The sequence below is a fragment of the Phytohabitans rumicis genome (assembly GCF_011764445.1).
GTDB classification, from domain to species: Bacteria; Actinomycetota; Actinomycetes; order Mycobacteriales; family Micromonosporaceae; genus Phytohabitans; species Phytohabitans rumicis.
The window spans coordinates 7,165,999-7,222,785 of sequence record NZ_BLPG01000001.1 but is presented as its reverse complement, the minus strand read 5'-3'; the positions used below and the strand labels follow the sequence as shown (position 1 = coordinate 7,222,785).

Here is a 56,787-nt window from a genome sequence, read left to right as displayed (position 1 = left end):
CGCGTCGCCGCCTCCGACCCGGACGGACCTACCGGCATTGAACGGTTGGCCCGCCGTAGATAGCCAGCACGGCCAGATGCCACCAGTCCTGGCCCCGGTGCCAGGCCCGGCTTAGACCCGGCGCAGCCATGGTGACCGAACTGCCGACCCTACGCCGGCCCGCACCAACCCAACAGCCCAGCTAGGAGGCTGTCATGCCCGCACCCATCCGATCCCAACAGTCCCTACAGGGGGACTCACTCCTACCGGGGAACCTATGTCCACACCAAACGATCCACGGTCCACTCTCCGCTCCACGCGCCGCGCCCTCGTTGACATCTCCGGCCGGCTCCAACCCCGCGACTACGCCATCGCCGAACTCCTCGTCGACCACCAGGTCCTCACCACCCGACAACTGACCGACATGCTGTTCACCTCACCCACCACCTGCCTGCACCGGCTGCACACGCTGCGGCACCTCGGCGTGGTGGACCGGTTCCTGCGTCACCGCCCCGGCCTGCCCGAACCCCTGCACTGGGTCCCTGGGCTGCTCGCCGCCCGCTCGGTCGCGCTGGCTCGAACCGAGAAGCCACCCACCCCGGCCGCCGTGTACGAACGCAAAGACCGTGCCATGATGCGCCCCGACCTGGGCCACCTCATCGGTGTCAACCAGTTCTTCACCGACCTCATCGCCGATGCGCGCGCCCATCCGGAGTACCGGCTGGCTCGCTGGTGGCCCGAAAGCCGCACGGTCGACGCCTTCGGACGCCGCGTCCACCCCGACGGGCACGGTGTCTGGAACCACCCCGACGGCGGCGTCGGCTTCTTCCTCGAGTACGACACCGGCACCGAGAAGCTGCCCGTGCTGACCGGCAAGCTCGACGGCTACCGGCGGCTACGCCGCGAAGGCGGACCCCACTACCCGGTGCTGTTCTGGCTGCCCACCCGCGCCCGGGAACAGAACCTGCACCGCCGCCTCGCCGACGGCCCGACACCGGGCATCACCATCGCCACCGCCGCCCGCGACGCCGTCAATGGCCACAGCCCCGCCGGGCCCATCTGGCGGCTGTACGGCAACGGCCGCCACCGGCTGCACCTGGCCGACATTCCCGCCCATCACGGCGCCGCTGGCCCGCTCAACCCGGCGGCGCCTACGCCAGACCAGGACCCGCTTGCCGCACTCAGCGACGCATAGCCGCCGCGCTCGCGCCGCGTCCTCGCACCCGCGCGGCGACCGGCCAATAGGTCACACCACGCACGCCCGCGAACCACAGGTCCCGTACGGCTTCGCCCGGCCATCCGGTTGGGCGGCCGTCGGGTCCCGCGACGGGTCGGCAATGCCATGGCACCACACCAGTGAAACCCCGCCTTAAATCGACCGACCGGAGGAGAAGTCATGCTCGCCAGGCACCGAATGTCGCGCCACCACTGCCTCGCCACCACCAGGCCGCTGTCTGCTCACCGAACCTCTGCCAACACGTCCGGGTCCGGGGAACCATCAACCCCCGACCGCGTGGCCGCGCTGGTCAACCACGGCGAACTCACCCTACGCGCCGGCAACACACTGCTCGCCGAACAGCACCTGCCCGTAATGTCCGGCCCGCGGCGGGCCGCCTTCCGCGTGCCGGTCGCCGCACCGGTCCGCATCGACACCGGCCCAGCCGCCGCCATCGCACAGCTGGACGCCCTGCTCGCGCAGGCGGCCGACCGCATGCGGTGGACCACGCTCGACGGCTGCCCCGACGGATACGGCATCGACCCACCCCACCGCAGCCGACCCGGCCCCTCGCCGTCGTACACAGCGACCTACGCCTGACCGTCACCGTCCACGCCCACCCCACCCACGCCATGGACGAAACCGTCCAAGACCTGCTCCACCAGGACCTCGCGCAGCTCCACCAGTTCGGCGCAAAGACCGGCGATCCACAACGGTGGCACGACGACTACCACGACCAAGACGACTACCACGAATACGTCCACGAAATCATCGATCGCGCCCGTATACGCGACGACTGGGACTACGCCTCGGACGAACTTGATGTTGACGCGTACCTCGACTAGCACTGTCGTGCGGGACGCGTCGGACAGGCTCGGCGCCATGCTGCCTGTCATCAACTGAGGAGGTGCCCGCGCGCGGTTCGCAGCAGGTAAGTGCGCGCAAGCCGATGTCAATCGCGCGAAAATGTTCCTGGATCGCGACGTACAAATCCGTTCGGGGACCGCATGAAATCCCAGACGTACAGGCTCCGGTACTCGGGATAGTTCACCGCGCCGGCAGCCTGAGGCATCGGCCCATGGGTCCGAAGTGCGGTGGTCATCAGGTTTCTACCAACGGGTCGGACCTCGACGGTCTCCTCACGCCCATCAACCAGCAGCGTAACCACGATGTGCCACTGGATAGAACTCCTGAGCGTACGGGCCGTAATCTGGAATACCTCCTGCTCGCCACGAGAGAGCGTCTTGGTCTGCCGGGCGCCGAAGTAGGGCGCGCCGAAGTAGTTGTCAGCGCGTGGGTCGCCCTCTTCACTGACCGTCCGCGCTACTGGATCATTCTCGTCGAGGTCGAGGTCGAGGTCGAGGTCGAGGTCGAGGTCGAGGTCGAGGCCGAGGCCGACTTGCGTGATGTCCGAGCCCTGCTCCGGCCCGGCGTGCAGCAGTGTGCCACGCAGCGGTTCACCGCGGGGCCCGTCGATCAGCGCCCGCATCCCGATGACCCGAACGGAATTGGCACTTCGCCCTTCGACCACGAGCTTCACGATCGTGAGTTCGGCGTCTGTGCCACCGTTTCTGCGGGCCCATGTCCGGAACTCGTCGATGCGGTCCGAAGCCGCCGCGAGCAGCTGCTCCTCCTGCGGACTGGGGGCAAGGGCATCGGCAAACACCCAGGTTTCGCCTTGCACCTGCTGGTCGCGCTCCACAACAGCGAACACTCGTACCGGATCGTCGGCGCGTATCGCCTCCCACACGTGGCGCCCGAAATCCAGACCAGCGGCGAATAGGAAGCCCGCAGCGGCAACCGCCAACGCGCCAACGAACGCGGTAAACGCGCTAAGCCGGATCCCGTGCGCGCCCGGCTTTTCGGTCGAATCACGACCGGGCCGCGAAGTGTCGGTTCGTCGGCGCAACCAGTATTGACGCGAACGTATCTTGCGCTTCTGCGTTGACACGTATCTCCCGCGTCAGCAAGATCTAATCAAGGTGCCCTTACTTCCGGTGGGCGCCCTGCGAAAGCACGGGCGACTCACACCCTGCCCCGAACGCGGACACGGTATCGGCAACTCGCCCCGTTGCGCATCCCTCGTGGACACCATTCGCTTTGCGAGCGGATAACGGTACGTTCCGTAGAACGTGCCGTTACTATGCCCGGCGCGATCGTTGCCAGCCGGCCCGCCGCAAGCCACAGGTTGTCGCCGTCCGGGCACGGGTCGTGGCGGCGCCCGCGACCCGGCCAACGGCCAACGGGTCGGCAGCCAACATCTACCGTCTGGCGGCCAACAGCAGCCAACGAGCGGTTTACCTGCCGCCCGCCGCCGCGGCGCCAACAGCCCCTCTAATCAGCCAACAAGCCAGGTCACCCCAGGTCGGGCGGCCACCAACAACATGATCAACTGCTGTTGGGTGGGCCAGGTAGGGTCGAAGCTCATACACACAGTGAACGAACCCGCATCGCCCGGTCACACCGGCCCCGGTCGCATCGAGCCCACCCGCCACCTGGCCGGTTGGCCGCGACGATCCGTTGCCGGCGCAACCGACTTGCCTCGCCGAACAGAAGAGGGCAGCTGACTTATGCCATAGCGTGACCTTGGCTTGCCCGCTCCCTTTCCACGGGTCGCGAGGCTGCGCACACCATGGTGGCTGCGCTCCGGCTCGCCGCATGCGCCCGCACGCCGTAGGGATAGCCGTGAACAATGGTGACGCCAACGTTTCACCCCCTGGTCACCAGCGTCCGCGCTGCCTGCGGTCGGCCGCCGAGTGTGTGCGATGCTGTCCTTGATGACTGGGACACCAGACCGGGTCATAGCAAGGGCCGCCCACGCCCGGGCAGACAGACTCGAGAAGGAAATCCTGACGCGTTGGCCGGACGCCTGGAACACGATGGACTACCAGGGTCGTCATCCGCCAGCGCAGTGGCCAGACTGGTGTCTGTTGCCAATGGCCGGCGCCGCCAGCATCATGGGGCCGACGGGCCCGGAAGGCCCGGCGCCGAGCGCGGTGATATCGGCGCTGTACGCGTGGCGTTTCTCGCGCGCGGTTTATCTGGTCGAACCGTCGCTGATGGACCGGCTTCTGTCGCAAATGCCCGACCACCTGGAGCTGGACCAGTTCGAGACGCTGCCGCACTGGTGCGTCTACGTCGCCGGGGAAAACGCCGATCGATCGTACGGGTTGTGGGCCCACCTGGAGTACGACGTCAACACCGGACGACCCGAGTTAAGACTGCTGGTCGACGTCGATGGTCGGCTCCTGCCGATCCCGGTCTACCTGGACCGACCCAGCCTCACCGAGGGCCTTCGCCGATTTCCGCGCCACAGCGCTGGCCACAGCGGCCGGGCCGAGGGATTTCGTCCCCGGGCAGAACGCACGCGACGCCGATCTCGACGTCACGATCGCGCAGTTCGCCGACCGGCTCGACGCCTACATTTCGCTGATCGGGTACTTGGCACGACCGGAGGCCGACATCCGCTGCCTGGACAGGCCGGCACAGCGGCCAATATGACCACGATCACCCATCCGCGACCGGTCAACGTGGGCAGTTGGCTACAGCCAATAGGGCTGGCCGAAGCCACCGACCTCGGATCCTCGCCGGTCATATAAGAAAGACTGTCGCAGGGATCCGGCCCACCCATGACCCCGGCGTTCCGCAGCCGCGGGCCGCCGGTGGCCGCCGCCCTAGCTTTGACGGCCGCTTGGCAACGACTCGTGCATGGCCCAACGCAATGCCGGACCTCGTCCAACGTCCATGACGGCAAGGATCCGGTCGGTGCAAACCCTGCGGCTTCGACTCAGTCAAGCAAGCCGGTCATGGTCGGCGTGCCACGCCGCAGTAGACGTTCAGGGCGGCTGGCCTGCTGCCTGGTTCGGGCCGCCACAATGGTGTCGGCACGACGCCCGGCTCGACAGTCTCCAAGCCGTCGAGGAAACCGGCGAGTTGTTCCGGTGTGCGTAGGTGGTAGTCGGCGCCGCCGCGTCGGGCGGTCTGCACAGCGTCGACGGTCTCGGGCGTGACCACGCTGTCGTTTAGCACGAGATAACTGCCCGACGGTATCGCGCTGCTGAACCGGTCCACGATCTGTGCGGGGCCGGGCTGGTCGCTGTCAGCGACGTTGCCCAGGATGTCCAGCATCATCACCGCGACCGGCTGGGTGAAGTCCAGGGTGCGGGCCGCGGCGCGCAGGATCTAGTACCAAGGCCCTGTAGTTAAGGTCCAGGCTCTGTTTGTCAAGGTCGGGGTGGGGTGAGGACGTTGATGTTGAGGGTGGCTTGGTAGCTGCGCCGGTCGATGTTCGGGCCTCTTGCTTGGTATTTGGAGATTGCGCGTTTGACGATTCGGGGGCTCAGGCGTAGGCGCCGGTCGGGCATCAGGTTGGCCAGTACGCGCTGGCCGATGACGCCGATCAGATCGATGACGGTGTCCGCGATCACGCCCGCGGCCAGGATGACCTGGTCGCGGGCTGTGGCCAGGGCGGTGGTGAAGCTGCCGCGGTCGGGATCGACATCGCCGCCGTGGGCGGTGATCGCGTCCACGATCGCGGTACGCAGGACCTGGTAGCAGACGAGCAGGGCGTAGATCTCCTGAGCGATCCCGGCGGGGTGCGGGCACGCAGCACGCGACCGCCGAGAATGCTGGATTTCAGCTCGAGGTAGACCGTTTCGATCTCCCACCGCTGGTGGTAGAGGGTGACCAGCGCGCAGGCCGGATACCGCTGGTGGTCCAGCAGGGTGGTGGCCAGCCGGTAGCGGCCGGTGCGGCGGCCCGCGGTGGTGGCGATGGTGATCTCGGCTTCGACGACCCGGACCTGGACTTTGCCGATCTGGGACAGCACCGAGCCGTCCCGGTAGCGCCGTAGGACCGGCAGCTTGCGGTTGTTCTTGAGCCGGACCAGCAGATGCGCCTTGGTGCCGGCGAGGACTTCCAGCAGCTTGGCGTCGTCGAAGCCGCGATCCAACAGCACGATCATCCCCGCGTGCAGGCTCCGGGCCAACCGACGTGTGTAACCGCCCTCCCCGATACTGGTGGGGCCGAACACCGCATCGATGACAGTGCGGGAGCCGCAAGCCACCAACGCCACCAACCGCACCAGCGGATACCCCGAACCGCCGTGGTTACAGCGATGCTTGGCATACACCGACCGGCTACGAGCAGCATCCGGAACATCCAGCGTGGTGCCGTCGATCGCGCAGACCAGCAGCCGGCACCAGAACACCCCCGCCGTGCCGGCCGGGCCAGCCGGGCCGCGCAGCAGGTCGAACAACCACCGTAACGGCGCCACACCCAGCCGTGTCCGGGCCTGCCACATCGCGTTCTCAGACGGACCAGCCACCACCAGCCCGGCCAGGCCCGCGGTCAGCTTGTGCCACACCTGCCGATAGCCCACCTCGGCGAACAGACACCCAGCCAGCAACAGATACACCACCACCCGAGCAGGCAACTGCCGAGTACGCCGCCGCACCGTATCGGTCGCGGCCAACGCCGCATCGACCATCTCGAACTGAGCTTCCCCCGGTTCTCCGGACACCTGAGGTGAGGTGGACGGCGGCTTCCAGGAAGGATGTCGTCTCATGCCTGCCCCACACCCTGCAGAGTTCCGCCAGCGAGCCGTGCAGTTGGCCCGGACCGGCGACAAACCGGTCGCGATGTTGGCGAAGGATTTGGGTATCAGCGAGTCGTGTCTGCGTAACTGGATGGCCCAGGCCGACGTCGACGACGCCGGCGGCGGCGGTGCGGGTCGGTTGAGCAGTGCGGAGAAGAAGGAGTTGGCCGAGCTGCGCCGCCGTAACCGGCAGCTTGAGGTGGAGAATGAGATTCTCAAGCGGGCGGCTGCTTACTTCGCCCGGGAGAATGTGCTCCCAAAGTAGCGTTCGGGTTGGTCCGAGAACTCGCCGATGACGGCATCGACGTCGCGGTGGCCTGCCGAGTGCTGGGTGTGTCCCGCTCCGGATTTTACGAATGGAAGGATCGGCCGGTATCGGCGCGGGAGCAGGAGAACGAGATGCTGCTGCGGTACATCGAGAAAATCCACGCTGATCCGCGGAAGAAAACGTACGGGTCGCCCGGGTACACGCTGAGTTGACCCTCGGCGTGGGCCTGCACGTGAATGAGAAACGGGTGGCCCGGCTGATGCGGTCGGCGGGCATCCAGGGCCTGTACTACCGGCGCCGGTCCTGGTGCACCGTCCGTGACCCGCAGGCCACGCCGTCGGCGGACCTGGTCAACCGACAGTTCGATGTGGACGCGCCGAACCGGTTGTGGCTGACCGACATCACCGAACACCCTACCGAGGAGGGCAAGCTGTACTGCGCCGCGGTCATGGACGCCTACAGTCGGCGGATCATCGGCTACTCCATGGCCGATCATCTTCGTACCGAGCTGGTCCTGGACGCGTTGTCGATGGCGATCGTCCGCCGCCCACCAGCCCGGCAGGAAACGATTCTGCATTCCGATCACGGCACCCAATACACATCATGGGACTTCGGTCAGCGTCTGCGGAAAACCGGTCTGCTCGGCTCGATGGGTACCGTCGGCGACTGCTACGACAACGCCATGATGGAATCCTTCTGGGGAACTCTACAACTAGAGGTACTCGACCGCAAGAAATGGAAGACCCGCGACGAGCTTGCCAACGCTATCTTCGAATGGATAGAATGCTGGTACAACCCGGTAAGACGCCATTCCAGCCTCGGAATGCGCAGTCCCATCGAGTTCGAGAAACTCCACACCCCGTCTGATCACGACCGTTGACCCCACACCTCGGGTGTCCGGCCTACGGGGGAAGCTCAAACGGCACGATCTGGGTCAGCTCACCCAGATGCCCCGGCGCGAACACCCCCGCCGCAACCGCGATCCTCCGAACGATGACAGACTGACCCTCCAACGGGACTCCTCAAGATCCGATTTCTTGGTCGAAACCAGATCATCGATGAGTCCCGTTGCCATACCCGGAACCAACACACCCCTTGACAGCCCAGCCCAGGACCTTAACTACAGGGCCTTGGATCTAGAGACCTTTCGGGGTCAGGGTGGGGATAGTCCGGTGGCGGTGAGGTAGCCGTCGATGATGCCTGCACGGTATTGCATGCGTTTGAGGCGGTTCTTCACCGCGGTGGTCAGTGCGGTGGCGGTGGTGGCGGGGAGGTTGGCCAGGCTGCGTTTCATCACCGACCAGACCTTCTCGACCGGGTTGAGCTCGGGGGCGTAGCCGGGCAGCAGGTAGACCCTGAGCCAGGGCCGGCCGGCGATCAACTCACGCATCCGCGCGGACTTGTGCCCTGCTAACCGGTCCCAAACCAACACGATCGGTGCGCCGAGTTGTCGGTGGGCGGCGTCCAGCAGGTCGGCGAAGTCGGGTTCCCGGAACCCTTTCGGGTCGGTCTTGCGGCCGCGGTAGGTGCGGGTGCGGTAGATCAGCCGGCTGGGGTGGCCGGGCCGGTAGCAGACCAGCCCGGCTATCGATACCCGGACGTTGCCTTTGGCGGTGACCTTGACGACCGGGGTGTGGCCGCGTGGGGCCCAGGTGGTCGCCTTGGCGGGGTGAAGAGTTTGGCCGGCTTCGTCGGCGAAACAGATCCAGGCGTTCAGCCTGCCCGCGAGTCTTTTACCGCCGGCCACTGATATCGGCGCCAGCGGGCGATGGCTTGCTCGTCCCGCTCGATCGCCCGCTGGGTCGGCAGTTGCGGGCTGAACCCGATCCGCCGCATCGCCTCCCAGGTCGTGGTCACACTGACCCGGACCTTGAACATCAGGCCGATCAACGCCGCGACCCGCGCCAACGTCCAGCGTTGGTCCTCGTCGTAGCCGGCCGCGGCCGGGCCTTGTTCCAGCCGGGCCTTCAGCTTGGCCAGTTGTGCGTCGGACAGTTTCGGATCCGGCCCCGATGCGCCCTTGGACGCCAACGCCTGCACACCACCGGCCTGCCAGGCACGCCGCCACACGTACGCCGACTTTTCCGACACCTCTAACCGTTTGGCGACCTCGACCGGCCCCACACCCTGGGCGAACAGGTCCGCGGCCCGCCTGCGGACCTGTTCACGCCGCACCCGTGCCGCCTGGTTGAGCCCGCCGCCGTCGCCGTACCTCATGACCATCAACCCAAGCGGACAAACCCACAGAAAGCGATCACCCGGAAGAAGCATTGTGGACAGACGACAAACCTCCACCCCGAAAGGTCTCTAGTCCGGGTCGCGGACGTCCGCGTCGACGTAGTCGGTCACCCCCTCCGGGCTGCTGGTGAGCAGCGCCCGGGCGTGGACCAGCACCAGCGGATCGTTGTCGACGTACACGATCCTGGATTCTGGTGCGACCTGCTGGGCCACCTGGTGGGTGTTGTCGGCGGTGGGCAGGCCGGTGCCGAGGTCGAGGAACTGGCGGATGCCGACCTCCCCAGCCAGGAACCGCACGACCCGGCCAAGAAACGCCCTCGAGGCGACCGGCGACGTCGACCACGTCGGGGTCGACCTGTTTGACCTTGTCGCCGACTTCCCGGTCGGCGGCGAAGTTGTCCTTGCCGCCCAGCCAGTAGTTCCAGATCCGGGCGCTATGTGGGATGGCGGTATCGAGCCGGGACGACAGGTCCGGGCCCCCGGTGCTACCGGTCATCGGGTGCCCCAGCTGGCTGCGTCCGGCATCGACGGCGACATGGGGCTGATCATAGTGCCCGCACCGTCGTGAGTGGACCACGCCCGGCCACACCATGCCCCTTGCGGAACGTCGCTGTCGAGTTCGGGCATGCGCCGCCTGCCCGCGTTGTCCAGCGAAGAGGTGCCACGCCGTTCCGTTTCCGGTCCGGTCCGGCTGGCGTGTTGGCTGATCCGGTGCTGTGCGGTGCTCGACCGGCCGCGTCAGGCCGGCGGGTGTCGAGTGGCCCCGGCAATCCCGCCTGGCCCCACTCTGCTGGAGGACGAACGTGCCGATCACCACTGCTGACGGTCTGGCCGTGCGCAGCGCCACCTGCTGCGTGCCCGGCGACTTCACCGACGACTGGCCCGCCCTACTCGCTGTGCTGTTCGACGAGGACATGCGGGCCGTGCCCCGCCTGCTGGCCCGCCCCGGGGCCAGCACCGACGCGTTGATCGAGCCGATACCGACGCAGCCGGTGCGGTGCGCCGGCGGCCCGGTCGGCCTGCTGAACCTGGACGCGATCCGCGCGCACGGCTACCGCGATGCCCTCGCCCGCTACCAGGCCTGGTCCAACCCGCACCCGGCAGACCGGCCCGGGCCAGTGCAGCAGGCGCTGCTGGATGCCGGCAAAGAGGCATTCCTGACCCACCAGGCCCTACACCGGCTGGTCGGCGACGCCGTCATCATCGTCGACGGCCCGCCGCTGTATCCAGCGAACACGAGCCCGCTGGCTCGATTGGAGTTCCTGCACGTGGCCAACGAACTGCTCCAGGCGCTACCGGCTGACCACGTGGTCATCGCGGTCACGGTCTAGCCCGCCGGGCACGGCGCCGCTACCCCGGCAAAGGGCTCTCCCCGCAACCCAACAGCAGTCAACAGCTCGCCCGCCTGCGGCCGCGAAACTGGCCAACAGCGCAGGTCACGGCTGCCGTACGGGGCTTGACGCGGCGGCGTGATCTGTTGGGTTGGCGCGGTACGGTCACAGCTCAACAGAGATTTGAGCACCACCCCGGGCGTTGCCCGCTCGCGGTCGCAGCCGCATCAACCCACCCGCCGCAATCGGCCGGTCGGCCGCGTCACTGCCCGCGCAGCCCGCGCCCACCCACACCACCTTTTCTGGCCGCTCTTGACGGCCACCGCCAGCCCAGATCCAGCTTTCTGGACGCTCACGGCGGCTCAGCCGGCACCCACTCACGGGTACGCCCGGCCAATCCCCCCTGCCTCACCCCCAACACGCCGTGCCTGCCGCCGCGCAGAACGGTGACCCCTGCCCTCGCCATGCGCGGGCAACCCGTCTACCCCGTGGAAGGAGTCCTCCCATGCCGATCGCCATGCCCCGCGGTGTCATGGTCCGCACCATCACCTTCTGGTACCCGGCCGACCACCTGGGCATCGACGACTGGACGATCCCGCTGGCCACCTACTTCGACGACGAGATCCAGCCGCACCGCCGGCTGCTGGCCGCCGCACCGCCGTCCGCGTCGCCGCTACTCGCCGCCCCGCGCAGCGGGCACCGCACGTGGTGTGCCGGCGGACCGCTGAACCTGCTGGACCTCGCCGGCACCGGCGCCATCGCAGGCCAGGAGGCACGCTCCCGATTTCGGCGGTGGACGCGCACCGGAACGGTACGCGGGCGTCGACCCCGCCCGGCCGAAGCCGACCTGCTACGCGCCGGCGAGCAGACCTATGTGGCCTACCACCGCCTGCGCCGTGTGGTCGGCGACGTGTTGGTCGTCATGCGCAACGGCTGGCTGCCACAACAGCCCACCGCCAGCACACCCGACGCCCTGCTCGCCTTCGTCCAGCACGCCACCGGCCTGCTGGCCCAAGCCAACCCCAACGACGTGCTCATCACCGTCGCCATCTGAGCACCGCCCCCGCCCGGTCTGGCCTTCGGGCGGCGCCCACTGGCCGGTGCCTTCCGGCGTCACCCCGCACCGCCGGGCGACGCCGCCGCCCGTGGCCTGACGTCTACCGCACTGGCCGCGGCCCCTTTCACCCGTGCCGAGTAAGAGGAGGTTTCCCCGTGTTCATCGATTCGCGCACCGTCGTGGTCTGCGTGCCCGCCGCCACCGCGGTGGACGACCTGGCCGATGTGGCCGGCGCCCGGCTGGCCGCGCTCGGCCTGACCCCGGTCGGCCCGTGGACCATTTCGTCACCCAGCCCGGGCCTGCTCCGCGCCGGTTCATCCGTCGGCAGCGCCGCCCGGCACCGGCCCTGACGTTCGGCGGGCCGATCTGCCAGCTCGACCTGGCCGGCATGCGCCACGCCGCCGCCGCGCACGCCGCCGACCTCTGGCAGCTGTGGCAGCATGTGGTCGCCAAGACCCCGCCGGCGCGTCCGTACTGGACTTTCGAGGACCGGCACCACGAGGACCCCGATCGGTGGCCGTTGGCCCGCGCCGAGCAGGCTTACACCAGCCAGCCCCGCTACCAGGCGATGGCCGTCTACAACGCCGCCGTGCACCCGGCGCACCAGCTTTCCACTGAGCATCTCGAAGCATTCCAAGCCGGCGCCGACGCCTACACCCGGCTCGCCGCCCTCGCGGCCGTCCCCGCCGACGCGGTCGCCACCGTGCCGGCGGACGCGGTCGCGGTCGCTTCCGGGCCGCCGGGCTGGTTCACGCCCACCTCCGCACGCCTGAACGACCTGGTGGAGTACCTGAGGCTCGCCAACCGGCTGCTGGACAGCCTGCCCCGAACGTGCGGCTGGCGGCGCTGACCGCAAGCTGAGCGGCCCGCACGACCCGTCCGGGCACGCTTCTGCGGTCCCGCCGACACCGCGGCGGGACCGCGACGTCGCATATGTGCCTGTCAACACCGCTCGGCGCCTTGGTGCGCGCCGAGCTCTCACCTCACAGGAGAACCACATGAGCATCGCTAACCAGCCGAGCGGTCTGCTCGACGACGAACGGGTCCGCGCTGTACTGACCCGCGCCTGGGCCGAGCATGGCTCCGGGCCGGCCGCTGACCCGATCGTCCAGTCATTCCTGTCAGCCGCCGCGGCCGCCGCACACCGGGCCATCGGACCGGAGCCCGACCCGGCCAGGCATAACCACTCCGACGACGAGCTCTGCGGCTGCGTCGCCCGGCTCGTTGAGGACGCCCGCGCGAACCTGCAACGGCGGGCCGCTGCCCAGGCCGGCACCGACCGGCACCGCCGGGCACTGCACCGACTGCAGGCAGACATCCGGACGGCCGCTCTCGACGCGCTGGCCACCCAGCCGCGCCTGGCGCAGTCTCTGGCGTCGGCGTTGCAGGACTGGGGTATGCCACCGATCCCCACCCCGCACACGGTCACCTTGCAGGTCCCGATCGTCGTCCACGTCGACGCGGCCGGTGACGAGGAAGCCAGGAACCGGGCGACCGACCGGCTCCGCGACGAGCTCCACCCGCCGTACGGGATGGACATCGACATCAGCGAGGCGGTCTGCACCGACCTCACCGGCGAGTAAAGCACCTGCCGCACCCCCGTACCGCACCCGTTTGCCCACGCCACCTCGGCATCCGCCGCAGGTGGCGTTCTTCGTATCCACCCACTCGCGATAGGAGACACCCGGCCGTGACCGACTCCACGATCCAGACCGCCACCACCGACACCACACCGGCGAACCTCGTCGAACTCGGCGTCGCCGAGCAGCTCACCGCCGTCGAGCTGATCCTGGCCCACTCGTGGTTCGCCATCGACGGCCAACCCGTCGCGCCACCGGCATGGCTGCACCAGGTCGCCGCCCGGCTGGTCGCCGACTGTGGCCCGATCCCGGGCCTGGACACCGTCGCCGGCCTGCACCGCTGGCTGGTCGGGTTCGCCGACGACACCGACAGCGCCGCCGACGCCGCGCACGCAACAGCCGACCGGGCGCAGCAGGAACTGGATGACTTCCACGCCGACGTACGCCGCCGCGCCGCGCATGCCGTGGCGGACGGTCAGATCTGCCTCTCCGGCACCAACCGCACCCTCGACCAGTTCGGCGTCGACGAGCTGACCGAGCAATACCGGGTCAACCTCCTGGTCCCGGTCGCGGTCACCGTCTACGCCCGCGACGAGGACGACGCATACGAGCAAGCCGAAGAAGCCGTCCGCGACGACCTGGTCGGATCCGTCGTCGACATCTACACCAGCGGTATGCGACACGACGGCGCCGAAGCCAACGGCAGCCTCAACCCAGACGATCTCGACTGAACACGTTCGCCTGGGCCTACTGCAGGCGCGCAAGCACCTGGCGCTGACGGCCGATCGACCCCGACCCGTCCGCCAGGCACCACTTGACACAGCAGCGCGGCGGGCCGGTCGACCGACCACCTTGCTGTCCTATCCAGCTTCCAGCCTGCAATCGCCTTTGCGCTGGCCGGATCCCGCACGCCGATGAGCCGCAGCGCCGATCGGCGCTCCACGCCGTTGCAAATCGCGCCGCGATTCCTTGTTCCGTCGCTCCGCTCGGTGGCCTATGCCACCCGGAGCCCACCCACGCACAGGAGACCACGATGACCGAGTCCACCAACATCCTGGCCGGTACCGACGATCCGGCCGGTCCGCAGTACCGGGTGACCGGCACGCTGCCGGTGACCGTCACCGTCCTTGCCAACCACACCAGCCACGCACGCTTGCTCGCCATGGCCACCGTCGCCGCCGTACTGGCTCCGCACGCCGGCCTGTTCGTTGACCTCAACGTCGACCCGCAGGCCGCCCGCCCGATCGGCGCCGCGGGCACCGAACCCGACGTTGATGGCGAACCGCGGCGGCTGTGGCGGGTACCGGTAAGCGTGGCCGGGCACATCGACATCGCCGCGGACGACCACCTGACTGCTCCGGTGCTCGCCCTGGCAACCATTTTCGGCCGTCTCGCCCCGCACCCCCTCATCGAGGTCGACGCTACGGCGGCGACCTGCGCCGCCTGCGAGCCGATCACCACGGCCGCTGTCGACTGACCGTGGCCGTGTTGGGGTAGACAGCCCAGTCACGGCGGCGCTGCCGGGTGATCCACCGCCTCAGCGACCGTCCGATCCGCCGCCTCGACCCAGCGTTGCAGCCCATAGGCCCACCTCGTCGGGGCGGCCCGCCCGGTGCTGACCCAAACACAGCAATAGCGCGGCGCCCGCGCCAGCGCATGCCCAACGCGGCGCCGCGACACAGCGCAGCCCTGCTGTAGACCATCCACCGCTTCTCCGCGGCCGTTGCCCGGCCACTGACCCGCCCGCGCGCACGCGCACGTCCGGGCACGGCCACACCGGCCGCGCCCGGACTCCGTCTGTCCACAAAGGAGACCCGGATCGTGAGCCACCCAACACACACCCCAACCGTCCAGAGCCCGACGCTGCGTCTGGGCCAGCAGGTGCACGTCAACGCCCGCGCCAGCTGGCTACCCGCCACCATCACCTCGATCGCCCCGGTCCGCGTCGGGGTCCACTACCACATCGCGACACCGCTCACGCCGCTGGTCGCGCCGTGGCTGATCCGCCCCGCCGCCGGGATACGCCTGCAACCAGTCCACCTGCTCGCTGTCAGCGATCAGGTAGTCGCCTACGACGGCGCCATCCACGTCATCTGCGCCCCACCTTGGCAGGGCCGCGACGGCTGGTGGGTCATCACCCTCGACAACGGCGAAACCGCCGTCCTGCCGCCCCGCGCCGTCCTGCGACTGACCGACCCCGGTGGCGACGATGCCTGAGGCAGCCGAATCGGGCTGTGCCCCGCAGCCGGCGACGGCACGGATACGTTGCGCACGCTGCGGCGGCACCCCAACCACGGCGCCACGTGGTCGGTGGTGGTGCCCGTCGTGCGGCAGCTACCTGATCCTTGATGTCGACTCCAGCGGATGGGTCAGCCACGCCGAGCTCGACCATCGCCAGCGCATGGCCCACAATCGGCGGGTCGTCGCCGTCTCCGCCCGACTGGCTGCCGCGCACCTGCCCGAGGTCCGCAGCTTGCTGCCGGACGGCTGGTCGGCCGCCACGTCACAGGCGATCAGCGGGGCGACCCACACCATCGCGATCTCACCACCGGTCGGCGCCGTCGATGTCAGCGCATACCTATCCCCACCCGCGTGCGACGGTGAGGGCGGTTGGAGCGTGCGGATCCACAACCGCACACAAGGCGTCGGCTTCCCGCTCTACACCGCTGGCGGCGCCCACGCCGCTACCTACTCCACCGTGCTGGACGCGGCCGCTGCGGCCATCACGGCCCTGCGCTGCGAAATCGCCGAATAGGCCCGCCGCCATCCGGCGCGGCCTGCCGCCGTCACCACGACCCGGCCGCGCCGCCAGCGGCGGCCGTCCCAGAAAGAGGGGTTCTCATCCGCATGACAATCTTCGACCTTCTCAGCTCACCCGAGGGCCACGGCGAACACCCGCTTGTGTCGGGCCTGAGGGTCGTGGTGTGCCTGCCGCCTGGCAGTTGCGACAACCAGGCCGCCGCGACCACCGCACTCCAGACCCGGCTGCCGGCGCTGTTTCATCCGCAGATCGACCTACGCCTGAGCGAGACGGCCTACCTGGCCCGGGCCGGTCTGTCCGAGCCGGAACACCGGCAGCTGATCTTCGCCCGTACCGTGGACGGGCGAACTGGCTGCGCGGGCGGACCGCTCGGCCTGCTGGACCTGCCGGCCACCCGCGACATCGTCGCCGCCGACGCGGCCAGGCAGCTGTGGCAGCGGCACCAAACCATTGTCGCCGGGACACCGCCGGCGGCGCCGTGGTCGCAGTTCGCCGACCGCACCGAGGCCGACCCCGACCACTACCCGTATGCCACCGCGGTCTGCGAGTTCACCGCGCAACCCCGGATCGCGACCATGATCGCCCACGACGAGTTCACCACCGATCCGGACGACCGGTTCGCGCTCGACGACTACGGACCGGGCCTTGCCGCCCACGACGACGGGCCCGCCGCATACGGCGACCACCGTGCCGGTGTTCTGCTCTACGGCGACATGCTGATCGGCGTCGACGGCCGCCCGATCACGTCGACCGGGCAGCTGCTGCCATGCACCTCGCACACCTGGCCACACCGGCAGGCCTACCACCAGCTCACCGCCGCACACCTGGCCGAATGCGAGCCCAGGACCGTGCTGCTGTCCGTCACCCTGCAAGGCAGCGAAAACTCCTAACCCCGCAATCCGCTGGCCGCAGCGCCCCTGCACGGGCGGCCCCGGACAACGCAACCCGTTTGCACCTGGAAACCGCGTCGCCGCTTGCACCCGCCTGCGGCGACGCAGGCGGCGACGCGCGCACCCCCATCTGCGAAGGAGCGCGCCATGCCACCCACGGCATACACCGTCGACACCTCCCAGCGTCCACGATGGACACCCGCCTGGATCGGGCTGCCCGACCTGCCCGCCCCGTACCCGGCGCTGGTGGCCACCCGCCGCCGCCGACACACCAACCCGATCGCCCGGGTCAGCCTGCCGGTGCTCCAGCGGCTCGCCGGCGACACCATCGACCGCTGGCACACCGACCCCGAACCCGGCCGGCTGCTGCCTGTCATCACCGTGCACGACGGCGCCGTGCACATCCTGGCCCGCTTCGGCGACCGCGACACCCCCGTCGAACCCCTGCCACCGGACGCGGACGGCCTCTACCGCATCGCCGGCCCGCTATGGCCCTGGATCGTCAGCTTCTAACCGGCGCGCCCAAACCCTGTGCACGGGTCACAGACCCGTCGCCCCGGCGCTGACCCACCGATGAAGGGCGTGCCCTGATGGCTTCCTTTCTGCACTCATTGACCAGCTGGCGCCGCTACCGCGACCGGTTGCTGGCCTTCGCCGCAGCCACCGTGCTGGCCGGCAGCTGTCTCTACCTGCTCACCGGCCACGCCTGGATGGTCGCCGCGGTGTTCATCGCTAGCAGCTTGGCGTTTCTGGCCGGCCTCCACACTGGGACGACCGGCACCCGTGACCTGCTCGGCGCCGCCTACACCGACCCGGTCACCGGCCTGGCCACCCGCGCGGTCGCCGACCACCTGCTGCGCGAAGCCGACCGGTCCGGCGTCGCGTTGACGGTCGCGGTTGCCGACGTGGACAACCTCAACGAAATCAACACCGTCGGGCACGCCGAAGGCGACCGCTACCTGACCACGATCGCCCGGCGGCTGCGTGCCGCGGCCGGCGCCCACGGCACGGTGGTACGGCTCGGCGGGGACGAGTTCGGCATCCTGTCCACGAGCCTGTCGCCCGAACAGCTCCGCGCCGCGGTCGACGCCTGTCTGGCCCAGCCGACCGTGGTCGCGGCGACCCGGATGCGGCCACGGGTCAGCGTCGGGATCGCCAGCACCCACGCCGGCCACCCCGAGCAGGTGCTGGCCTGCGCGGACGCTGCCATGCAGACGGTCAAGACGGCCGGCGGCCACCGCAGCGCGGTCTACGACCCCGACCGCGACGGCATCCCCCGACACGACGGCCTGCTCCCCCAACTGCGTCGGCCCGAACCACTGTTCGCACCGCAGACGGTGGCCGCGCGACCAGACCGGCTGCTGCGCCTCTACCTCACCGCCGCCGAAGCCCGCGGCGTGCACCACGCGTTACGGACCCTGCACGACCGATGGGCCCAGGTCACCCGGACACCCGAGGCCACCGCCCTCGACCCGAGCGGCACAGCCCCACCCGCGCCGCCCGGCTTGGCCGACGTCTCGGCCAGTGCGACGTGGCGGGCCGGCATCAGCCGCATCAGCCAGACCGAGGCCGACCGCTACGGCGCACTCGCGCAGCGGGTCCAGCACGTCATCACCACCGCCGACGTCCTGGCCTGACCACTGACCGCCTCGCAGCGCCCTGGTTACCCCACGCCGGACCCAGGGTGGACCAAAGCAGCCGGCACGAGCCCGACCCGCTGGCCCGACGGCCGGACACACCAGCGCCTGGCCGATGCCCCCGACCTACTGGCTGCTCAGCGTCCGGGCCAGGAAAACCGTTCGTCCATTGGGGACGTCCGGACCATTTCGTTGTGGCGACCAGACCGGCGACTGCCTTGCGGTTTCCGCACCACACCTGCTTTTGGAGGGCAAGCGCATGCTCGACATCCAGCACAGCCGGCCATGACCCGCCGCCGGTTCCCGATCCGGCTGCACCATTGCCGGCTCGCGCCCCTACCTGTCGCCGGCCGGTACATGAGCTTGCCGGACCGTGAACGCGAAACGGTGCTGGGCACGGCCCGGCAGGCGGCCGAACACGCTGATGCCGGCTACGCCGACCTGTTGGCCGCCGAGGCCGCAGTCGCGGCCCGCCGCACCCGCCCTCAGGTGGCGCGGCTGGTGTTCAGCATGGACGAAGACGTCACTGGCTCGTCCGCCGCGCTGGTCGCCGCCTACGACCGGGCGGGGCGACGGCTATGGCACGTCGACCTCGACGACGAGTGGCCCGACGAAACGCTCGTCACCGACATGCTCGCCGCGGCCTGGGACTGGTACCGCGGCGACTGCTACCCGGCAGCGAACGAAGACGCGGACCTGTTCCAGTTCACCCTGCCCGACCCCAGCCCAGGCCCGCGCCCCCATCGCCGTCGCCGTCGATGACACCGCGTGTCGTCGACCAGGTGCTGCCGGGACGCCCGCGATGCCCGCGACTGCGCCAACAACCACAGCCTGGTCCACACCGACGGACCAGGCATGGCGCCCATGCCACGGCCGATGAGTCACCGCCCGCGGCCGAGCTCCACAAGCCCTCAGTCGCGACAGGAGCGACGCCGGTCGCGACGGGACCACGGCCTGTCGCGACAGGCCGATCCGTCGACATCCCTGGGGCCGGCTGCACCGACCGGGTACCCAGACGGTGCCGGTCTGTCGCGGGGCGCCCACATCCATCCTCGACCAGAAAGGATTGATCATGGTCCCTGTCCTCGCCGCGCGACACACCGCCGGTCCGTCGCGACGGCCATCACCGGCCGCGAACCAGCGGTGACCGGCCACCCCAACGAGCAGGCGCGGGAAACGTTCACGTTCGCCCGCTGGGTGTGGGACATCACCGCCGCCCGCGCCATCGTCGCCGGACGCCCCCACCAGCTGATCGCGGTGGGGCCGCTGCACAGCTACCTGGCCATCGGCCTGATCCGCGTCGATGCGGACCACGCGATGAGCACCGACCTGACCCAGCCGCTGATCCTTGCCCCACTGCCCGGCGCCGGCGGAAACCTGCCCATCGACGGCTGGCACCGCATCTACCACGCTCTTCGTAAGCAGGTTGAGTACCTGCCGGCGGTCGCGTTGACCGACGCCGAAGGCGACCAGATCCGCACCCAGATCCCCGGCTGGCACCCACTCGCGCGCCCCGCACCCGCAGCGGCCGTACCCCGACCGGCAGACCAGATCCGGGCCAACACCCCGTCCGGGCGGCTTCCCGACGGCGCCGTACGGGACCTGGTCGCCGCGCACCTGGACAGCCACCCCGGGCAAGGCTTCACCATCGGCGAACTAGCCCGGGTCCTGGGCATCGCCAAGGCCCCGGTCCGCGACGCCGTCCGGCACCTGGTCGCCGACCACCGCGCCATCCGGACAGCCACCCGCCACGCCGTCCGGTACACCAGCGCATCAGGACCCGCGACCGCGCTCTGACCCAGGTCCAGATCCCCTGTCACCGGCCCCGCGGCTGGTAGGTCGCACGACCAGCCACCTACCCCGTCCCACTCTCGGCGACCAGTGTCGAGATCCCACCAACCCAACCCCTCGCGTGTGTGTGCCGACGCCCCACGCGAGGGCCTCGGCACACCGCGCCCTTCATTCGTGGAAGGGAGCGTTGCCGTGATCCACCGCCAGCGCACCGGCCGACTCCGGCCAGCGGCGCACACCCACCAACGACACCCGACGCACACCACCCCGAGCGCGGCCCGGCCGGCCGGCTGGCGCCGCCGGACCGCTCGCCGACCGTCATCGGCGTCGACCGCCGCAGCAGTAGCGATCGTCCGCATCGACCGTCCGGCCCCTCGAAGGCGCCGCCTCATCCGCTGGCCGCGGACCGCGCGGCACGGTGGTGGCCGCCATGCCGATGACCGACCTACCCGAACCGGCCTGGCCGACCGCGCCCACACCGGCCGCAGGCGGGACTCCAGCGGTGTTGCCGCCGCCACGGTGGTCGCCAGCGCGGCTGGCCTACTGGTTCTACACCGTCGCCGCCGCCGGCGCGGTCATCGGCCAAACCTGGGTCGCGGTCACCCACATCCCCTGGAACTCGTCCCTACCCACCGCCGCGCGGGTGGCAGCGGTGCTACCGTTCGCGCTCTGCCTGGAAATGCTCGCCATGGCCCTGGCCGCGATGGCCGACCAACGGATGCGGCTCGGCGAACGCGCCTACGGATTTCGCGTCTTCTCCACGACGGTCGCCGCGGTCGCGGTCGGGATCCTGATCGCCGGTCACTGGCCGCACCTGTACTGGTCCGCCGGGTTCGGCCTGCTGTCCGCAGCGGCGTACCTGCTATGGCTGCTGCACGCCGCCGCCCGCCGCCGGGACGCCCTACGCGCCACCGGCAAGCTCGCCGACACCGCCCCCGACTACGGGCTCTGGCGACGCCTGCGCTACCCGCTATCGACCGCCCGCGCCGCCGAACTCGCCCGCACCGGAACCCACGACCCCACGGAAGGTGGCGGCCGCTGGGCCTGCACGAGTCGCTGGAAGCCGCCCAACGTGCCATCCGGGCCGACAAGCGACGCCCAGCCATCGCCAAGGCCGTCGAACAGGTCGTCCGCGCCGACCAGGCCGACCCACTCATGGCCGAGATCGCCGTCCGCACCATCGACATGGACCGGCTCGCCGCCGACCTCGCCGACCAGATCGACTACACCACGTGGACGGCTCGGCTGGCCCCCGCCATCACCGCACTACCAGCAGCACAGATCGAGCAGCGGGCCAGCTGGCCGAAGAATGGCGGTAGCCCGGCCGGCTCGGCGACCGGCGGCGATGCGGATCGGCCAGATCTCGCCGAGGACGAGACCTCTGACAGCCGGCAGCCACCGGTGGATCTGATGCGCCAGATCCCCATCCAGCAGGAGCAGTACCAGACGTGGCAGACCGTCTGGGCCGACCTGAGCACGCACCCCGACGAGCCTCTGGACACGATCGGGGCCCGCCACAGGATCAGCCGCCGGCAGGTCGAACGGATCCGCCGAGCTGGCGAGTTCGGCCTGCTCAACTGGCCCATCCCGCCCGCCCGGCTGATGGCCTCGATGCTCGCCGACGGCCACCTGACCGGTCCGCCCCTCACCCCGGGCGCCCAGCAGCCACCGCCGACCACGCCAGACGACGCCGCCAATGGATCCACCTCCCGTGGCGGGGTGCCACCGATGGCAGACAACGGCGGCACACCGCCGACGTGAGCCGGCCGGTCGACCGCGCCTTCCTCCACGCCGTCGCGCTCCACCCGTCGCCCTGTCGCAAAGGCCGGCCAGCACACCCTCATGCCCGTCGCCTAGCAGCTTGCGTGCCCGTCGCCCAACCCCACGTCCCGGAGGTAACCATGCCCAGCCCACCACCACGGCAGAATCACCCATGAGCAGCCGCGCGATCGCCACCATCGTCGCCGCCGGCCTTGGCATCGTCCTCGTCTGCGGCGCCGGCACCGCCGTGCTCACCGGCGGCACCGCATCCGCCTGCACCACCACCGCCAGCCCCACCGCAACACACAGCACCGGCGCCGCCCCCGCAACAACGTCCGGGCCGCCCAAGCAATGGTCACCGATCGAGCCATTCAACTCCGAACAGGTCGGCAACGCCGTCACCATCATCCAGGTCGGCGCCGACACCGGCCTACCCAGCCAGGCCTGGGTAATCGCCGTCGCCACCGCTATCACCGAATCCAGCCTCTACAACCTCACCACCCCGGTCGACCACGACAGCCTCGGCCTGTTCCAACAACGCCCCAGCCAAGGCTGGGGCACACCGCAGGAGCTCACCGACCCCGTCTACGCATCCCAAGCGTTCTACCGCAAACTCGCCACCGTCGACGGCTGGCAGACGATGCCTCTGGCCGAGGCCGCACAAGCGGTACAGAAATCGGCGCGCCCGAACGCCTACCAGAAGTGGGCGGAGCACGCCGCCAAGCTAGTCACCACGATCAGCGAGACCTTGGGCCTGGCCAGCTGCGCCCCCAACGGCTGGACCCAGCCCGTCCAGGCACCGGTCACCTCCGGCTTCCGGACAGCCGAACGTCCGACCCACGACGGCGTGGACCTCGGCGCACCCCGCGGCACCATCGTCCGGGCCGCGGCAGCCGGACAGGTCGTCCGCGTTCGCTGCAACGCCATCGACGTCCGCGACGACAGTGACTGGGGTTGCCACCGCGACGGCGACAAGGACCTGACCCGCGGCTGTGGCTGGTACATCGACCTGGCCCACGAAGGCGGAATAATAACCAGATACTGCCACCTCGGCCGCCAGCCAACCGTCCACGTAGGAGACGCGGTACCCGTCGGTGCCCCGATCGGAGTGGTCGGCAGCACCGGCCATTCCAGCGGACCACACCTCCACTTCGAGGTGCATGTCAACTCAGATTCCACATCGGACGGTGCAGTTCCGCCGGAGCCATTCATGGCCCAACATGGTGCACCGTTAGGTCAACCTGGCTAAACCTTCATGAAGGATCTCAGGTTCTCGCCTTCATATCGGCGCAGGCATTCCCCTGCTCGCTGCCCATCATAGCCGTCCTGAGCACCGGCGCCAGGAGCGCCGACAAGTTGGGGAGTCGCCTGCGGCAAAGCCCCGATGTCTGCAGGGGCCATGCCATCGGTACCTGAATCGACGATCCGCACCTGATCTCGCACGTTGCAGCTTCTCGCGGCAGTTGCCGCGTCTTGCCTACAACCGCCGTCGAAATCCGCGGCAGCCACGGTCGCGGAGGTCCTCTCCGGCAGCGTGGATGAATGGCCACCCAAGCGATCGACCCGGACTCGCGACAAGATCGCCGACCTCGCCGCCGCTATCACCCACTACACCTGTTAAGGAGTCACATGCTGGGTCTACCCGACCAGACACCCGGTTTGCAGGCGTACATCGCCGCCCGGTTAGATATCGACGACAAGACCGACCGCCGTGTCATCGCCGACACCGGCGTTGATCCGGCTGTCGCAAACGGCTGGGGCTGGGTGCGTGCGGGCCGGATGCGGCGCGCGGCGCTCAACGGTCTGCTCCACCAGATCGTGGCGCTGCCACAGCCGCAGCGGCAGCGGCTGGTCATCGGCCTCGCCTCTTACTGGATCCAGTCGCCGCCGCTGGTGGACCAGCGGGGTTGGCCCTACACGGCCAACTCCGGCGGCCTCACGTATCTGACCCTGTGTTGCCAGGCCACCCCCACCTACTGCGAGTGGATCCTGTGCTGCCGGGTCTGTTACCAGGACGTCGAGCAGGAGCTGGCGGGCCAACCCGAACCGTCGTCGTCGGACTCGGTGTATGTGTCCGCAGTGGAGCGTTCCCTTCGGGACCTGCGCACCCGGGTGCAACGGCGTGGCTGGCTGCGCCCCACCGACGCCAAATTGTGGCGTGTGGCCCGGCGCGCCGATCCCAGCCGGTACGGCCACCACAGCAACGACTTCCAACTGGCCACGCTGCGGGAGTTCTACGACCGCGCCAAGTAGCCCATCGAACCGGCATCGGCCACTGAGACGAGCGGCCGTGCGGGCCGCTGGCCATCGCGAACCGTCGCCGCGCGGGCTCACGATCCGGCCTATGAAATGCACAGCCATCAAGGCTGGGCGGAACAGGAAGGCCAGCAAGACAGCTATAGGCGCGGAGGATCGCGCCGAGTTGCTGGCGAAGATCAAGGCCGATTTCGACGCCCGGCTGGCAGCGATGGCCGCCGAGCCGGCGCGGTGGGTCGAGTTCATCGACCGCGTCGCCACGTTCGGTGCCCGCTACAGCCTCGGCAACCAGATCCTGCTGCTGGTCCAGGCCGAGGAGCGCGGCATCGAACCGCGCTACTTCCTGCCGTACGGCAAGAGGGACGGCTCGACCGGGTGGAAGGCCCACAGCCGGTATGTGCGCGCCGGGGAGAAGGCGTTCAAGATCTGGGCGCCGATCCGGCGGCGGCCAACCGAGGAACAGGCCTCCGAGTGGGAAGCCGCCGGCCGCAAGGTTGCGCGGGAACCGTCCGGCCGCCCGGCCGTACAGGTGGTGGGCTTCGGCCTGGCCAACACCTTTGACCCGTCGCAGACCGACGGGGAGCCGTTCGAGCCACCGACCGCGATCGTGCGCCGCCGCATCCTCCAGCGCGGCGACGGGCCGCAGCTGTTGACCGGGGACGATCCGACCGGTGTGTTCGACGACCTCATCGCTCTGATCAAGGATCAGGGTTACACGTTCGAGCTCACCGTCGCGACGCTGCTGCGCGGCGCGCGTCCGTCCCGCCGCAAGTCCGGTGAGCACGACTTCGTCACGCCGTCCTTGCCCACCCCAGCGGTCGCCCGGCCCACCGTCTGGACCTCCTCGCAGCGCAGCGTCGAGGAGATCCTGGCCGCAACGGAGGCGTTCGAGGCGGGCGTCGTGCGCAAGGAGCGGTCGCGGCGCGTCCTGGGGGTTCGGCAGCTGCTGGGCTGGTTGGCCGGCTTTCCGGGCGAGGCCTGGCAGCAGCGGTGGCTCGCCTCTGGCGCTGATACGGCCGGCAAGGCGTGGACCGACTTGCCCGATGCGCATGGTGTGGCCAGTGACCGTCGGGCCTGGCGGGCTCAGATGACCGGGGCGGCTGGCAGGCTGATCCTGCTCGACGTGATCCGGCCGAGCTACATCTGGCTGTATTCGGCGCCGTCGAACACCCTCTACCAGCGGTTCGAGCAGCTGCGCGACCCTTCCGGCTTCGCCGTCCTGACTGCGCGATGCGATGCGAACAGGGCGCTGACCGTCCTGGATCGCCGCAGCGCGTTCACCCAGCTGGCGCGGATGCTCATGCACAACGGCGGGCTCCTGGCCGATATCACGGTCGTGGACTGCGCCGAGGCATACCGCGCGCAGACCGGCTACGCGAACGCCCGGCAGCACTCGCTGTGGTACGCGCTGCTGCGCAAGGAGGGCATCCTGCCGGCCGATGCGCCGCCCACTATCTTCGCCGCGAGCCGCCGCGGGCAGCTGTCGATCGAGGAGATCGTCGACGGCTACAACGTTGTCTGCCGCCCAGTGCGGGACATGTTCGTCGACTACCTGCACAAGCGGCAACCCGGTCTGGACTACAAGACGATCCGCAGCCTGGCCACCAAGCTGGTCCTGTTGTTCTGGAAGGACCTCGAACTCCACCATCCCGGCATCGACTCACTGCACCTGGACGAGGCGATCTCGCGGCCGTGGAAGAAACGGCTGCGTCACGTCCGCTACGGCAACCACAATCTCGGCCAAGAACGCCAGGACCCTTACTCGATTCTGATGGCGGTCCGCGCGTTCTACGCCGACCTGAGCCACTGGGCGCTTGAGGATCCTGCCCGGTGGGCGCAGTGGGCCGCACCGTCCCCTGTTGACTCCCGTGACCTGGCCGGCATGACCAAGGCCGCCAAGCATCGCCAATCCCGGATCCACCAACGCATCCGCGAACTCGCACCGCTGCTGCCACGCATCGTGGACACCGCCTCGGAGCATCGCTCGAACGCCGCCGCGCTACTGTCGGCGGCCCGCCAGGTCGCGCCGGGCGAGCTGTTCACCGCCGCCGGGCAAACGCTGCGCCGCACCGCCCTGGCCCACCGACCCCCAGCTCGGCGGCGGAGGACGGCCAGGTGTCATCTACGGCACCGCCCCGGACGGAACCCGGCTGCGTCGGAACCTGCTCCGTGAGGACGAGCGGGCGTTCTGGGCCTGGGCCTGCGTCGAGGTCTTCCGGCACACAGGCGTGCGGATCGGGGAGATGTTGGAGATCACCCACCGCTCCTTCGTCTCCTACACCCTGCCCACCACGGGCGAGGTGATCCCGATGCTGCAGATCACCCCGTCCAAGACTGACAAGGAACGACTGCCGGTTATAGGCCCGGAGCTGGCCAACGTGTTCGCCCAGGTCATCCACCGTGTCCGTGGCGGCAACGAACGCGTGCCGCTGGTCACCCGGTACGACCACGCCGAACGGCTTCACAGCCCGCCACTGCCGTTCCTGTTCCAGCGTCGGTGGGGATTGAACACCATCGCGATCACGCACACCCGGGTCAAGGACCTCCTCGACGAGCTCGTCGCCGCAGCCGCAATCACCAACCCGGACGGCACCCCGGCCGCCTTCAGCCCACACGACTTCCGGCGCTTTCTTCGCCACCGAAGCGGTCGCATCCGGCCTGCCCGTGCACATCGCCGCAAAGATCCTAGGCCACGACTCGATCGCTACGACCCAGACCTACGTCGCCGTCTACGACCAGGACGTCATCGGCCATCACCGCGCGTTCATCGCGCGCCGGCGCAAGCTGCGCCCGAGCGAGGAGTACCGCGAACCCACCGACAGCGAATGGGACGAGTTTCTCGGGCACTTCGCCAAACGCAAAATTGAACTCGGCACCTGCAGGCGCGCCTACGGCACCAGCTGCCAGCACGAATTCTCCTGCATCCGCTGCCCGATGCTGCGCCCGGACCCTGCCCAACAACAGCGCCTCGAAGCCATCATCGCCAGCCTCCGCGAACGCATCACCGAAGCACACGAACGTAGCTGGCTCGGTGAGGTCGAGGGGCTACAGACCAGTCTGGCCGCGGCCGAACAGAAGCTCGTCCACATGCGACGGACAGCCGTCAACCTCGGCCTTCCCGTCATGCCCAAAAAGAAACAAGGGCTGGTTCGCCGACGGCGTCCCTTCAGTGACTCTCCGTGTTCGCTAGGCCATCGACGTGGGCAGCGCCAGCCGTGACCTAGCTCGCTGACCCTGACCCCCAACAACTGTCCGGCCAACTCCACAGGCGTCGCCCTGATCCGGCGCCGCCACAGCTGGTCTGCCCATAGCACGTCACGCCCGACGGCGTTCCGGTTCGGCACCACACCCGGGACGCCGTCAGGCGCCCGGGTCCACATACCCGGAAGGAGCACCACCCCATGTCCAGCACCGCACAGGCAAGCGACGTCAACGCGGCGTTCGCCGCCGAACGCGCCGACCAGATCCAAGCCGCTGCCGCCAGGCAGGCTGACTTCGACGCCCGCGTCGCCAACGGCAAGCTCATCCCACTCGGCAACGGCCGGTTCCGGGTCAACGACCCCGGCAGCTGGGACAACGGCGAAGTCCTGATCCAGCAACAGGATGGACAGATCCTGCCGCAGCACGGCCTGGACACCAGCCGCGGCCACGTCGCCCTCTACAGCAGCGTGCCCGCCTGGCACCAGCTAGGCAACGTCGTGCCCGGCGGCACCACCGACGTCGAGGACGTCCTCAAGCTCGGCGGCATCGACTTCGACGTGGCCCGCCGACCAGTCGAGTTCCGCAACAGCCTCAACGGCCCGCACCGCGTACTGGCGGAGCACTTCGTCACCGTCCGCGAAGACACCGGCGCCGGACTCGGCGTCGTCGGAACCAAGTACGAAGTGCTGCAAAACCACGACGCATTCGCATTCCTGCAAGACCTCGTCGACCGTCACGACGTCATCTGGGAGTCCGCCGGCGCGGTCCGCGACGGGCGGCGAGTGTTCATCTGCATGCGCCTGCCCCACACCGTCACCATCGACGCGGCAGGCGTGGCCGATCAGATAGTCCCGTTCATCGTGGCACTCAACAGCCACGACGGCTCCAGCCTGTTCCACGTGGTCGTCACCCCATGGCGGCCCGTATGCCGCAACACCGAACGGTTCGCGCTACGCGACGCCGTCACCCGCTGGGGCGTGCGGCACACCCGCAACGCCCGCGACCGGATCGACGAAGCCCGCCGCACGCTCGGCCTCTCCGTCACATACTTCGACCAGTTCGCCGCCGAGGAAGAGGCCCTGGCCCGCACCGACCTGGCGTTGGCTGAATTCCGTCGCGTCGTTGACGACCTGTGGCAACCACCGGCCGACGACACCTCCACCCGCGCCAAGAACAGCCACCGGCGACGGACCGACGAACTGGTCGACCTCTACACCACCAACGCCGCACAGCTGGGGAACACGGCCTACGCCGCCGAACGCGCGCTCACCGAGTACGCCGACTGGAAGCAGGTAGTCCGTCCGACGGGGTCGCTGCGCGGCAACAACCTGGCCGCTCGCGCCACCGCCGTACTGGAAGGCAGCAACGACGACCTCAAGAGCCGCGCCCACCGGCGACTGCTCACCCTGGTCCGTCGCTAAGGAGAACCATGCGAACGCTCTGCATTAGGCACGGCGATACGGCCGTGCCCCCGCCCTTGATCTCCCGACGACCACCAGCCTGGCCAACAGACCCGCCCACGCGGTGCAGAAAAGAACTTGCGCACATCCGCTGCGGGCACCTCGACGACGCCTCCGGCCAGGACCTGCACCGTGGCCGGTTCGAGACCGAGGCGGAAAATGTCGCGCACATCGTGCTGCGAGCCGTGGGGTTGGACAGCGCGGCCTACAGCGACGCCTACGTGTTCGGCTGGGCCGACGGCAACCTCGACCTGATCAAGCAAAGCGCCGAAACGGTCCTGCGCGTGGCCAGGCACATCCTGACCGACCTGACCCCACCCGACGAACTGGATCCGACCGCCGACCACACGGCCGGCGACCCGGCCGACCCGGACCTGACCGCGGCCGCTACCGCCAGCCCGGGAGATCTCACTGCGGAGGTGGCCTGATGGACGAATTCCACGACGAACGGACCGCGCGGGCCACGCTCGGCTGGCTATGTGAACCGGGCAACCCGTTCGTGCAGCAGTTCCTGCCCGCACACGGCGCGGCCGAGACGGTAGACATGCTGTCCTCCGGGCAGGTGCCGCTCGCGGTCCGGGCCGGGCTGCGGAACCTGACCCAATCCCGGCTGTGGGCCAACGCAAGGGCCGTGCTCGCCGACGCGCAGCGCGCCGGCTGGAAGGTGCTCATCCCACAGGACGAGGACTGGCCGGCCGGCCTCCCCGACTTGAACGGTTGGCAGCCAGTGTGCCTGTGGGCGCACGGGCCCGGCCGCATCCCGCAGCCCGCGACGTCAGTCAGCATCGTCGGGTCGCGGGCCGCCACCAGCTACGGCCTAAACGTGGCCTCCGATCTCGCCTTCCAACTCGTCGACCGGCAGTGGACGGTGGTGTCCACGCCGGCGCTCGGCGTCGACGGCGCTGCAATGCGCGCCGCCCTCGCCGCCGGCACAAGCACCGGTAATGGCGGTGCCGTCGCGGTCCTGCCGCACGGCCTGGACCAGATCCACCCGCCCCAACACCGAAACCTGCTCAGCCAGCTCGCCGACCAGGGTTTGCTGCTGAGCGCCTGGCCCGCCGGAGCCCAACCAACCCGGGAACGGGTCAAAACCAACCTGGCCATGCTGGCGGCGCTGTCCGCCGGCACCGTCGTGGTCGAAGCATCCTGGCGCAGCCACGCGTTAGGCGTGGCCCGGCATGCCCTCACGGCGGGCCGGGTCGGCATGGTCGTGCCCGGCCCGATCACGTCGGCGACTTCTGCCGGCTGCCACGAACTGCTACGTACGCAGCCGCAGACTCGCCTGGTCACGGGCGTCGACGACGTTGTCGCCGACCTGCGCCGCATCCCCTGGCCAAGCAGCAGCCCGCCGGTGGGAGGCTCCGATGACACGGACGCCTGACATCCCGGTCCATCTGGGCGGATTGCCTTGCTCGGGCGGACTGGTGGTGCCCCGGATCACCCCGATCACGCGCACCGGCGTGCCGCTGTTCGGCAAGATCTCCGAGCTGGCGCAGTACCGCTTCCTGCACAGCCGCACCTGCCAGGTCTGCGGGCAACCGCTCGGCCCGCGGGCCGTGCTGTTCGCCCGGAGCTCTGACTTCGCCTACCAGTGCACCGCCGAGCCGGCGGTATGCCCACCCTGCGCCGCTTACAGCGCCCGGGCCTGCCCGATGCTGGCCGGGCGCCGCGACCGGCACCGGGCAAGCGAACACCCGGCCCTGGCCGGCATCCCGGTCAGCGCCGACCAACAGTTGCGGATGGGAGCACCGGCCGAGGACTGGTACGCGGTCTGGATCCGGGACTACGAGGTCATCGCCCACCCCGCGCAGCCCAACACCGTCGCCGCCTCATGGTGGCGGATCCCGCCGCTGCGCATCCGGCGGCTGCCGATCGCCGCCTAAGGCCACCGTCAGGGCGCGTCGACCTCGTTGCGGCGCGTTCCCTTTTCACCTGAACCCGGTTCCAACCGGCCCATGCCCGGCCCGCCGGAGGTGCGAGCGTCCGTCCGGCCGGGCCACGGTCCCTCAATCCACGGAGGGCTTGGCGACCGCCAAGCCCCCGGTGCCCACACGTTTTACCCTTCCGGGGCTGCGAAGCAGGCCAGCATGACCCGGCTGCGGCGCACCGCACTGTCACCGTTGGCCGCCGCGGTGGACGCCGGCGTCGTGACTGCGCGCGGGGCCGCGAACGTTCTGCGGCTGGTCTGGACCATCGAGGACATCGACGGCCGAGACCAGCCCAACCGCGACGACTCGGTGAAGCGGTCGCCCTGCACACCGGTCGGGCTGCCTCTGACACCGCCTTCATAGGCACACCTCATTTCTGGCCGTTGCCCGGCCAGTTGCGCGCTGTCCGCGCGCACCCCGGGCGCGGCCGGTCGGCCGTGCCCGGGTTCCCCGTCTGCTGAAAGGGAACCGATGAAATCTGATCTGCGGATCGCCGTGGTGGGCGGTTCGATCACCGGACCGGTCACCGCGTTGCTTCTGCTTCGCGGCGGCTTCGACCACGTCACCGTGTACGAGCAGATGCCACCAACCCGACAGTCGGGTGGTGGCCTGATCAGCCTGGAACATTCGTCGCTGGACATCCTGGACCGGCTCGGAGTCGACCAGGGCGAACTGGTCACGTATCCATCCGAACGTCTGGTGCAGATGAGCGTGCGGAACCGGGTTCCCGATAGGGCCGTCACCCGCGTCTACCCGGGCCGGCACACCACATGGACCCAGCTGCACCACGCCCTGACCAGTCGGCTACCGGACGGGACCGTCCACACCGGACATCGTGTAGTCGGGTTGAGCGAGGACTGCGGATTCCCGCTGCTGCACTTCGCCGCCGGCCAAAACGCCTGCGCGGATCTGGTGGTCTTCGCCGACGGCCGTGCCTCCCTCGGCCGGCGCATCCTGGACCCAGACCGACGGCTCCGGTACGCCGGCTACGTCGCCCACCGCGGCATGGCGCCGCCGCACGCACCGCAGCAGTACGACTTCCTGCGCCTGGAACCATGCCCGGGCGCGCAGCTCAACATCGCACCGGTCCCGGGCGGGCTGGACTGGACGTTCTATCTGAACGCCACCAGCAGCCGGTACGCCCAGTACTTCGGCGCCGATCCAGACCAGCGGCCGTTCGTTGTCCCGGACCAGGTCAGCGATCTGGCCCGCGTCGACATCGACGCCCACGCACAAGCGCTGCTGCCCGTGCAGTACGCGGCCATCGTGCAGGCCACCACGATCCGGATGGCGGTGCCGGTCGCCGATATCGACGTACCGGGGCAGATGGTGTGGCCGGTCGGTGACGGCCACGCGGTCCTGCTCGGCGACGCCCTGGCGCCGGTGCGCCCGCACACGGCCCGCGGCGCGAACAACGGTATCGAGCAGGCCGCCGGCTTGTGTGCGGTGTTGCACCAGCACCGCAAGTACGGCGCGGACCTCGGCGGCGCTCTGCACGGGTGGCAACGCCGGCATCTGCCGACGGCGCAGGCCGCTGTCCGGCTCGGCCCGGCGATCGGCGCCAAGTTGGGTCTGGGCACAGCGGCGAACCACCTCGTAGGGGTGGCGTGATGACGCCGGAAGGCGACCGGGCCGGTTGCGAGTTGCTGCTGGTCGCGTTGCACGCGGCGGTGCCGCTGCACATCGCACGGATCCGCCGGTGGACCCCGACGCAGCGCAACGCGGCGGCCCGCCACGCGGTCGGCGTGATCGCCGCCCACGGCGACGACCTGCTGTTCAGCGGCCGGCATACCGCCGCCGCGTTCAACGCCCTGGCCCGCGCTCTGGCGCTGATGGCCGACCTACCCGGCGGCGTCACCTTCGCCGGCCAGCACTGGTGCACCCGAGCCCACGCCGGCTGCCCGAACCGGCCGCGCCGCTGAAGCGGTGGCTCACAGGACGACCACCACGGCGCACCCAGTCGCGCCTGCGCATCTACATTCCTCTGTCCACAATAGCTGCCGGACGACGTCGCTGTGCGGCCGGTAGCTGACGGCCGTAGCCGTCATGCGTGCGGTCATCTCGGCCGCCCGAGCGCAGAACGACGCCGACGTCCCCCAAGACACGACACCTGCATTGTGGGCGCCAACGACCGTGGCGGACTGCCGCTGAACGTCGGCGATCCCGCACCTGCATTTTGGCGGCCCATGAGGCCGAGCCGAACCATTCACAGCCCGGGGACGGGCCACCAATGCCTGACAGCTATGGCCCGCCCCGGTGCTCCTGTATGGAAGGAGCACGTTCATGTCTACCGGCTTCACCCCTGATCCGCCACGCCGCCTGCTCCGCGTGGGCAGCGTCATCGGATCCGCCGCAGCGGCGGCGACCACCACGATGGCCCTCGAACATTTCGTGCACACCACCGCGGCCGCCACGTTCCTCGGCGTGTTCGCCGCCGCCACGGCCACGTTGCTGGTGTGTCAGCACGGCGAGCGGCGGCGGGCCAGCGCGGTCTGGGCTGCCGCGCACCGCGACCCGTTGACCGGCCTGCCCACCCGCGCCGTCGTCGAACAGGCCCTCAACGCCGCCACCGGTGCTGCCGTCACGATCGCGTTGGCGGACGCCGACGACCTCAAAGTCGTCAACGAGGTGGCCGGCCATGCCGCCGGGATGCCTACCTGCACGGCATCGCCGCCCGCCTCGCAGCCGCCACCCCATCGACTGCCCTGCTCGCCCGGCTCGGCGGCGACGAGTTCGTCATCCTCGCCCCGACACCGGCCCGAACGAGCTGGCCGCCGCCATCACCGCCACCCTCGCCGAACCGGGCATACCGATCGGCGAACTGCTACCCCAGGCCAGCGTCGGTGTCGCCGCCGGCAGCGGCGACGCCCGCTACACCCTGGCTCAGGCCGACGCCGCTCTGCACACCGCCAAGCGGTCCGGTCACCCGGTGCTGGTCTACGCACCCGAACGGGACGGCATCCCGAACCGTGACGGCAGCCGCCCCCCGCTGCGCCGCCGCGACCAGCGGTCCGGCACCGACCCCTTGGCCTCGACGCCGGCCACCGCCGCCGTGCAGGCCGGGCTGGTCTGCTCCGAGACTGACATGGCCACCATCCTGCGCGCCGTGCGGACCGCCCACGACTGGTGGGCCCTGGTCCTGGAAGCCACCAGCACCGGCACCGGCGCGCAGCCGCCCACCCCGACTGCGCAGACAGCCCAGGAGCACATGGCCCAGTACGCCGACCTGGCCGCCCGCATCGCCCCCATCCTCAACCCGGACCGGCAATGAGCAGCGACCGCGGCCGCACATCCGGCCGGGAACCCGTCGCTTCGGGCGTCGCCCGTGACAGCACCCGTACGCGACGGGCCATACTCCGGCAGCTGGGGCGGCTGGTCGAGCCTACGCAGCGGCTGCGCACCTACACCGCGTTCGCGTTCTGGACCCTGGCCGGCGGCCGGGCCCGCCGCCCGGTGGATCCGGCCGTGTTCACCGCGACGCAACGGCTGGTGTTTCTCGCCGCCGCCCACCACGCCGACTGCGCACCCGGGAAACCGGTCACCGCTGCCGACGTGGCCGTACTAGCCGCCATCCCGCACGACGCCGCCGCGGCCTCGCTGCGCCGGCTCGCCCGCTTCGGCTGGCTGCGCACCCGGCCAGAGCCGGGCTGCTACGCCATGCCGGCCGCCGCTGTCGCGTTCGTCGCGACCGGGGCCCTCGATGACCCGCTGCTGTTCGGCGAGCCGCTCATCGAGGTCCTCTTCGAATCCGGTCCAGAGCAGCCCAGCTGACCACGAACGGCTGCTGTCGACGCCGTCCGTTGCTGGGCGGTGCCGCAAGCCGATGCGTCCTTGTTGGCGGTCCCCGAACCGGACACCGGCATGCCCACCCCATCGTCCGAAAGGAGCTCATCCGTGAGCAACCACGAAAACCCCATCACACATCAGCCTCCCCCACCGCGTCGCATTCGCGTCGTAGCTACCTCACCAGCCGACCTGCTCGCCCTCGTCCCCTACCTGCTGGGTTTCCACCCTCACCAGTCCCTGGTGGCGCTCGGCTTCACCGACGACGAACTGGTCGTCGCCACCCGCGGGGACTTGCCCACACAAGACGACCCGGCCAACGCGGTCGACCTTCTGATCGGGCAGATGACCAGGCTGGTCACCAACAGCAGATGCACCACCGTGCACCTGTTCGGCTACGGATCACCGGACCTGGTCGAGCCGGTGCTGCGGGCCGCCGCCGATGGCTTTGCCGACGCTGGGTTGGAGGTCATCGACCTGGTGCGGGTCACCAGCGACCGGTACTTCTCCCTCCGGTCACCCGGCCCGGACGAAGGCGTGCCGTTCGAGGTCGGCAGCAACATCCTGGCCGCCTACGCCATCGCAGCCGGACAGGTCGCCTTCCCCGACCGCGACAGCCTGGCCCGCACCATCGAAGCCGTCGATGGACCGGAACAGCAGGCGATGACCCGCGCCACCATCGCCGCGGCCGAACGCCTCAACATGCTGATCGCCACCGACGGCACCGCCGCCGCGATACGCGCCGGCAAGCACGCCGTCACCGAGGCGTTCGACCGATACGCCGCAGGTGGCCGGCTCGACGACAACGAGATGGGCTGGCTCACCGTCCAGCTCATCAACCCCGAGGTACGCGAACACGCCTGGCTGCTCACCGATGACCGGTCCTGGCACGAGCAGCTGTGGCGCGATACGACACGTCGCGCCCTGCTGGACCTGGTCGCCCACGCCGCCGCCCTGCTTGCGTTCACAGCGTGGCGGCGCGGCGACGGCGTCCTGGCCAACCTCGCTGCCCGACGCGCCCTCGACGCCGATCCCGGCAACCGGTTGGCCACGCTCATCGACCAGGTGCTCGCCGCCGGGCTCTCCCCGGCCACGCTCATCTGGCCGCCGGACCAGCCACCGGCCGACGACACGCCGGACACCAGCGACCTTCCCGACCGGGCCGAGCCCAGCTAGCTCGCGGCACCACTGTCCACGAAGGACAGGCGATAAGGCGTGCCGTCGGCGACGCCGGCGGCCCAGACGTACGAGGAAAGGAAGCCCGATGGGCAAGCACGAAGTACCCGAGACCAAGCGGTCGTTGTCCCGGCGCGCGGCACAGCGCGCGCTGCACCCAGCAACCCACGTCATCACCCTCATCACCTTGCACGTCGTAGCGCTCGGGATCCTCGGAGTCGCGGAAAAGCTGCCTCTGCTCACCACGTTGCTGCACTAACCGTACCGACGGGCACGCCGCGCGCCCCGAGCATCGGCCGGCTACACGGCCCACCGGGCTCACCCGTCTGACCCGCGACAGACAACGGCCGGGCGAAACGCCCGACGATGCCCGATCTATCTCCACTTCACCACCTGATGGCCGTCGCCCGGCCACCAGCCGCGCCGGCACCGCTGCGGCGCCGCCCGGGCACGGCCGAATCGGCCGTGCCCGGGCCACTCTGCCTCACCACCGTCTGGACACATTCGACGTCCTGCGCGCGCTTACCGGGAGCGATCCCGCCAGCGCCCCGCTTCTACCGCGCCCCAGCAGAAGGGACCGACCATGCTTGTCTACAACGAACACTCCAACGACATCGGCGACTGGTGTCCCCACTCCGGGCAGCCGGCGCCACCCAACGCTGGCGACGAGGACGGCTGCCCGGCACTGTGCCACGCCAGCCGCATCGTCGACGACCCGGAACCCGCGCACGCGATCACGAGGGAGCTCGAGCCCGGATCAGCGACGCCCGCCCTGGGCGAGCTCACCTACCTCATCTCGCCCAGCTATGTGAAGTCGTGGACGGCGGTACGCGCCATCGCGGAGCTCATCGCCAACGCGCTCGACGAAGACCCGCACCCACACGTCGCCTGGGCCGATGGGGTACTGACCATCGCCGACCACGGTCCCGGAATCCCCGAGGAAGGACTCATCCTCGGCGAATCGGACAAGACCGAGCGGCAGATCGGGCAGTTCGGCGAAGGCAAGAAGGTCGCCTGCCTGGTCCTGGCCCGCAGCCCCGGCATCGGAGCGATACGGATCGACACCGTCGGCTACCAACTCGTCCCCTCTGTCCAGCGTGGACGGCTGCTCGACGGCCGGCTCCCGTCCCGCACGCAGCAGGGCGCGGAAAAGCTCGTCTACCGGGTGTACGGCAACACCCGCGCCCGGGGCACCACGGTCACCATCGAATGCCCACGCGACCTCGCTACCGAGGCCACCGGCCGGTTCCGGGCCTTGACCGAGCCGGACTACACCCCACCCGCAGAACCGGGGGCCTGCGTGCTGACCGGGGAACCCGGCCGGGTCTGGATCGGTGGCGTGCTCGTCAACACCGTGCCCGGCCTGATCGCCTCCTACGACCTGCCACTGACGAACAAGGACATGCAGAACCGGGACCGGACCGTCATCGACGCGGGCAGCCTACGCGGCGCGGTCCGCGGCATCCTCGCCGCCTGCCAGGACGCCACGGTGATCGACCGGTTCGCCCGACATGTGCTGGACGGGCACGGCCTGCGCGAACCGGAAGAGTTCTTCGCCGACGTCACCGGTCCCCGGGTACGGGCCGCGTGGCGGACCTGGGCCCGCACCCACCTGCCGGACAAGGCCTTCTACGCCGGTGCCGGCCACGAAGAAGCCGCCCTCGACCTGCGCGACAAAGGCTTCACCGAAGTCACCGCCCGCGGGTTGCCCGCCCACCGGCAGCGGGCCTTCATGGACCTGCTCGGTGTCGAAATCGCCCGAACGAGCCGACAACGTCACTACGAGAAGACCCGGGGCAAGACCACCTGGGTCGCCGACCGTGACCTCACCCCCGACCAACGCACCCTGTTGCAGCAGTCGCGGCAGCTGGTCCGGGCAGCGATTGGCGCGTTCGCTTTGGACCGGGTCCGGGTGTACTCGGCCAGCGAGGAATCCCCGTGCTCGCACGGGTTCTATTCCCCGCGCAACGGCGACGTGGCCATCCACGTCGACGCCCTCGCCGACCGCCACCAGACGCTGACCACACTGATCCACGAAGCCGCCCACCGGGTCGGGCACCGCGGCGGCGGCCGCTGGGCACCCATCCTCGACTACGGGGACCGCTCACGCGGATTCGAGAACCTGCTCAGCGAGTTCGCCGGGCTCCTGCTCAGCTACCTCGCCGACGCCGGCAGACTCCCAGACCTGGCCGAGCCACCAGCCGCGACCTCCCGCGAGGATCGTCGCGCCGTCGCAGACGCCGCCGCCCCGGTCAGTCGCCGGGACCTAGCCCACCTGTTGCGCGACCGGCTCCCGCACGCCCTATCCGACAAGGGATTCACCAGCGAAAAGGATCTCATCGACGCCACCGCCGTGCACCCCGACGTCTGGCGCACCCTGACCAGACCACGGCCGGCCGGCTACCGACGCAGGTGGGGCGCCGGCGGGCGGGCCTGGGACTACGACAAGGTCGCCCTGCTCGCCGAAGCCGCCGGGGTCGCCGCACCGGTCGTCTGGCTCGGCTACAACCTGTGCGAAGGACCCATCTACGGCCGCCAACGCCAACACTGGAACCGGCCCGGCCCCTGGACCAAGAAGATGCGCGAGGCGACCATGCGTGCCTGCGCCGACCTGCAAACGCTCGGCGGCGCCTACGCCGCACAGATCCCGGCCCTGCACGCCCTGATCAACGGGCAGACCGGCGCTGTCCTTGGCGACGACAGCTGGCAGGAACCGGCCCGCGTCCTGATCGCTCTGGAACGCCAGCGACTGCGCCTCGACGCCGGCACGGCCTAACGATCTGCGTCCTCGGATGCTCGTGCTGCGGTCAGTATTTTGATGCTCCGGCCATTCCCGCCGGGTCCAGGTCCCGCGCCCGTCAACGGTGTTCGCCCTCGCAAGGCTGCGTAGGTCCACCGTTGACGGGCGCGGGTCTGTGATGCCGGGTGTGGCAGGGCGGCCCAGCCCTGAAGCGGCCACCCACCCCTTTTTTGTCTACCCTCGTCCCATATGAGTGCTTTTGGAGTGCTGAGGTTGGTGGGAGAGATCGCCGGCCATGGTTGGTTTCGCGGCCGGGCAGGAGGTTTCAGGGATGCGGCTTGTCGGAGCGTGGCATGTCACCGGGGCGCGACCGTGGTCCGCGGGCGGCCACGTCGCGGCATAGTTGTGTGGCCAGCGCGGCTGTTTCCTCGGCCGGTTCCTGGCCGGTGTCCAGCAGGGCACGCGACAGCCGGCTGAACCGGGCCCGGATGGCGTCGATGTCTGCGGCGGCGGCGTGCGCGCGCATCGCGGCGACCGCCAGGTCCTCGTTGATCGGGTCAAGGTCTGCCGCGGTCTGCAGGTAGCCGGCGGCCTGCTCTGGGTGGTCCGGGCCGACCAGTTCGGCGAGTTGGGTATGTGCGGTGACGCCGTGGCGGCGGCTGACCTCCACCTCGACGTTGGCCCACTCGTAGGTGCCGTCCTCGTCGTACAGCAGACCGCCGAACGCGGCCACGGCCCGCTCGAGCGCAGCCTGTCGAGCCGGGGTGTCGGCGGCGGTGCTCGCCTCGGCGACCGCGTCGCCTACCCGCCACCAGTCGACGTCGACCAGGTCGGGGGCCAAGATGTACCGGCCGCCCGGGTTGAGCACGAACTCCGGCCCGACGGGCTTCTTCCCACCGCGCGGCCTACGTGCCGCCGCGGCGTCTGGCTCAGCCTGCTGCGCGGTGATGCGCGCGCCGGAGCGCAGGCTGGCCCGCAGGTTGGCCACGTCGGTGGCGAGGCGTTCCTTGGCCCGGCTCATCGGGGCGTCCGGCCACAACGCTTCTTTGATGTCGTCGATGGCCGCCCCGCCGCGGTGCGCGGCGAGGTAGAGCAGCAGTTCGGCCGCTTTGCGGCGCAGCCCGGCGACAGCGGTGCCATCCGGTTTGAGGATGGCCACGCGTCCGAGGACCCGCACCCGGGCCGGGACGACGGCACCGGCCGGCACGTCGGGGCGGCGGCCGGAACTGTCGGGCGGCGGGGGTGAGCCGGCGTTCGACGGATCGGTGGTTTGGTCCTGATCGCCGGTGTCTGGGGCGTCGTTGGCAGCGGCGGGGTCATCGAGGTCGCCGCGCGGCTGGTCGGTGGTACCGGCCTGGCCCTGCGGCGCTTGTGCCGCTGCGGGTGCCGGCGGGGCCGGCGTTCCAGAGCCGCCGATGGCCGCAGACGTCGGTGGGTATACGGCGGCGGCCGGCTCGGGTGGCTCGCCGGTATGTGCCTCGCGCAGCACGGCGACGCCGTCCATCGTGGCTCTCTGGTCCAGGGTGGACAGGCGCTGTCCGTCGCCGCCGGTGGTGCTGCCGTCCGGCTCGACGTGCACGGTGGTCCCGGCGGGCCAGTCGCCGAGCAGGACCGCGCCGATGCTCATGCCGTGGGACAGTTCCAGAACGCCCGACAGGCGGTGGCGTTTGGCCGGCTCGGGTGTGTCCGCGATCAGCAGCATGGGTGGCAACGGTTCGTGGTCGGGGAACCGGGTGTGTAGTTCGGTCAGGTCTTGCGCGTCGTGCTGGTCCAGGATCCAGGCGCGGTCCAGGTTCTCCCGGTGCAGATGGGTGACCGCCTCGCTCAGGCCGGGGGTGACGATCAGCCGTGGGATCGATCCGACCAGGTCTACGACGGCGTGCCCGCCGACCAGGTCGGCCAGCACACTGGCCGGCACCACCACGGTGGCCTCGGCGTCCGGGTCGAACGCGTGCCCAGCCGACAGGGTCGCCACGAGCATCGCGCGGGCGGCCCCCGCGGCACCGGGCCCGGTCAGACCCAATCCGCCCGCGGGAAGCGGCCCCCAGCCAGCCAGTTCCGGTCCGTGCGGGCCGGGCTCGGGCAGCGGTGGTTTAGGATCCATCTGGGCGTACTCGCGCACGGTGGGGCCAGGGTTCGGCGGCTCCAGCAGGTGCGGGGCCTGACGGCGGACTTCGCGGCGCAGCCGAGTGACCGTGGCCGGCAGCGGTTGCAGGGTGGGATCGGTTGCTGGATCCGGCGCGGTGCGTGGGTTGTAGCGGTGCCGGCGACGTAACCACACCACGGCCGCGGCGGCGGCAAGCGCGGCAGCGAGCCCGATGGTGACCCAGCCGTTCCGGATCGCGACGCCGGTGTCGTCGCTGGAACTGTGCTGCGGGCGTTCGGCCGCTGTCGATGGCTCCGCCGGGCTGGCGGTGGTCTGGTCGGACGGCGGCGAAGTGGCCGGCGGTTGGTGGGGTTCGACGACGCCGTCGGGCTCCTGCCGGTCCCCGGGCTGGCTTGGCGCCGCTGACGTGGGCGGCGGTGGAGGCGTCGTGCGCGGTGCCGGTGGTGGTTTCGGATGGGTGGGCGCGGCCGGTTGAGCGCCGGCGGGTGGGTGGGCGTCGTCGGGCAGGGTCAGTATCCAGGTTGGTTCGATGTGGTGGCCGCCGCGCATTCGGCCGTGCCGGTCGTAGCGGGCCTTGTTGAGGTCGTAGATCTCCACCCATCGGTGCGGGTTTCCCAGCCACACCTGCGCGATCTCCCACAGAGTATCTCCACGTTGGACGGTGGCGGTGTACTGGCGACCCGCGGTCGCGACAGTGATCGGCCCGTCGGCGGCGACCACGGCGAACCGGGGCAAGTCCTGCACGCCGGCTGTGGCCGGGCGTGCCTTGCTCGGCGCGGCCGGGCCGGCAGGCAGGCTGGTGCGAGCCGCCGTACCGGTCGGTACTTCAGACCAGGTCGCCATCGGCTGCGGGGCGGCAAACGACGCATGGGATGTTGTCACGGCCGTGGCCGAGACCACGGCACCGGGCGTGGCGGCCGCCGCCGTGAAGGTGGCGCCGGGACCGGCGGCGAGGCCGGCGACAAGCATGGCCGCGAGGGCCTGCATCGGGGAGATCAGCCGCAGGCGCCGGCTGGCCCGGCCTCGGCGCGCCGCCTGCACCTCCACCGCGAGGGCGCGGCAGAACGCCGCCCACACCAGCCACAGCGCGACCGCCAGCACCTTGACCACGGCGGCGTCGTCGAAGTCCCGGGCCAGCAGCGCCGCGACGTCTGCCACGCTGCCCGGAAGCCGGTCGGGCAGGGGCCAGCCGACGAAGTACGCCAGGCCGGCCGGCACACCGGCGACCACGACGAGCACCGCGACGGCGCTGGCCGACCGCACCACGAGCCGGCCGATCCAGTGCATCAGCACCATCGACACCTCCCCTCGCCTCGGTGGCATCTGGTCAGGCCGGCTCTACCGGCGTGGCGGTGGCTGACGCGGTCGACGTCACCGTCACCGTGGGATGGCCGAAGGTGCGCAGGGCGGGCGTGGCTTGCCTGCTGGTGACGGTCACGGTAATCGTGGCGGCGGTGACCCCGTCGACGCTGCCGGTCGCACCGGCCGCGGCAAGGAACTGCAAGGCGGCTTGCGCCGCCCGAGCCGGGTCCAGGCGTAATTGCCCGGTGGCCCGGTAGGCGGCGAGGTCGATCTGTTGCGCGCCGGCCCGGGCAGCGGACTGGGCCAGGCTGTAGCCCTGGGACCGGGCGGCCAGCACGCTCCCGCCTCCGATGATCGCCGCGGCAAACATCAGTCCAATGAGGACGATGTAGAGGATTTGGATGGTAGCCGCGCCGTGGTCGTCCGGCCGCCAACGCAGTCGCATCGCGGCGGGGTCGGGGACCGCACGGCGGCGCCGGTCACACATTCCGGCCTCCCGGCTGCGGTCGCACCAGGTGGATCGGCACACCGCGAAAGACGTCTACCGGACTGGCGGCCGTCGCGGTGAAGGCCATCGTGCCTGGCAAACCCAAGCCAGTGAGCCGCCGGACGGCAGCGATGCACTCCACGGTGACCGTAACCAGTCCACCGCGGCGGAACCCGCTCGTGTCGACCTGCACGGACAGGGTCGTACAGCGGCCGGCGAGATTGCTCTGGGCGGCGTCGTTGGCCGCGGCCCGTGCCGTGGCGGCGTCCCGCGACTGCGACGCCGCCCGAGCGGCGGCCGCCGCGGCGGTATTGACGTCCAGGTTGGTGCGGGCCATCACGATGGAGCCGGCGATCAGAAGCCCGGCCAGCACCAGCATCGGCAGGCCGATCGCGAACTCGACCGCGACCGCGCCGCGGTCGCCGCGTGTCCGAGCGGCCGGGTGTGGCCTACCCGGTGTGCGCGGGCTGCCGTTGCTGCCTCGACTCATCGCGGCACGACGCTTTCGGTCGGGGCGTGAACGGTCACGGTGATCGGAAGCGGCAGCCCATGGGCGGTCCCGGCGATGGTGACCGTCGTAGTCCACGGCCCCCGCTGGATGTGGACGGTTGGGTCGTCCAGGAACCGGCCGCCGAGTTGGGCCAGCAGGTCGTGGGCGTCAGCGTTTCCCGCGGCCTCGCTGCCGTCGACGACGCGGGCGGTTTGTGCGGCGTGGTCGGCCGCCGCCTGCGCGGCCAGCCAGCCCACGCCCCAGACGAATGCCTGTCCGAACAGCAGCACCAGACCGATCAGGATGGGAAAGCCGACCGCGAGCTCGACCGCGGTGGAGCCACGGTCGCCCCGTCCTGACCGGCGACGCGGTCGTGCCGTCGCACGCCGACCGTCGATATGCCGTGCTGGCAATTTTGTCCCTCCTGTCCTGCTGGAATGCCGGCGGACCGCTTTGCTGTCCCTGGTGCGGGGTTACTTGAGCACCCAGCCCTGGACGACACCGGCGACGCCTGACTTGTAGGAGGCGTACAGGCCGATGATCACGCCGGCGCCGGCGGCGATGCCGATCGCGTACTCCACGGCGTGGCTGCCCCGGTCTGGTTCCCGCCTCGCCTGCGCGATGCGTCCCTGGATGGCGGTGTTCAGTCGGGCCACGACGGCCCTGATCACGGTGCGCATTGTCGATCTCCTCTCGCCGAATTTCATGATCATCTTTTATGGTTGGAGTGCTGCCATCGCTGGGTAGACGAGGAACAGCAGGAACACGCTGGTCAACGCCATCAGCGGGATGGACATGCGTTCGGTGGCGGCTTCGGCTTGGGCTTCCAGTTCGGCGGCCAGCCGCTGCGACAGGGCCTGGCCGCGGGCGGTGAGCGCCTCGCGGATCCGGGTGCCCTCGTCGGAGGCCAGTTGCAGGGTGCCGGCCAGCTGCTCCAGTTCGATGACGCCGGTGTCCTGGCCGAGCTGGCCAAGGGCCTGCCAGATCGGCTGGCGGGTCAGCCGCGCCGTGGCGAGGGTGCGTCGGATCCGGCGGGCGGCCCAGCCGGAGGCGATCTCGGAGGTATCGGTGAGGGCTTGCTCGATGCCGGCGCCGGCGGCCAAGGCGGGTGGGACGATGTCCAGCAGCGCGGCCAGGGTGTGGCGGATCAGCCGGCGCCGCTGTTCGGCCTCCTCGTGGACGGATACCTCGCTGAGCAGGTAACCGCCGGCGGCAACGACTAGACCGAGCCATATCGGGACGCTCCAACCGATCCCCGCACCCATCAGGTTGACCACGGCGACGGTCGCCGTGGGTGCGAGCAGGCCGAGCCCGGCCAGGCCGAGTTGGCCGGCCAGAAACGCGTGTGGGTCGCGGTCGAGGACCGCCAGGTCGCGGAGGGTCTGCGGGCGGGGCAGCCCGGCCCGGGTCAACGGGGCGGTCAGGCTTCGCCGAAAGCGTTGTCGACCCGTCGAGGGTTGTAGGGGTGGTCCATGCAGCGCCGCAAGGGTCTGGGCCAGGGTGGTGCGGGCCGGTGCGAGCGCGGCGACCAGCGCGGCGACGGCGGCGCCGAGGCCAGCGCCGATCACGATGAGTGCGTTCACCGGTCGCCCCTTGGGTTGCTGCCGGGTTGTCGAGGTTTGTCAGGATTCTGGGCAGGTCGGGTACCCGGCCGGTGCGGACCAGCCAGAGCAGGCAGCCGGCGAACATGGCGCCGATCACGGCCAGGATCAGTTGGCCGGCGGGGCTGCCGTAGGGGGCCAGGAAGTCGTGGGCGAACAGCGTCAGCCCGGCAGCGCAGCCCAGCACGACGGCGATGATGATGCGGGTGGCGGTGCGGGTTCGGGCCCGGCCGGTCGCGATCCGCAGCCGCGCCGCCGCGTGCTGACGGGCCGCGCGTCCGACCCCGGCCAGGCTGGCCGCGATGTCCCTGGCCTGGTGTTGCGAGGCTTGCAGCAGCACGTTGGTGACCAGGTCCGCGGTCGGGTCGGCCATCGACGTCGCGAACTGACGTAACGCGTCCGGGAGCTTGATCCCGGCCCGCGGCGCGGCCGCCAGCGCCATCAGCTCGGCACGGATCTGCGCTGGGGCGACCTGCGCGGTCTGCACGATGGCTTGTTCCAGCCCGGCGGCCGAACGCAGCGTGCCGGCCAGGTCTTCAGCCCAGGCGGCGATCGCCTCGACCCGGGCCAGCATCTGCCGGTGCGCGCGGTCCGGTCCCAGCACGGCGGGCAGCGACCACGCGGCCAGGCCGGCCAGGATCGCCGCGACCGGCCACCGGGTGGCCGCCCCCACGACCGCCGCGACCGTGAGGACGCCGGCTACCCGAACCATGGAGCCTTTGGCCGGCATGCCACGGCTCGCGCGTCGGGTTGGCCGCGCCGGTGGTCGCAGGCCGAAGGCCAGCAGTACGACGGCGCCGCCGATCCCGGCGCCGAACAGGGCGAACAAGGCGACCATGGTCACCAGCCCTGCAGCAGGTCGGGGTTGAACCCCGCGGCGGCCAGCTCGTCCAGCGTGGCGGCCCGCAGCGGTGCCCCCGGCAGGGCGCGGCGGTCGGCGCCGGGCGTGAAGACTTCGTTGGAGATGACCTCGGTGCCCTGCGCGCCGACCACTTCTCGGATCGAGGAGACCACCCGTACCCCGTCGGCGGACCAGGCCAGGTGCACGACGAAGTGCACGGCGGCGCCGATCAGCGGCGCGGTCGCTTCGAACGGCAGCCGCTGCTCACTTTGTGCGGCGTACGTCATCAGCTTGGTGAACGCCTGCTTCGACGTGGAGGTGTGGATCGTGGCCATGCTGCCGTCGTTGCCCTGGGACATGCAGTTCAGGACCGGCACCACCTCGCCGCCGCGGGCCTCGCCGAGGATGACCCGGTCCGGTGACATCCGCAGCCCCCACCGCACCAGCTCGGCCAGGTCGACCCCACCTTCGCCCTCCACGTTCGGCTCCCGCGCCTGCATCGCCACACAGTCCGGGTGAGCCGGATCCAAATCGAGGGCGAGCTCGTCGGTGTCCTCGATGGTCACCAACCGCTCCGACGAGGGGATCGCTTTCGCGCAGGCGCGCAGGAACGTGGTCTTCCCGGTGGCCGGACCACCGCAGATGATGATGTTCTTTCGGGCGCGGACCATCGCCGCCAGCAGGTCCCGCAGCACCCGGTCCATCACCCCGTACCGTGCGGCCAGTTGGTCCAGGTCGACGTCGAGCAGGGTGTGGCGGCGGATCGACACCGACGGCTCCCGCGACAGCAAGGTCGCGAACAGCCGGGACCCGTCCGGCAATCTCACGGAGACCCGGGGCACCCCCGGTCGAACCGGCGCTCGTCCGCCCCGGCGCGGGCCGCGATGGACCGCACCAGGTCGACCAGCTCGTCCCGGGACGCGAACAGCGGCGGCACCCGCTCCTTTCGACCGTCGGCGTAGGTGACCCAGACCACCGGACCGTTGAGGAAGAGGTTCGTCACCGCCTGGTCGGCCAGCCACGGCTCCAGCGGACCCAGGCCGGAGAACGCGTCCCGCAGCGCGGCGGCGACCTGCGCCTCGACCGGCGGGTCAAGAGGCATCTGCCCGACTGCGAGCCGCGCCGCCGCGTGCGCGTTCAGCGCCTTCCCGACCAGCTCGTGCACCAGCCGGTCCCGGTCCGGACCGGACAGCAGCGGATCGGCCGCGGCCAACCCGTCCGAGACCTGGCGGCGTAGCTGATCGATTGCGTCCTGATGCGGCGACCGCCGCCACCCATCGACGAGCACACCCGGCGGCCTGGTCATCGCGGTGCCCGCACCGGCTCGGCGTGGGGTTGCGGGGCGTGCAGGACCGGGGAGACCGCCGGCGGCAGCAGCGGCGTGCCCAGGGCAGGCGCCGGTTCGGTCGCTGCCAACGCCTCGGCGATGCGGGCGACAGCCCGACCCCATGCCAGCCGCCGCCAGTTCGGCACCTGCAGTTGCCCGGCCAACGCGGGCGCACCCCACCGGCTGTGCGGCACAGCGCCGATGACCGAAACCCCCAGAGCCCGGGTGATCTGCCCGGTCGGCACCCGGCCGGATCCGGCGGGGACCAGCCACAACCGGCCCGCCAGGCGCGGCAGCAGCCACGGCAGCCGCGCCCCGACCTGGTTCAGCTCCGCCAGTTCCGGGCGGGCCAGCAGCAACACCTGGTCGGCCGCACCGGCCAACGCAAGATTCGGACCGCCCGGCTCGAGGCGGCCGAGGTCCAGCACCACTGTCGACGACCCGGCCGCCCGCCGCAGTATGCCCGTTCCGCGGTCGGCCAGCATGCGCACCGAGGCCGCGGCGCCGTCACCCGGTGGGGCCAATACCGCGTCCACGCCCACCGGCAGCCGTTGCAGGTGTGCGCGCAGATCCTGCCCCGCCGCCGGGTGCACGGTGGCGGCGGCCAGCCCCGCCAACCCAGGGCTGGGGTGATGCCCGAACCGGGCCCACAGGTCCCCGCCGGCCGGGTCACCCTCGACCAGCACCGCGCCCGGCCGTGGCCACAGCGCCGCCAGACCCACGGCCAGGGTGGTCACCCCGGGCGCGCCTTTCACCGACGCGACCGCGACCAACATTCGACTCACTGCCCTGCGCCGAGTTGGACCAACGTCACCTCGCCGGCTGCGGACGCCACCCGGGTCGCGTCCCCCTCGGCCAGCAGCAGCGACACCGCCACATCTGAGGCCAGGTCACCGACCGGTTGCACCGACACCACCGTCGCCTCGGCCCGCACCACCTGGCCGCTCGTGACGCCGCTGGCCGGGTTCGCGGCGGGCAGGGCCAGCACCGTCACCCGGCTGCCGGCGATGACACCGGACGGCATACGGCCCGCCTTGACCAGCGCCGCGGTCACCGCCTGACCCGGCGGAGGCCACGCCGGAGCGCCAACATGGGCCGGTGACAGCAGCGTGCCGGCCGCCAGCGGCAGCACCGCCCGGCTGCCCACCACGCGCGCACGCGCGCTACCGGCAATCGTCGCCACGCCCGAGTCGGCACCGACGCGGACGACTGTGATGTCGGCGTCGGCGATGACCTGCCCGGCGCTGACCGGACGTGCCGCAACCAGGACGGGCTGGCGAGCGTCGAGCTGACCAGCCACCACGGCGCCGGCCAGCCCGAACCCGAGAATCAGCGCCACCGCCAACAGCACCCGCACCGGACTGACCCGGCGCCGCAGGCCCGGCGAACCGGCCGCCAACCCCGCCGGGTAGCCGGCGGATCCGCCGGATGGGGTGGTCAGAGTCTGCGTCGATGACACCACCGCTCACCGCCCGCCGGCCGTGTTCAACGCCGGCGCCTCCACAACCCGCAAGGGCAGGTTCGCCGTGGTAGTCAGGTCCGGCACGGTGCCGGCCTGGCCGCCGCCGCGCCACGCCACCGCCCAGGTGACGGTCACCGTCACCGTCATCACGCCAGCGCGGTCGTAGGTGTACCCACATGTCGGCGACGCGGCACGCGGATCCGTTCCGGGCCGCCACACGCTGCCCTGACCGCACGCCTGCACCGCGCCGTCCCCGAGCCGCCACACCGCCTTCTTCGCAGTGGCCGTCGCGGTAACGCTCATCCCCGGCACCGCAGCCGTCGCCGACCGCGACGCCCACGACAAACCGTCGACCCACAACCACACCGGTACCCACACCAACACGTCGGCCTGCGCCGCGTCCGGATTGGTGTGGATGCCCGGGGCGGGCAGGTGCAGCCGGGACACCGCATCCTGGGCAAGGACCGACGGATCCGGGGCCGGTGGGTCGGTCAGCCACATCGGCTGGGTCTGTGACACTCCGCCGGCCTCTCGTTCGCAGGCGCGCACGTACCAGGCGCCCGGTCCCGCGCCCGCCGGCGGCGGCAACTGCGGCTGCACCCGCTCGTAGCGGCATCGTGTCGGCTCGCCAGAGCCGCCCGACTGGTTGCCTGAGCCGTTGTCGTTGGGGCTGCCCGCCTGGGCGGGCGTGCCGGCATGTAGGCCACACTCGGCGGTGGTGCTGTTCTCCGAACAATCGACGCCGCCGATTCCCCGTCGGCATGCGCGGGAGCGGCGGCAGCGACGACACCAGCCAGGACCAGGCCGGCCAGCGCGGGCAGAAAAGTCGTCTTCAGCATCAACATGTGTCAGGGTCCTGTACTCCAAAGCTCGACACCTTCCAGCCACCGTTGCTTTTCGTCACGGTGGCCAAGGCCGAGCGGCGCCCACCCGGAATGTCGTTCAACAGCTCGCCAGAAGCCTTGTAGACCAGGAACCGGCTGTCGTCGACGCAGTCAGTGATCGTCACGGTTGTCGGGTCCACGTCCGGTGTCGCGTTCGATACGCGTGGATCGGTGACAATCTCACCCTTCAGAACCTGTCCTTTGTCCTTATAGGACTTCAGGCCGGCGGTCAGAGTCGCCAGGGCGCGGTCACGTGCGTATCGGGCCAGGTCCGGATCGGCCGAATTCGCAGTCAACCCGGCCCGGGCGTATGCCTGCCACATCCCTTGCCAGGCGGCCAACGCTTGCGCCTCGGCGGCACTGCGCATGCTCTGCGGCGGCGCGGATAGGCTAGGCGCGCTCGCCGGGTCATCGCTCGCGGGCGACGTGGTGTCGCTGCAACCGGCCGCGGCCAGCGCCAACACGCTCACTACTGCCACCACCCGCCAAACCCGTCCCCGCATGGTCCTCGCCCCCGGTTGCAGGTGCCGACCATGCAGTCCCAGCCGTCCGTTCGGCAGTTCTGGAGCGCCGCCTCGGCCGTGGCGGTGCCGGGCATAGCCACCAGCCCTGCCACGGGCCGCCGCAGCGCGGCCGGCCGCGCCGTACGAGGGCTCGTGTCGACGAGCGCTCGCAGATTGATACGTCATGATCAAACCTCCCGCCACACAAGGTGCGGATCGCGCGGCAGGCCCACCGGAAATCAACCGGATGCCTCTGCGCCGCGCCCCTATCTACTACCAGTAGACGTATGGGAAGATAAACACAAACCACTGCATGCTGTCAACTAGCTATCCAAGATCAGATATGGTTATCTACTAGCAGTAGACGTAGGGAGTGCCGGCATGGCCACAACCGGGCCCGCGACCAACGACGGCGAACCCGCCCTCAACACCCTCGCCGACCGGCTGAACTACCTGTTCCGCACGATCCACCCCGCGGACCGCGGGCCCTACACGCTCCAAGAGGTCGCGGACGCGGTCGAGGCCGCCGGCGGGCACATCACCGCCCAGTACATCAATCACCTCAGGACCGGCGTCCGAGACAACCCCACGATCAAGGCCGTCACCGCCCTCGCCGACTTCTTCGGCGTGCCCCCCGGCTACTTGCTGGGCGACGGCGACACCGCCAAGGTCACCGAGGAACTCCAACGCCTGCGTACCGCCCGAGATGTTCAAGAGGCCCTCAGCGATCCCAACATCCGCACTCTCGCCTTACGAGCCCGCGAGCTGTCCGAGCCCCACCTCAAGCTCGTCCTCACGATGCTCGACCAAGTCCAGCAGCTGGAGGGCAAGCCACCCCCAACCAAGAGCCGCCGACAGGCCACGGGTCCGTAGCCCAAAGCGGCCTCCGGCCCGGGCAGGGCTGGGGCCTCCGGCCCAGGTCCTGCAGGGCGTGGAGCCGCAGGGCACGGCAACAGGAGTTCCGACGGTCGCCCCGTTGGCTCATGATCTCCAGCGTGGCCAGGGCGCCCGCGTGTTCGTGACGCGGATCAGGCAGCCGGCTGCGGACTTGAACCAGCACCTAACGGTCGACCGAAGCCAGTGGGAGGAATAGCGCATGGTCGAAATAGGTGCACTCCACCAGTAAAAACCGGCGCGGTCCTCATCGAGTCAATGCCTTTGCAGCACTGGATTTCGCCGGAATGCGCAGTCATGCGTTGTGGCCGGGAGGATAGATACTCACGGGCACGATGATTCGTGGTTGGGGCCGTTCGCCTTCGAGAGCCCGCAGGAGGACGGCAGTAGCAGTCTCGGCAATCCGCCTGGAATCCTGGACTACGGTCGCCCGGAATTGCGTCCCGCCAGATCGGATGACGGACATCGCCTCATCAGTCCCATCCACGCCGACCACAATAAGATCGGAGTGCACGCCCTCTGAAACGGCATCCTCGTGTAGCGCATCGAGCGCACCTAGAGCCATCTCGTCGTTCGTACAGAAGATCGCATCAAGCAGACGCCCTTCCTGTCGGGCGCTGCGCAAGTACCTGCCAGCTATCTCGCGTGACCTGTCTCGAACGAACGCTCCATGGTCGTTGACCTCAACTACCGCACCTGGAAGCTTGTCCTTGAGCGCTGCGACAAACGTCCTCTGCCTCTCTGCCTGCGCCGCGCTGCCGATCACTAACACGCGCGGTCGCCTTTTTTGGCGCTGGGCCATCTGGTCTGCGACATAGCGGGCTGCTGCTACGCCGATTTCATTCTGGTCCGATCCGACGTAGCAGGACCATGCAGGAAGATCTTCTGGTCGAGCGAAAGGCATGACGTCGACAAAGATTACCGGAAAACCGGCCCGGGAGCAAAGCCTACGCAGCTCGCCACTAATGCTGTCGGGCTCGGCTGCTATGATAAAGGCACCGACGAAGTCCCGGGGACGGCGAGCAACAGCGGTCAACTGCAGCAATTGCCCCTGTCCGCTGAAATCGTGAAGCGGAAGTTTTAGGACGGCGTCGTAAGCTTGGCTTTCGAGAGCCTGAACACCGCGTTGGAGAAATTCGGCAAACCAGTGTTTCTGAGCAAATGCCGGTATCATGATGAGGATGCGCTTGGGTCGCTGTTCTCGTAGCCGAATGAGGAAGATAGCGAGAACTACGGCAGTGGTCGAGCCGAGAACGACAGACCACAGCGGGACAGGCGCCTCCAGCCATCGTGCACGGGACAAGGTTGCCGCCACTGCCGCTGCAGCCGCCAAGATCGCACCGCTCAATATTGATGCTGTCAGTTCAAACAGTAAGCGCTGCCGCTTTCTCAACTGCGGCCCTCCCGATGACCACTTGGCCGGCACGCAACACGGCCACGGCCACGGTAGCGTCATGCCCTGGACGAAGAGGCGCATATGTCAGCCAGGCGACAAACAGGTCTCCGATGACGTCTCTCGGACGGCACGTTCGGGTCGACGTCCAGGGCTGCGAGATCGATCCAAGACTCTCCGGATACCGCGCTTGGAGCATGCGACCGTCTCTGGTTGTGGGCGATCGAGTAATTCCCCCGGGGTTGCGGTCACGCAATTCCTCCAGGGCTGGCCCGTAGCTGATGTTACTTCGCGTTCGTGGTGGACTGGGGGACGGCGCGTCCGGGGCGTTTGTTGGGCCGGTAGCTGGGGCCGTTCATGAAGACCTGGTGGCTGGTGTTGATGAGCCGGTCGAGTAGGGACTCGGCGACGACGGGGTTCGGGAACAGTGGATACCAGTCCGGCGGGTTGCGGTTGGAGGTCGTGATCAGCGACCGGCCGGCTTGGGCTCGTTCGCTGATGAGCTCGTAGAGGTCGTCGGCTTGCTGTGGGGTGTACTCGCGCATCGCGAAGTCGTCGAGGATCAGCACGTGGGGTCGGGCGAGTTCGCCGAGGCGTTTGGGCCAGGTGCGGTCGGCGTGGCCGTCGGCGAGGTGGGCCAGGACGCGGCTGGTCTTGTAGAAGCGGACCTCGGCGCCTTGGCGGATGGCCAGGTGTCCGAGGGCTTGTGCGACATGGGTTTTCCCGATACCGACGGGGCCGTGCAGGAGGACTGATTCTCCGCTGTGGAGCCAGCGGAGGGCCGCGAGGTCGCGGATCTGCGCGGCGGGCAGCTTGGGGCTGGCTGCGAAGTCGAAGCCTTCCAGGGTGGCCTGTTCGTCGAAGTGGGCGCGGCGCAGCCGGCGGTGCATGGACATGGTCTCCCGGCGGGTGATCTCGTCTTGGCAGAGGACCTGCAGGAAGTCCAGGTGCCCGAGTTCGCCGGCTTGGGCTTGGACCAGGCGGGCGTCGAGGGTTTCCAGCATGCCGGACAGTTTCAGCGCGCGGAGGCTGGCGTGCAGGGCGGTGTCGATGACGGTCAACGGTTCTCCTGGTAGATGAGGGTGAACAGGGCCTGCTGCACGCGCAGCAGATCGGTGCCGGTGGTGATCGGTGGGTAGCCGTGTTGGGCCAGGACGTCGGCGACGTCGAGGGCGAGGCCGATGGTGAACCGGCTGTCGATGCCGGTGCCGGGTTGGCTGATCGGGTAGGCGGCCAGATCAGAGCTCATCAGGCCGCTCCCTCGTCGCCGTCACGGGCCGGCAGGGGGTAGACGTTGTCGAACAGCGCGGCCGGGCCGTGCAGGTGCGCGGCGGCGCCGCCGTCCCCGGTTGGTGGCGGTGGCGGGTCGGTCTCCACACCGGCGGCCAGGATGCCTTTGATCGTGCGGTAGGACGGGTCACCGGCCACGACCGCCTTGCCGCACGCCGCTTCCAGTCGTCCGGGGCCGTGCTTGTCGGCTAGGCCGAGCACACCTTGGGCGGAGCGCAGCCGGTAGAGCGCCCCGACCTCCAGCAGGCAGGCGATGACCGTGGTGCAGGCGGGTCCGATCTCGGCGGCTCGGCGCCGGCACCAGGTCGGGGTCCGCATCGCGAACGCGATCTTCTCCGGCGGGTAGTGCGAGGTGTCGGTGCGCTTGCCCTTGCTGGCACGGCCGTGCGTGGCCACCAATTGTCCATTGTGGAACATCTGGACGGTGGTCCACGTTTCGCGGGCATCCAGGCGCTGCCCGATCAGCCGCCACGGCACCGAGTACAACGCCTTACCGACCTTGACGTGGATGTCCGGGCCGACCTTGCCGGTCGACCACGTCGCCAACACGAACGGGCGCGCCGGCAACGGCCCCAGCGCCGACGCCTCGACCGCTTGAAACACGGCCACCGGCGCGGCCCCGTCCAAGGGTCGGCTGGCCCGCTGACCGGCCACCTTCAGGCACCAGTCCACCGCCGCGGCCTGCATCTGCCCGACCGTGTCGAACTGCCGGCCACGCCACAGCGAGTCGCGGACATACGGCATAGGCCGTTCCACCCTCGGCTTATCACGGGGCTTTCGGGCCCGAGCCGGGTCGATCAGGGTGCCGTAGTGCTCGGCCAGCTCCGCATACGAGCGGTTCAGCTTCGGGTCATACAGATCCGCGCGCTCCACCCCGGTGGCCAGGTTGTCCGGCACGATCCGTTCCGGGACACCGCCGAAAAACCGGAACGCCTCCACATGCGACTCGGTCCACGCGCGTTGGTCCATCCGCAGCACCGGACGCACGAACATGTGCCTCGAGTGCGCCAGCACCATCACGAACGCCCACACCGTGACCCGCTTACCGGTGCCCGGGTCGGTCCACATCCCCAACCGGCCGTAGTCGACCTGCGCCTCATGCCCCGCAGGCGGGGTCTCGCCCAGCACCCGCACCAGCGCCCGCCGGGTCTCCTCCGGCAGGTTCGCCCGCACCCACCGACGAAACGAGGCCACCGACGCCTCCAGCCCGTGCTCGTCACGCAGCCGCTGATGGATCGTCGCCGCGGTCACGCCCGCCTGAAGTTGCCCGGCGACATAGTCCCGGTGCACCTCGATCGCCGGCCAGGTCACCTGCCGCAACCGGGTATCCACCAACTCCGGGAACCAGCCCCGCACCAGCTGCGCCCACTCATCCTGCGATCGCGCCGGCCCACCCGGCACCACCCCGGCCGCGATCGCCGGCGCCGTGTACTTACGGATCGTCTTGCGATCCACAGCGAGGCTGGCCGCCAGCTCGTGCTGCGACCGACCCGCATGCCAGTGGACCAAGATCTCGACTATGTCGATCACGTAGAAGCTTCTCCTCGCCATCGGCGCCTCCACCCCACCCGGGAACGGAGGCAGACTGATCTCCTGCGAGGACCAGACCCCGACGCCACGCACGTGCTCCCCTGGGGGAATTACGTGAACGGTGGGGGAATTACGTGATCGAAACCCAGTCAGATGGAGGAATTACAAGATCGCCGACATCTGGTCAGACTTTCACCTACGATCGCGTCGTGGGTGGTGCTTCCTGGCTGGTCGGACTGGTTGTCGCCGCTTTCTGAAAAATGACCCCCCAGTGATCTCTGAAAATTGACCCCTCTGAGCCTTGGAGGGTGATCAAGGTGGAGGACTGGGCTGAGATCCGCCGTCTGCATCGGGCGGAGGGTGTGCCTATCAAGGAGATCGCTCGGCGGTTGGGGGTGGCTCGGAACACGGTCCGGGCGGCGTTGTCCTGCGACCGGCCGCCGTCATACGAGCGGGTCTCGCGGGGGTCGATTGTGGATGCGTATGAGCCGCGGATCCGGGTGCTGTTGGCCGAGTGGCCGAAGATGCCGGGGCCGGTGATCGCGGAGCGGATCGGGTGGCCGCACTCGATGGCGCCGTTGCGGAAGCGGTTGGCGGTGATCCGGCCGGAGTACGTGGGGATCGATCCGGTGGATCGGGTGATCTACCAGCCGGGGCAGCTGACGCAGTGCGATCTGTGGTTCCCGGAGCCGCGGATCCCGGTGGCCGCCGGGCAGGAGCGGGTGCTGCCGGTGCTGGTGATGACGTTGGCGTTCTCCCGGTTCATGACCGCGACGATGATCCCGTCCCGGCAGGCCGGGGACATCCTGGCCGGGATGTGGACGCTGATCTGTGGGGTCGGCCGGGTGACCCGGACGCTGTTGTGGGACCGGGAGTCGGCGATCGGCGGCACCGGCCGGGTCAGCACGCCGGCGGCGGCGTTCGCCGGCACCCTGGCCACGCAGATCAGGTTGGCTCCGCCGCGGGATCCGGAGTTCAAGGGCATGGTGGAGCGGGCCAACGGCTATCTGGAGACCTCGTTCCTGCCCGGGCGCAGCTTCGCCTCCCCGCACGATTTCAACGCCCAGTTGGCCCAGTGGCTGACCAAGGCCAACACCCGCACTGTCCGGTCGATCCAGGGCCGCCCGGTGGACCTGCTGGAGGTCGACTACCGGTCCATGCTGGCGCTGCCGCCGCTGGCCCCGCAGGTCGGGCTGACCTACCGCACCCGGCTCGGCCGCGACTACCACCTGCGAGTGGACACAGTGGACTACTCGGTCGACCCACGCATGATCGGCAAGCTCGTCGACGTCACCGCCACCGCTGGTGAGGTGAGCGTGGTCTGCGACGGGCAGACGATCGCCCGGCACCAGCGCTCGTGGGCCAAGCAGGACCTGGTCACCGACCCGGCCCACCGGGCCCTGGCCGCCCAGATGCGCCAAGCCCTGGCGCTGCAACGGCAAAGCCGTCAGGCAGCCACCCGCCGCCACGCCGACGGCCACGCCGTCGTGCTGCGGGCGCTGCCGGACTACGACGCCCTGTTCGGCGTCGACTTCAACCCATCCACCACACCAGCAACGGAAGCGAGTGACGCGTGAGCACAGCCATCAAGGCCAAACCCCCGGCCACCCCGCCGAAGGACGGGATGCCGTCGATGATCGCCTACCTGACCCGGGTGCTCAAGACGCCCACCATCGGCGCGTTCTGGGAAGAGCTCGCCGCCCAGGCCCGCGACGAGAACTGGTCGCACGAGGAATACCTGGCCGCGCTGCTGCAACGCCAGGTCGCCGACCGGGAGTCCAAAGGCACCGTCATGCGCATCCGCACCGCCCACTTCCCGGCCGTGAAGACCCTGGAGGACTTCAACCTCGACCACCTGCCCTCACTGCGCCGGGACCTGCTCGCGCACCTGGCCACCAGCACCTTCGTCGCCAAAGCCGAGAACGTGATCCTGTTGGGGCCGCCCGGGTTGGGCAAGACCCACCTGGCCATCGGACTCGGCGTCAAGGCCACCCAGGCCGGCTACTCGGTGCTGTTCGACACCGCCA

Annotated in this window: 63 protein-coding genes and 2 pseudogenes (2 of these 65 cut by a window edge); 41 read left to right on the top strand and 24 right to left on the bottom strand. The window is 69.9% G+C overall.

Annotation, left to right across the window (positions count from 1 at the left end; all coding sequences use genetic code 11):
- The 4 genes from Prum_RS32980 to Prum_RS32965 form a co-directional block, all read left to right on the top strand.
- Positions 1-63 carry the 3' end of a type IV secretion system DNA-binding domain-containing protein gene (locus Prum_RS32980; RefSeq protein ID WP_246278243.1) on the top strand. 2,520 nt of this gene lie to the left of the window's left edge, so the window shows 63 of its 2,583 coding nt (coding positions 2,521-2,583); its start codon lies off the left edge, out of view; the stop codon is at positions 61-63.
- A 193-nt stretch (positions 64-256) separates the two neighbouring features.
- Entirely contained in the window at positions 257-1,174 is a 918-nt protein-coding gene (locus Prum_RS32975) for a replication-relaxation family protein (protein WP_173079998.1), read from the top strand.
- Between the two features lie 318 nt (positions 1,175-1,492).
- On the top strand, positions 1,493-1,795 hold the full coding sequence (locus Prum_RS32970) for a hypothetical protein (RefSeq protein ID WP_173079997.1): 303 nt from the start codon (positions 1,493-1,495) through the stop codon (positions 1,793-1,795).
- 32 nt (positions 1,796-1,827) lie between these two features.
- Positions 1,828-2,040, top strand: a complete 213-nt coding sequence (locus Prum_RS32965) for a hypothetical protein (protein WP_173079996.1) — start codon at positions 1,828-1,830, stop codon at positions 2,038-2,040.
- Positions 2,041-2,147: 107 nt separating this feature from the next.
- Here Prum_RS32965 and Prum_RS32960 read toward each other — a convergent pair whose 3' ends face one another.
- Complete coding sequence (locus Prum_RS32960; RefSeq protein WP_173079995.1) at positions 2,148-3,146, bottom strand: hypothetical protein; 999 nt, start codon at positions 3,144-3,146, stop codon at positions 2,148-2,150.
- 826 nt (positions 3,147-3,972) lie between these two features.
- Between Prum_RS32960 and Prum_RS32955 the strand changes: the two genes are divergently transcribed.
- Positions 3,973-4,794 carry an AcrVA2 family anti-CRISPR protein gene (locus tag Prum_RS32955; RefSeq protein WP_173079994.1) on the top strand — a complete coding sequence of 274 codons (822 nt, stop codon included), beginning with the start codon at positions 3,973-3,975 and terminating at the stop codon, positions 4,792-4,794.
- 205 nt (positions 4,795-4,999) lie between these two features.
- On the opposite strand, the gene Prum_RS32950 is transcribed toward Prum_RS32955, so the two are convergent.
- From Prum_RS32950 to Prum_RS32945, 3 genes are read right to left on the bottom strand one after another with little or no spacing between them, the layout of a single operon-like run.
- Positions 5,000-5,374 (bottom strand): SAM-dependent methyltransferase, encoded by a 375-nt coding sequence (locus Prum_RS32950; RefSeq protein WP_281369137.1) that lies wholly within the window; start codon positions 5,372-5,374, stop codon positions 5,000-5,002.
- A 44-nt stretch (positions 5,375-5,418) separates the two neighbouring features.
- On the bottom strand, positions 5,419-5,622 hold the full coding sequence (locus tag Prum_RS49875; protein WP_218577437.1) for a hypothetical protein: 204 nt from the start codon (positions 5,620-5,622) through the stop codon (positions 5,419-5,421).
- Positions 5,619-6,761, bottom strand: a complete 1,143-nt coding sequence (locus tag Prum_RS32945) for an IS4 family transposase (protein ID WP_246278242.1) — start codon at positions 6,759-6,761, stop codon at positions 5,619-5,621. The genes Prum_RS49875 and Prum_RS32945 overlap by 4 nt, the downstream gene beginning before the upstream one ends.
- On the opposite strand from Prum_RS32945, the pseudogene Prum_RS32940 reads away from it, so the two are divergent.
- Positions 6,760-7,939: pseudogene (locus Prum_RS32940) on the top strand (IS3 family transposase). The gene Prum_RS32945 and the pseudogene Prum_RS32940 overlap by 2 nt on opposite strands.
- 273 nt (positions 7,940-8,212) lie before the next feature.
- Here the strand turns inward: Prum_RS32940 and Prum_RS32935 are convergent.
- From Prum_RS32935 to Prum_RS32925, 3 genes and pseudogenes are all read right to left on the bottom strand, one after another.
- The gene (locus Prum_RS32935) at positions 8,213-8,806 is read right to left on the bottom strand and encodes a transposase (RefSeq protein WP_173079808.1); all 594 of its coding nucleotides are present in this window, start codon (positions 8,804-8,806) and stop codon (positions 8,213-8,215) included.
- A complete protein-coding gene (locus tag Prum_RS32930) occupies positions 8,773-9,276 on the bottom strand; it encodes a winged helix-turn-helix domain-containing protein (protein WP_173079851.1) in 504 nt (167 codons plus the stop codon). The genes Prum_RS32935 and Prum_RS32930 overlap by 34 nt, the downstream gene beginning before the upstream one ends.
- 93 nt (positions 9,277-9,369) lie before the next feature.
- A pseudogene (locus Prum_RS32925) lies at positions 9,370-9,793 on the bottom strand (SAM-dependent methyltransferase); the annotation flags it as partial.
- A gap of 307 nt (positions 9,794-10,100) precedes the next feature.
- Here Prum_RS32925 and Prum_RS32920 point away from each other — a divergent pair.
- The 27 genes from Prum_RS32920 to Prum_RS32790 all read left to right on the top strand — a co-directional run bounded on the left by Prum_RS32920 (position 10,101) and on the right by Prum_RS32790 (position 32,872).
- Positions 10,101-10,628: a hypothetical protein gene (locus Prum_RS32920; RefSeq protein ID WP_173079992.1), complete on the top strand. Its 528-nt coding sequence runs from the start codon at positions 10,101-10,103 to the stop codon at positions 10,626-10,628.
- Between the two features lie 505 nt (positions 10,629-11,133).
- On the top strand, positions 11,134-11,682 hold the full coding sequence (locus tag Prum_RS32915) for a hypothetical protein (RefSeq protein WP_173079991.1): 549 nt from the start codon (positions 11,134-11,136) through the stop codon (positions 11,680-11,682).
- 158 nt (positions 11,683-11,840) lie between these two features.
- Complete coding sequence (locus Prum_RS32910; protein ID WP_173079990.1) at positions 11,841-12,035, top strand: hypothetical protein; 195 nt, start codon at positions 11,841-11,843, stop codon at positions 12,033-12,035.
- A complete protein-coding gene (locus Prum_RS32905; RefSeq protein ID WP_173079989.1) occupies positions 11,957-12,535 on the top strand; it encodes a hypothetical protein in 579 nt (192 codons plus the stop codon). Before Prum_RS32910 ends, Prum_RS32905 begins: the two co-directional genes overlap by 79 nt.
- 148 nt (positions 12,536-12,683) lie before the next feature.
- Complete coding sequence (locus Prum_RS32900) at positions 12,684-13,268, top strand: hypothetical protein (RefSeq protein ID WP_173079988.1); 585 nt, start codon at positions 12,684-12,686, stop codon at positions 13,266-13,268.
- A gap of 107 nt (positions 13,269-13,375) precedes the next feature.
- A complete protein-coding gene (locus tag Prum_RS32895; protein WP_173079987.1) occupies positions 13,376-13,996 on the top strand; it encodes a hypothetical protein in 621 nt (206 codons plus the stop codon).
- A gap of 302 nt (positions 13,997-14,298) precedes the next feature.
- Positions 14,299-14,742: a hypothetical protein gene (locus tag Prum_RS32890; RefSeq protein WP_173079986.1), complete on the top strand. Its 444-nt coding sequence runs from the start codon at positions 14,299-14,301 to the stop codon at positions 14,740-14,742.
- A gap of 344 nt (positions 14,743-15,086) precedes the next feature.
- The gene (locus Prum_RS32885) at positions 15,087-15,482 is read left to right on the top strand and encodes a hypothetical protein (protein WP_173079985.1); all 396 of its coding nucleotides are present in this window, start codon (positions 15,087-15,089) and stop codon (positions 15,480-15,482) included.
- Positions 15,483-15,666: 184 nt separating this feature from the next.
- Positions 15,667-16,020 (top strand): hypothetical protein, encoded by a 354-nt coding sequence (locus tag Prum_RS32880; protein WP_173079984.1) that lies wholly within the window; start codon positions 15,667-15,669, stop codon positions 16,018-16,020.
- 92 nt (positions 16,021-16,112) lie between these two features.
- Positions 16,113-16,916, top strand: a complete 804-nt coding sequence (locus Prum_RS32875; protein WP_173079983.1) for a hypothetical protein — start codon at positions 16,113-16,115, stop codon at positions 16,914-16,916.
- A gap of 147 nt (positions 16,917-17,063) precedes the next feature.
- Positions 17,064-17,429 carry a hypothetical protein gene (locus tag Prum_RS32870; protein WP_173079982.1) on the top strand — a complete coding sequence of 122 codons (366 nt, stop codon included), beginning with the start codon at positions 17,064-17,066 and terminating at the stop codon, positions 17,427-17,429.
- A gap of 77 nt (positions 17,430-17,506) precedes the next feature.
- The gene (locus Prum_RS32865) at positions 17,507-18,553 is read left to right on the top strand and encodes a GGDEF domain-containing protein (protein WP_173079981.1); all 1,047 of its coding nucleotides are present in this window, start codon (positions 17,507-17,509) and stop codon (positions 18,551-18,553) included.
- Between the two features lie 285 nt (positions 18,554-18,838).
- On the top strand, positions 18,839-19,315 hold the full coding sequence (locus Prum_RS32860) for a hypothetical protein (protein WP_173079980.1): 477 nt from the start codon (positions 18,839-18,841) through the stop codon (positions 19,313-19,315).
- Positions 19,316-19,696: 381 nt separating this feature from the next.
- Positions 19,697-20,350: a hypothetical protein gene (locus tag Prum_RS32855; protein WP_173079979.1), complete on the top strand. Its 654-nt coding sequence runs from the start codon at positions 19,697-19,699 to the stop codon at positions 20,348-20,350.
- A 424-nt stretch (positions 20,351-20,774) separates the two neighbouring features.
- Positions 20,775-21,755 (top strand): hypothetical protein, encoded by a 981-nt coding sequence (locus Prum_RS32850; RefSeq protein WP_371871292.1) that lies wholly within the window; start codon positions 20,775-20,777, stop codon positions 21,753-21,755.
- A complete protein-coding gene (locus Prum_RS32845) occupies positions 21,755-22,105 on the top strand; it encodes a hypothetical protein (protein ID WP_173072768.1) in 351 nt (116 codons plus the stop codon). The genes Prum_RS32850 and Prum_RS32845 overlap by 1 nt, the downstream gene beginning before the upstream one ends.
- A 172-nt stretch (positions 22,106-22,277) precedes the next feature.
- On the top strand, positions 22,278-23,354 hold the full coding sequence (locus Prum_RS32840) for a M23 family metallopeptidase (protein WP_173079978.1): 1,077 nt from the start codon (positions 22,278-22,280) through the stop codon (positions 23,352-23,354).
- A 380-nt stretch (positions 23,355-23,734) separates the two neighbouring features.
- A complete protein-coding gene (locus Prum_RS32835) occupies positions 23,735-24,358 on the top strand; it encodes a hypothetical protein (RefSeq protein WP_173079977.1) in 624 nt (207 codons plus the stop codon).
- A gap of 91 nt (positions 24,359-24,449) precedes the next feature.
- Positions 24,450-26,534 carry an ArdC family protein gene (locus Prum_RS32830; RefSeq protein ID WP_173079976.1) on the top strand — a complete coding sequence of 695 codons (2,085 nt, stop codon included), beginning with the start codon at positions 24,450-24,452 and terminating at the stop codon, positions 26,532-26,534.
- A gap of 491 nt (positions 26,535-27,025) precedes the next feature.
- Complete coding sequence (locus tag Prum_RS48885) at positions 27,026-27,580, top strand: integrase (RefSeq protein WP_178132671.1); 555 nt, start codon at positions 27,026-27,028, stop codon at positions 27,578-27,580.
- Between the two features lie 182 nt (positions 27,581-27,762).
- Positions 27,763-28,983 carry a DUF932 domain-containing protein gene (locus tag Prum_RS32820; protein ID WP_173079975.1) on the top strand — a complete coding sequence of 407 codons (1,221 nt, stop codon included), beginning with the start codon at positions 27,763-27,765 and terminating at the stop codon, positions 28,981-28,983.
- Between the two features lie 44 nt (positions 28,984-29,027).
- Entirely contained in the window at positions 29,028-29,450 is a 423-nt protein-coding gene (locus Prum_RS32815) for a hypothetical protein (protein WP_173079974.1), read from the top strand.
- The gene (locus Prum_RS32810; RefSeq protein ID WP_173079973.1) at positions 29,450-30,403 is read left to right on the top strand and encodes a DNA-processing protein DprA; all 954 of its coding nucleotides are present in this window, start codon (positions 29,450-29,452) and stop codon (positions 30,401-30,403) included. Before Prum_RS32815 ends, Prum_RS32810 begins: the two co-directional genes overlap by 1 nt.
- Positions 30,387-30,905 (top strand): hypothetical protein, encoded by a 519-nt coding sequence (locus Prum_RS32805; RefSeq protein WP_173079972.1) that lies wholly within the window; start codon positions 30,387-30,389, stop codon positions 30,903-30,905. Before Prum_RS32810 ends, Prum_RS32805 begins: the two co-directional genes overlap by 17 nt.
- A 204-nt stretch (positions 30,906-31,109) precedes the next feature.
- Positions 31,110-31,313 (top strand): magnesium chelatase subunit ChlI family protein, encoded by a 204-nt coding sequence (locus tag Prum_RS32800; protein ID WP_173079971.1) that lies wholly within the window; start codon positions 31,110-31,112, stop codon positions 31,311-31,313.
- A gap of 108 nt (positions 31,314-31,421) precedes the next feature.
- Complete coding sequence (locus Prum_RS32795; protein WP_173079970.1) at positions 31,422-32,561, top strand: Rossmann-fold NAD(P)-binding domain-containing protein; 1,140 nt, start codon at positions 31,422-31,424, stop codon at positions 32,559-32,561.
- The gene (locus Prum_RS32790) at positions 32,561-32,872 is read left to right on the top strand and encodes a hypothetical protein (RefSeq protein ID WP_173079969.1); all 312 of its coding nucleotides are present in this window, start codon (positions 32,561-32,563) and stop codon (positions 32,870-32,872) included. The genes Prum_RS32795 and Prum_RS32790 overlap by 1 nt, the downstream gene beginning before the upstream one ends.
- 319 nt (positions 32,873-33,191) lie before the next feature.
- On the opposite strand, the gene Prum_RS32785 is transcribed toward Prum_RS32790, so the two are convergent.
- A complete protein-coding gene (locus tag Prum_RS32785) occupies positions 33,192-33,590 on the bottom strand; it encodes a hypothetical protein (protein ID WP_173079968.1) in 399 nt (132 codons plus the stop codon).
- On the opposite strand from Prum_RS32785, the gene Prum_RS32780 reads away from it, so the two are divergent.
- From Prum_RS32780 to Prum_RS32760, 5 genes are all read left to right on the top strand, one after another.
- The gene (locus Prum_RS32780; protein WP_173079967.1) at positions 33,589-34,221 is read left to right on the top strand and encodes a hypothetical protein; all 633 of its coding nucleotides are present in this window, start codon (positions 33,589-33,591) and stop codon (positions 34,219-34,221) included. The two genes, Prum_RS32785 and Prum_RS32780, sit on opposite strands and share 2 nt — an antisense overlap.
- Complete coding sequence (locus tag Prum_RS32775) at positions 34,218-34,721, top strand: hypothetical protein (protein WP_173079966.1); 504 nt, start codon at positions 34,218-34,220, stop codon at positions 34,719-34,721. The genes Prum_RS32780 and Prum_RS32775 overlap by 4 nt, the downstream gene beginning before the upstream one ends.
- 123 nt (positions 34,722-34,844) lie before the next feature.
- A complete protein-coding gene (locus tag Prum_RS32770) occupies positions 34,845-35,909 on the top strand; it encodes a DUF4192 domain-containing protein (protein WP_173079965.1) in 1,065 nt (354 codons plus the stop codon).
- 88 nt (positions 35,910-35,997) lie between these two features.
- Entirely contained in the window at positions 35,998-36,168 is a 171-nt protein-coding gene (locus Prum_RS32765) for a hypothetical protein (protein ID WP_173079964.1), read from the top strand.
- Between the two features lie 324 nt (positions 36,169-36,492).
- Complete coding sequence (locus Prum_RS32760) at positions 36,493-38,685, top strand: ATP-binding protein (RefSeq protein WP_173079963.1); 2,193 nt, start codon at positions 36,493-36,495, stop codon at positions 38,683-38,685.
- A 289-nt stretch (positions 38,686-38,974) separates the two neighbouring features.
- Here the strand turns inward: Prum_RS32760 and Prum_RS32755 are convergent, their stop codons facing one another.
- The 12 genes from Prum_RS32755 to Prum_RS32705 form a co-directional block, all read right to left on the bottom strand.
- Positions 38,975-42,052 (bottom strand): AfsR/SARP family transcriptional regulator, encoded by a 3,078-nt coding sequence (locus Prum_RS32755; RefSeq protein ID WP_173079962.1) that lies wholly within the window; start codon positions 42,050-42,052, stop codon positions 38,975-38,977.
- Between the two features lie 31 nt (positions 42,053-42,083).
- Positions 42,084-42,503: a hypothetical protein gene (locus Prum_RS32750; protein WP_173079961.1), complete on the bottom strand. Its 420-nt coding sequence runs from the start codon at positions 42,501-42,503 to the stop codon at positions 42,084-42,086.
- A 34-nt stretch (positions 42,504-42,537) separates the two neighbouring features.
- A complete protein-coding gene (locus tag Prum_RS32745; RefSeq protein ID WP_173079960.1) occupies positions 42,538-43,035 on the bottom strand; it encodes a TadE/TadG family type IV pilus assembly protein in 498 nt (165 codons plus the stop codon).
- A complete protein-coding gene (locus Prum_RS32740; RefSeq protein ID WP_173079959.1) occupies positions 43,032-43,325 on the bottom strand; it encodes a TadE family protein in 294 nt (97 codons plus the stop codon). The genes Prum_RS32745 and Prum_RS32740 overlap by 4 nt, the downstream gene beginning before the upstream one ends.
- A gap of 183 nt (positions 43,326-43,508) precedes the next feature.
- Positions 43,509-43,715: a hypothetical protein gene (locus tag Prum_RS32735; protein ID WP_173079958.1), complete on the bottom strand. Its 207-nt coding sequence runs from the start codon at positions 43,713-43,715 to the stop codon at positions 43,509-43,511.
- Positions 43,716-43,751: 36 nt separating this feature from the next.
- On the bottom strand, positions 43,752-44,618 hold the full coding sequence (locus Prum_RS32730; RefSeq protein WP_173079957.1) for a type II secretion system F family protein: 867 nt from the start codon (positions 44,616-44,618) through the stop codon (positions 43,752-43,754).
- 858 nt (positions 44,619-45,476) lie between these two features.
- Positions 45,477-46,304: a TadA family conjugal transfer-associated ATPase gene (locus tag Prum_RS54620; protein ID WP_308785394.1), complete on the bottom strand. Its 828-nt coding sequence runs from the start codon at positions 46,302-46,304 to the stop codon at positions 45,477-45,479.
- Entirely contained in the window at positions 46,301-46,783 is a 483-nt protein-coding gene (locus tag Prum_RS54615) for a hypothetical protein (RefSeq protein ID WP_308785393.1), read from the bottom strand. The genes Prum_RS54620 and Prum_RS54615 overlap by 4 nt, the downstream gene beginning before the upstream one ends.
- Positions 46,780-47,541, bottom strand: a complete 762-nt coding sequence (locus Prum_RS49870) for a MinD/ParA family ATP-binding protein (RefSeq protein WP_218577435.1) — start codon at positions 47,539-47,541, stop codon at positions 46,780-46,782. The genes Prum_RS54615 and Prum_RS49870 overlap by 4 nt, the downstream gene beginning before the upstream one ends.
- 44 nt (positions 47,542-47,585) lie before the next feature.
- Entirely contained in the window at positions 47,586-48,263 is a 678-nt protein-coding gene (locus Prum_RS32715) for an SAF domain-containing protein (protein ID WP_246278241.1), read from the bottom strand.
- 6 nt (positions 48,264-48,269) lie between these two features.
- Positions 48,270-48,785 carry a hypothetical protein gene (locus Prum_RS52260; protein WP_246278240.1) on the bottom strand — a complete coding sequence of 172 codons (516 nt, stop codon included), beginning with the start codon at positions 48,783-48,785 and terminating at the stop codon, positions 48,270-48,272.
- Between the two features lie 319 nt (positions 48,786-49,104).
- On the bottom strand, positions 49,105-49,620 hold the full coding sequence (locus Prum_RS32705) for a hypothetical protein (protein WP_246278239.1): 516 nt from the start codon (positions 49,618-49,620) through the stop codon (positions 49,105-49,107).
- Between the two features lie 414 nt (positions 49,621-50,034).
- Here Prum_RS32705 and Prum_RS32700 point away from each other — a divergent pair, with 414 nt between their 5' ends.
- Positions 50,035-50,526 carry a helix-turn-helix domain-containing protein gene (locus Prum_RS32700; protein ID WP_173079956.1) on the top strand — a complete coding sequence of 164 codons (492 nt, stop codon included), beginning with the start codon at positions 50,035-50,037 and terminating at the stop codon, positions 50,524-50,526.
- Positions 50,527-50,842: 316 nt separating this feature from the next.
- Here Prum_RS32700 and Prum_RS32695 read toward each other — a convergent pair whose 3' ends face one another.
- The 4 genes from Prum_RS32695 to istA (Prum_RS32680) all read right to left on the bottom strand — a co-directional run bounded on the left by Prum_RS32695 (position 50,843) and on the right by istA (Prum_RS32680) (position 54,760).
- Positions 50,843-51,940, bottom strand: coding sequence for a sugar ABC transporter substrate-binding protein (locus tag Prum_RS32695; RefSeq protein WP_173079955.1), 1,098 nt, complete (start codon positions 51,938-51,940; stop codon positions 50,843-50,845).
- A gap of 284 nt (positions 51,941-52,224) precedes the next feature.
- Positions 52,225-53,001 (bottom strand): IS21-like element helper ATPase IstB, encoded by a 777-nt coding sequence (gene istB, locus Prum_RS32690; RefSeq protein WP_173079954.1) that lies wholly within the window; start codon positions 52,999-53,001, stop codon positions 52,225-52,227.
- Positions 52,998-53,189 (bottom strand): hypothetical protein, encoded by a 192-nt coding sequence (locus tag Prum_RS32685; protein ID WP_173079953.1) that lies wholly within the window; start codon positions 53,187-53,189, stop codon positions 52,998-53,000. The genes istB (Prum_RS32690) and Prum_RS32685 overlap by 4 nt, the downstream gene beginning before the upstream one ends.
- Complete coding sequence (gene istA, locus Prum_RS32680; RefSeq protein WP_173084405.1) at positions 53,189-54,760, bottom strand: IS21 family transposase; 1,572 nt, start codon at positions 54,758-54,760, stop codon at positions 53,189-53,191. The genes Prum_RS32685 and istA (Prum_RS32680) overlap by 1 nt, the downstream gene beginning before the upstream one ends.
- 308 nt (positions 54,761-55,068) lie before the next feature.
- Between istA (Prum_RS32680) and istA (Prum_RS32675) the strand changes: the two genes are divergently transcribed.
- Together istA (Prum_RS32675) and istB (Prum_RS32670) are read left to right on the top strand one after the other, a co-directional pair.
- On the top strand, positions 55,069-56,337 hold the full coding sequence (gene istA / locus Prum_RS32675) for an IS21 family transposase (RefSeq protein WP_173079952.1): 1,269 nt from the start codon (positions 55,069-55,071) through the stop codon (positions 56,335-56,337).
- 47 nt (positions 56,338-56,384) lie between these two features.
- On the top strand, positions 56,385-56,787 hold the 5' portion of the coding sequence (gene istB / locus Prum_RS32670; protein ID WP_173084403.1) for an IS21-like element helper ATPase IstB. The gene runs 362 nt beyond the window's last position; only the first 403 of its 765 coding nucleotides appear in the window; the start codon lies at positions 56,385-56,387; its stop codon lies beyond the right edge, outside the window.

Coding starts and splice junctions, on each gene's coding strand:
- Prum_RS32975 (WP_173079998.1), top strand. CDS start 257: ATGTCCACACCAAACGATCCACGGTCCACTCTCCGCTCCACGCGCCGC.
- Prum_RS32965 (WP_173079996.1), top strand. CDS start 1,828: ATGGACGAAACCGTCCAAGACCTGCTCCACCAGGACCTCGCGCAGCTC.
- Prum_RS32955 (WP_173079994.1), top strand. CDS start 3,973: ATGACTGGGACACCAGACCGGGTCATAGCAAGGGCCGCCCACGCCCGG.
- Prum_RS32945 (WP_246278242.1), bottom strand. CDS start 6,761: ATGAGACGACATCCTTCCTGGAAGCCGCCGTCCACCTCACCTCAGGTG.
- Prum_RS32930 (WP_173079851.1), bottom strand. CDS start 9,276: ATGAGGTACGGCGACGGCGGCGGGCTCAACCAGGCGGCACGGGTGCGG.
- Prum_RS32915 (WP_173079991.1), top strand. CDS start 11,134: ATGCCGATCGCCATGCCCCGCGGTGTCATGGTCCGCACCATCACCTTC.
- Prum_RS32900 (WP_173079988.1), top strand. CDS start 12,684: ATGAGCATCGCTAACCAGCCGAGCGGTCTGCTCGACGACGAACGGGTC.
- Prum_RS32890 (WP_173079986.1), top strand. CDS start 14,299: ATGACCGAGTCCACCAACATCCTGGCCGGTACCGACGATCCGGCCGGT.
- Prum_RS32880 (WP_173079984.1), top strand. CDS start 15,667: ATGGCCCACAATCGGCGGGTCGTCGCCGTCTCCGCCCGACTGGCTGCC.
- Prum_RS32875 (WP_173079983.1), top strand. CDS start 16,113: ATGACAATCTTCGACCTTCTCAGCTCACCCGAGGGCCACGGCGAACAC.
- Prum_RS32870 (WP_173079982.1), top strand. CDS start 17,064: ATGCCACCCACGGCATACACCGTCGACACCTCCCAGCGTCCACGATGG.
- Prum_RS32865 (WP_173079981.1), top strand. CDS start 17,507: ATGGCTTCCTTTCTGCACTCATTGACCAGCTGGCGCCGCTACCGCGAC.
- Prum_RS32860 (WP_173079980.1), top strand. CDS start 18,839: ATGACCCGCCGCCGGTTCCCGATCCGGCTGCACCATTGCCGGCTCGCG.
- Prum_RS32850 (WP_371871292.1), top strand. CDS start 20,775: ATGCCGATGACCGACCTACCCGAACCGGCCTGGCCGACCGCGCCCACA.
- Prum_RS32845 (WP_173072768.1), top strand. CDS start 21,755: ATGCGCCAGATCCCCATCCAGCAGGAGCAGTACCAGACGTGGCAGACC.
- Prum_RS32840 (WP_173079978.1), top strand. CDS start 22,278: ATGAGCAGCCGCGCGATCGCCACCATCGTCGCCGCCGGCCTTGGCATC.
- Prum_RS32835 (WP_173079977.1), top strand. CDS start 23,735: ATGCTGGGTCTACCCGACCAGACACCCGGTTTGCAGGCGTACATCGCC.
- Prum_RS32830 (WP_173079976.1), top strand. CDS start 24,450: ATGAAATGCACAGCCATCAAGGCTGGGCGGAACAGGAAGGCCAGCAAG.
- Prum_RS32820 (WP_173079975.1), top strand. CDS start 27,763: ATGTCCAGCACCGCACAGGCAAGCGACGTCAACGCGGCGTTCGCCGCC.
- Prum_RS32810 (WP_173079973.1), top strand. CDS start 29,450: ATGGACGAATTCCACGACGAACGGACCGCGCGGGCCACGCTCGGCTGG.
- Prum_RS32805 (WP_173079972.1), top strand. CDS start 30,387: ATGACACGGACGCCTGACATCCCGGTCCATCTGGGCGGATTGCCTTGC.
- Prum_RS32800 (WP_173079971.1), top strand. CDS start 31,110: ATGACCCGGCTGCGGCGCACCGCACTGTCACCGTTGGCCGCCGCGGTG.
- Prum_RS32795 (WP_173079970.1), top strand. CDS start 31,422: ATGAAATCTGATCTGCGGATCGCCGTGGTGGGCGGTTCGATCACCGGA.
- Prum_RS32790 (WP_173079969.1), top strand. CDS start 32,561: ATGACGCCGGAAGGCGACCGGGCCGGTTGCGAGTTGCTGCTGGTCGCG.
- Prum_RS32780 (WP_173079967.1), top strand. CDS start 33,589: ATGCCGCCGGGATGCCTACCTGCACGGCATCGCCGCCCGCCTCGCAGC.
- Prum_RS32785 (WP_173079968.1), bottom strand. CDS start 33,590: ATGGCCGGCCACCTCGTTGACGACTTTGAGGTCGTCGGCGTCCGCCAA.
- Prum_RS32775 (WP_173079966.1), top strand. CDS start 34,218: ATGAGCAGCGACCGCGGCCGCACATCCGGCCGGGAACCCGTCGCTTCG.
- Prum_RS32765 (WP_173079964.1), top strand. CDS start 35,998: ATGGGCAAGCACGAAGTACCCGAGACCAAGCGGTCGTTGTCCCGGCGC.
- Prum_RS32760 (WP_173079963.1), top strand. CDS start 36,493: ATGCTTGTCTACAACGAACACTCCAACGACATCGGCGACTGGTGTCCC.
- Prum_RS32755 (WP_173079962.1), bottom strand. CDS start 42,052: ATGGTGCTGATGCACTGGATCGGCCGGCTCGTGGTGCGGTCGGCCAGC.
- Prum_RS32750 (WP_173079961.1), bottom strand. CDS start 42,503: ATGCGACTGCGTTGGCGGCCGGACGACCACGGCGCGGCTACCATCCAA.
- Prum_RS32745 (WP_173079960.1), bottom strand. CDS start 43,035: ATGAGTCGAGGCAGCAACGGCAGCCCGCGCACACCGGGTAGGCCACAC.
- Prum_RS32735 (WP_173079958.1), bottom strand. CDS start 43,715: ATGCGCACCGTGATCAGGGCCGTCGTGGCCCGACTGAACACCGCCATC.
- Prum_RS54615 (WP_308785393.1), bottom strand. CDS start 46,783: ATGACCAGGCCGCCGGGTGTGCTCGTCGATGGGTGGCGGCGGTCGCCG.
- Prum_RS32700 (WP_173079956.1), top strand. CDS start 50,035: ATGGCCACAACCGGGCCCGCGACCAACGACGGCGAACCCGCCCTCAAC.
- Prum_RS32685 (WP_173079953.1), bottom strand. CDS start 53,189: ATGAGCTCTGATCTGGCCGCCTACCCGATCAGCCAACCCGGCACCGGC.